This window comes from Rhodospirillaceae bacterium, assembly GCA_018660465.1.
GTDB lineage: Bacteria > Pseudomonadota > Alphaproteobacteria > Rhodospirillales > JABJKH01 > JABJKH01.
The window spans coordinates 1-55,937 of the sequence record JABJKH010000034.1 but is presented as its reverse complement, the minus strand read 5'-3'; the positions used below and the strand labels follow the sequence as shown (position 1 = coordinate 55,937).

57 protein-coding genes are annotated in these 55,937 nt (G+C 50.7%); 22 read left to right on the top strand and 35 right to left on the bottom strand.

Annotated elements, in window-relative coordinates; translation table 11 throughout:
* Positions 1 to 361 precede the first annotated feature (361 nt).
* Positions 362 to 1,351 (bottom strand): DUF3179 domain-containing protein, encoded by a 990-nt coding sequence (locus tag HOM51_06190; protein ID MBT5034095.1) that lies wholly within the window; start codon positions 1,349 to 1,351, stop codon positions 362 to 364.
* 162 nt (positions 1,352 to 1,513) lie between these two features.
* On the opposite strand from HOM51_06190, the gene HOM51_06185 reads away from it, so the two are divergent.
* Together HOM51_06185 and HOM51_06180 are read left to right on the top strand one after the other, a co-directional pair.
* Positions 1,514 to 2,632 (top strand): NAD(P)/FAD-dependent oxidoreductase, encoded by a 1,119-nt coding sequence (locus HOM51_06185; GenBank protein ID MBT5034094.1) that lies wholly within the window; start codon positions 1,514 to 1,516, stop codon positions 2,630 to 2,632.
* On the top strand, positions 2,616 to 3,728 hold the full coding sequence (locus HOM51_06180) for a hypothetical protein (GenBank protein ID MBT5034093.1): 1,113 nt from the start codon (positions 2,616 to 2,618) through the stop codon (positions 3,726 to 3,728). The genes HOM51_06185 and HOM51_06180 overlap by 17 nt, the downstream gene beginning before the upstream one ends.
* A 13-nt stretch (positions 3,729 to 3,741) precedes the next feature.
* On the opposite strand, the gene HOM51_06175 is transcribed toward HOM51_06180, so the two are convergent.
* The 4 genes from HOM51_06175 to fdhD form a co-directional block, all read right to left on the bottom strand.
* The gene (locus tag HOM51_06175) at positions 3,742 to 4,005 is read right to left on the bottom strand and encodes a hypothetical protein (protein ID MBT5034092.1); all 264 of its coding nucleotides are present in this window, start codon (positions 4,003 to 4,005) and stop codon (positions 3,742 to 3,744) included.
* Positions 4,006 to 4,086: 81 nt separating this feature from the next.
* Positions 4,087 to 4,293, bottom strand: coding sequence for a hypothetical protein (locus HOM51_06170; protein ID MBT5034091.1), 207 nt, complete (start codon positions 4,291 to 4,293; stop codon positions 4,087 to 4,089).
* A 31-nt stretch (positions 4,294 to 4,324) separates the two neighbouring features.
* The gene (gene mobA, locus HOM51_06165) at positions 4,325 to 4,954 is read right to left on the bottom strand and encodes a molybdenum cofactor guanylyltransferase MobA (GenBank protein MBT5034090.1); all 630 of its coding nucleotides are present in this window, start codon (positions 4,952 to 4,954) and stop codon (positions 4,325 to 4,327) included.
* Positions 4,951 to 5,808: a formate dehydrogenase accessory sulfurtransferase FdhD gene (gene fdhD / locus HOM51_06160; GenBank protein ID MBT5034089.1), complete on the bottom strand. Its 858-nt coding sequence runs from the start codon at positions 5,806 to 5,808 to the stop codon at positions 4,951 to 4,953. The genes mobA and fdhD overlap by 4 nt, the downstream gene beginning before the upstream one ends.
* Before the next feature lie 154 nt (positions 5,809 to 5,962).
* Between fdhD and moaA the strand changes: the two genes are divergently transcribed.
* Both moaA and HOM51_06150 read left to right on the top strand, forming a co-directional pair.
* Entirely contained in the window at positions 5,963 to 6,949 is a 987-nt protein-coding gene (gene moaA / locus HOM51_06155) for a GTP 3',8-cyclase MoaA (GenBank protein MBT5034088.1), read from the top strand.
* Between the two features lie 495 nt (positions 6,950 to 7,444).
* Entirely contained in the window at positions 7,445 to 7,717 is a 273-nt protein-coding gene (locus HOM51_06150) for a hypothetical protein (GenBank protein MBT5034087.1), read from the top strand.
* Positions 7,718 to 7,727: 10 nt separating this feature from the next.
* On the opposite strand, the gene HOM51_06145 is transcribed toward HOM51_06150, so the two are convergent.
* The 3 genes from HOM51_06145 to HOM51_06135 all read right to left on the bottom strand — a co-directional run bounded on the left by HOM51_06145 (position 7,728) and on the right by HOM51_06135 (position 9,979).
* Positions 7,728 to 8,357 carry a sel1 repeat family protein gene (locus tag HOM51_06145; GenBank protein ID MBT5034086.1) on the bottom strand — a complete coding sequence of 210 codons (630 nt, stop codon included), beginning with the start codon at positions 8,355 to 8,357 and terminating at the stop codon, positions 7,728 to 7,730.
* 113 nt (positions 8,358 to 8,470) lie between these two features.
* A complete protein-coding gene (locus HOM51_06140; protein MBT5034085.1) occupies positions 8,471 to 9,457 on the bottom strand; it encodes an aldo/keto reductase in 987 nt (328 codons plus the stop codon).
* A 24-nt stretch (positions 9,458 to 9,481) separates the two neighbouring features.
* Positions 9,482 to 9,979 (bottom strand): OsmC family protein, encoded by a 498-nt coding sequence (locus HOM51_06135; protein ID MBT5034084.1) that lies wholly within the window; start codon positions 9,977 to 9,979, stop codon positions 9,482 to 9,484.
* Positions 9,980 to 10,136: 157 nt separating this feature from the next.
* Here HOM51_06135 and HOM51_06130 point away from each other — a divergent pair, with 157 nt between their 5' ends.
* Complete coding sequence (locus tag HOM51_06130; GenBank protein ID MBT5034083.1) at positions 10,137 to 11,369, top strand: MFS transporter; 1,233 nt, start codon at positions 10,137 to 10,139, stop codon at positions 11,367 to 11,369.
* A 51-nt stretch (positions 11,370 to 11,420) separates the two neighbouring features.
* On the opposite strand, the gene HOM51_06125 is transcribed toward HOM51_06130, so the two are convergent.
* From HOM51_06125 to HOM51_06090, 8 genes are all read right to left on the bottom strand, one after another.
* Positions 11,421 to 12,107, bottom strand: coding sequence for a fumarylacetoacetate hydrolase family protein (locus HOM51_06125; protein ID MBT5034082.1), 687 nt, complete (start codon positions 12,105 to 12,107; stop codon positions 11,421 to 11,423).
* A gap of 126 nt (positions 12,108 to 12,233) precedes the next feature.
* On the bottom strand, positions 12,234 to 12,608 hold the full coding sequence (locus tag HOM51_06120; protein ID MBT5034081.1) for a VOC family protein: 375 nt from the start codon (positions 12,606 to 12,608) through the stop codon (positions 12,234 to 12,236).
* Between the two features lie 2 nt (positions 12,609 to 12,610).
* Complete coding sequence (locus HOM51_06115; GenBank protein MBT5034080.1) at positions 12,611 to 13,462, bottom strand: fumarylacetoacetate hydrolase family protein; 852 nt, start codon at positions 13,460 to 13,462, stop codon at positions 12,611 to 12,613.
* Positions 13,463 to 13,487: 25 nt separating this feature from the next.
* Positions 13,488 to 14,780, bottom strand: a complete 1,293-nt coding sequence (locus tag HOM51_06110) for an RNA polymerase subunit sigma-70 (protein MBT5034079.1) — start codon at positions 14,778 to 14,780, stop codon at positions 13,488 to 13,490.
* 21 nt (positions 14,781 to 14,801) lie between these two features.
* On the bottom strand, positions 14,802 to 16,361 hold the full coding sequence (locus HOM51_06105; GenBank protein ID MBT5034078.1) for a tripartite tricarboxylate transporter permease: 1,560 nt from the start codon (positions 16,359 to 16,361) through the stop codon (positions 14,802 to 14,804).
* A gap of 1 nt (position 16,362) precedes the next feature.
* A complete protein-coding gene (locus HOM51_06100) occupies positions 16,363 to 16,893 on the bottom strand; it encodes a hypothetical protein (GenBank protein ID MBT5034077.1) in 531 nt (176 codons plus the stop codon).
* A 103-nt stretch (positions 16,894 to 16,996) separates the two neighbouring features.
* The gene (locus HOM51_06095; GenBank protein ID MBT5034076.1) at positions 16,997 to 18,031 is read right to left on the bottom strand and encodes a hypothetical protein; all 1,035 of its coding nucleotides are present in this window, start codon (positions 18,029 to 18,031) and stop codon (positions 16,997 to 16,999) included.
* A 184-nt stretch (positions 18,032 to 18,215) separates the two neighbouring features.
* On the bottom strand, positions 18,216 to 19,067 hold the full coding sequence (locus HOM51_06090) for a DMT family transporter (GenBank protein MBT5034075.1): 852 nt from the start codon (positions 19,065 to 19,067) through the stop codon (positions 18,216 to 18,218).
* Positions 19,068 to 19,257: 190 nt separating this feature from the next.
* Here HOM51_06090 and HOM51_06085 point away from each other — a divergent pair, with 190 nt between their 5' ends.
* Both HOM51_06085 and HOM51_06080 read left to right on the top strand, forming a co-directional pair.
* Positions 19,258 to 20,049 (top strand): ABC transporter permease, encoded by a 792-nt coding sequence (locus tag HOM51_06085; GenBank protein MBT5034074.1) that lies wholly within the window; start codon positions 19,258 to 19,260, stop codon positions 20,047 to 20,049.
* An 11-nt stretch (positions 20,050 to 20,060) separates the two neighbouring features.
* Complete coding sequence (locus tag HOM51_06080; GenBank protein MBT5034073.1) at positions 20,061 to 20,387, top strand: antibiotic biosynthesis monooxygenase; 327 nt, start codon at positions 20,061 to 20,063, stop codon at positions 20,385 to 20,387.
* An 11-nt stretch (positions 20,388 to 20,398) separates the two neighbouring features.
* Here HOM51_06080 and HOM51_06075 read toward each other — a convergent pair whose 3' ends face one another.
* From HOM51_06075 to HOM51_06065, 3 genes are all read right to left on the bottom strand, one after another.
* The gene (locus HOM51_06075) at positions 20,399 to 21,436 is read right to left on the bottom strand and encodes a TauD/TfdA family dioxygenase (GenBank protein ID MBT5034072.1); all 1,038 of its coding nucleotides are present in this window, start codon (positions 21,434 to 21,436) and stop codon (positions 20,399 to 20,401) included.
* A gap of 4 nt (positions 21,437 to 21,440) precedes the next feature.
* Positions 21,441 to 23,147, bottom strand: coding sequence for a diguanylate cyclase (locus tag HOM51_06070; GenBank protein ID MBT5034071.1), 1,707 nt, complete (start codon positions 23,145 to 23,147; stop codon positions 21,441 to 21,443).
* A 122-nt stretch (positions 23,148 to 23,269) separates the two neighbouring features.
* Positions 23,270 to 24,358 (bottom strand): isocitrate/isopropylmalate dehydrogenase family protein, encoded by a 1,089-nt coding sequence (locus HOM51_06065; GenBank protein MBT5034070.1) that lies wholly within the window; start codon positions 24,356 to 24,358, stop codon positions 23,270 to 23,272.
* A gap of 116 nt (positions 24,359 to 24,474) precedes the next feature.
* Between HOM51_06065 and HOM51_06060 the strand changes: the two genes are divergently transcribed.
* From HOM51_06060 to HOM51_06040, 5 genes are all read left to right on the top strand, one after another.
* Complete coding sequence (locus tag HOM51_06060) at positions 24,475 to 25,335, top strand: NAD(P)-dependent oxidoreductase (GenBank protein ID MBT5034069.1); 861 nt, start codon at positions 24,475 to 24,477, stop codon at positions 25,333 to 25,335.
* Positions 25,332 to 25,715, top strand: a complete 384-nt coding sequence (locus tag HOM51_06055) for a hypothetical protein (GenBank protein MBT5034068.1) — start codon at positions 25,332 to 25,334, stop codon at positions 25,713 to 25,715. Before HOM51_06060 ends, HOM51_06055 begins: the two co-directional genes overlap by 4 nt.
* 20 nt (positions 25,716 to 25,735) lie before the next feature.
* A complete protein-coding gene (locus HOM51_06050) occupies positions 25,736 to 27,460 on the top strand; it encodes a dihydroxy-acid dehydratase (protein MBT5034067.1) in 1,725 nt (574 codons plus the stop codon).
* Between the two features lie 20 nt (positions 27,461 to 27,480).
* Positions 27,481 to 28,698, top strand: coding sequence for an MFS transporter (locus HOM51_06045; protein MBT5034066.1), 1,218 nt, complete (start codon positions 27,481 to 27,483; stop codon positions 28,696 to 28,698).
* A 100-nt stretch (positions 28,699 to 28,798) separates the two neighbouring features.
* Positions 28,799 to 30,025, top strand: coding sequence for an MFS transporter (locus tag HOM51_06040; GenBank protein ID MBT5034065.1), 1,227 nt, complete (start codon positions 28,799 to 28,801; stop codon positions 30,023 to 30,025).
* Positions 30,026 to 30,035: 10 nt separating this feature from the next.
* On the opposite strand, the gene HOM51_06035 is transcribed toward HOM51_06040, so the two are convergent.
* The 8 genes from HOM51_06035 to HOM51_06000 all read right to left on the bottom strand — a co-directional run bounded on the left by HOM51_06035 (position 30,036) and on the right by HOM51_06000 (position 36,555).
* Positions 30,036 to 30,926 carry an ABC transporter ATP-binding protein gene (locus HOM51_06035; protein MBT5034064.1) on the bottom strand — a complete coding sequence of 297 codons (891 nt, stop codon included), beginning with the start codon at positions 30,924 to 30,926 and terminating at the stop codon, positions 30,036 to 30,038.
* A complete protein-coding gene (locus HOM51_06030) occupies positions 30,926 to 31,672 on the bottom strand; it encodes an ABC transporter ATP-binding protein (GenBank protein MBT5034063.1) in 747 nt (248 codons plus the stop codon). The genes HOM51_06035 and HOM51_06030 overlap by 1 nt, the downstream gene beginning before the upstream one ends.
* Positions 31,669 to 32,724: a branched-chain amino acid ABC transporter permease gene (locus HOM51_06025; GenBank protein MBT5034062.1), complete on the bottom strand. Its 1,056-nt coding sequence runs from the start codon at positions 32,722 to 32,724 to the stop codon at positions 31,669 to 31,671. Before HOM51_06025 ends, HOM51_06030 begins: the two co-directional genes overlap by 4 nt.
* Positions 32,721 to 33,623: a branched-chain amino acid ABC transporter permease gene (locus HOM51_06020; GenBank protein ID MBT5034061.1), complete on the bottom strand. Its 903-nt coding sequence runs from the start codon at positions 33,621 to 33,623 to the stop codon at positions 32,721 to 32,723. The genes HOM51_06025 and HOM51_06020 overlap by 4 nt, the downstream gene beginning before the upstream one ends.
* 108 nt (positions 33,624 to 33,731) lie before the next feature.
* Positions 33,732 to 34,967 (bottom strand): amino acid ABC transporter substrate-binding protein, encoded by a 1,236-nt coding sequence (locus tag HOM51_06015; protein MBT5034060.1) that lies wholly within the window; start codon positions 34,965 to 34,967, stop codon positions 33,732 to 33,734.
* A gap of 154 nt (positions 34,968 to 35,121) precedes the next feature.
* Positions 35,122 to 35,451: an AzlD domain-containing protein gene (locus tag HOM51_06010; GenBank protein ID MBT5034059.1), complete on the bottom strand. Its 330-nt coding sequence runs from the start codon at positions 35,449 to 35,451 to the stop codon at positions 35,122 to 35,124.
* Positions 35,444 to 36,184 (bottom strand): AzlC family ABC transporter permease, encoded by a 741-nt coding sequence (locus HOM51_06005; protein ID MBT5034058.1) that lies wholly within the window; start codon positions 36,182 to 36,184, stop codon positions 35,444 to 35,446. Before HOM51_06005 ends, HOM51_06010 begins: the two co-directional genes overlap by 8 nt.
* 80 nt (positions 36,185 to 36,264) lie before the next feature.
* Positions 36,265 to 36,555: a hypothetical protein gene (locus tag HOM51_06000; GenBank protein ID MBT5034057.1), complete on the bottom strand. Its 291-nt coding sequence runs from the start codon at positions 36,553 to 36,555 to the stop codon at positions 36,265 to 36,267.
* Positions 36,556 to 36,677: 122 nt separating this feature from the next.
* On the opposite strand from HOM51_06000, the gene HOM51_05995 reads away from it, so the two are divergent.
* The gene (locus HOM51_05995; GenBank protein MBT5034056.1) at positions 36,678 to 37,169 is read left to right on the top strand and encodes a hypothetical protein; all 492 of its coding nucleotides are present in this window, start codon (positions 36,678 to 36,680) and stop codon (positions 37,167 to 37,169) included.
* Here HOM51_05995 and HOM51_05990 read toward each other — a convergent pair.
* From HOM51_05990 to HOM51_05980, 3 genes are all read right to left on the bottom strand, one after another.
* Positions 37,166 to 37,876 carry an RraA family protein gene (locus HOM51_05990; GenBank protein ID MBT5034055.1) on the bottom strand — a complete coding sequence of 237 codons (711 nt, stop codon included), beginning with the start codon at positions 37,874 to 37,876 and terminating at the stop codon, positions 37,166 to 37,168. The genes HOM51_05995 and HOM51_05990 overlap by 4 nt on opposite strands.
* Before the next feature lie 15 nt (positions 37,877 to 37,891).
* Positions 37,892 to 39,853, bottom strand: coding sequence for a hypothetical protein (locus HOM51_05985; protein MBT5034054.1), 1,962 nt, complete (start codon positions 39,851 to 39,853; stop codon positions 37,892 to 37,894).
* 142 nt (positions 39,854 to 39,995) lie between these two features.
* On the bottom strand, positions 39,996 to 41,258 hold the full coding sequence (locus HOM51_05980; protein MBT5034053.1) for a sel1 repeat family protein: 1,263 nt from the start codon (positions 41,256 to 41,258) through the stop codon (positions 39,996 to 39,998).
* A 326-nt stretch (positions 41,259 to 41,584) separates the two neighbouring features.
* On the opposite strand from HOM51_05980, the gene HOM51_05975 reads away from it, so the two are divergent.
* On the top strand, positions 41,585 to 41,986 hold the full coding sequence (locus HOM51_05975) for an SH3 domain-containing protein (protein MBT5034052.1): 402 nt from the start codon (positions 41,585 to 41,587) through the stop codon (positions 41,984 to 41,986).
* Positions 41,987 to 42,505: 519 nt separating this feature from the next.
* Positions 42,506 to 43,876 (top strand): NADP-specific glutamate dehydrogenase, encoded by a 1,371-nt coding sequence (gene gdhA / locus HOM51_05970; GenBank protein ID MBT5034051.1) that lies wholly within the window; start codon positions 42,506 to 42,508, stop codon positions 43,874 to 43,876.
* A 136-nt stretch (positions 43,877 to 44,012) separates the two neighbouring features.
* Here the strand turns inward: gdhA and HOM51_05965 are convergent, their stop codons facing one another.
* The 4 genes from HOM51_05965 to HOM51_05950 form a co-directional block, all read right to left on the bottom strand.
* Complete coding sequence (locus HOM51_05965; GenBank protein ID MBT5034050.1) at positions 44,013 to 45,179, bottom strand: mandelate racemase; 1,167 nt, start codon at positions 45,177 to 45,179, stop codon at positions 44,013 to 44,015.
* 3 nt (positions 45,180 to 45,182) lie between these two features.
* Positions 45,183 to 46,580, bottom strand: a complete 1,398-nt coding sequence (locus HOM51_05960; GenBank protein MBT5034049.1) for a TRAP transporter large permease subunit — start codon at positions 46,578 to 46,580, stop codon at positions 45,183 to 45,185.
* A complete protein-coding gene (locus HOM51_05955; GenBank protein ID MBT5034048.1) occupies positions 46,580 to 47,113 on the bottom strand; it encodes a TRAP transporter small permease in 534 nt (177 codons plus the stop codon). The genes HOM51_05960 and HOM51_05955 overlap by 1 nt, the downstream gene beginning before the upstream one ends.
* A 76-nt stretch (positions 47,114 to 47,189) precedes the next feature.
* Entirely contained in the window at positions 47,190 to 48,287 is a 1,098-nt protein-coding gene (locus HOM51_05950) for a C4-dicarboxylate TRAP transporter substrate-binding protein (GenBank protein ID MBT5034047.1), read from the bottom strand.
* A gap of 235 nt (positions 48,288 to 48,522) precedes the next feature.
* On the opposite strand from HOM51_05950, the gene HOM51_05945 reads away from it, so the two are divergent.
* The 5 genes from HOM51_05945 to HOM51_05925 all read left to right on the top strand — a co-directional run bounded on the left by HOM51_05945 (position 48,523) and on the right by HOM51_05925 (position 53,701).
* Entirely contained in the window at positions 48,523 to 49,215 is a 693-nt protein-coding gene (locus tag HOM51_05945) for a TetR/AcrR family transcriptional regulator (protein MBT5034046.1), read from the top strand.
* Positions 49,216 to 49,240: 25 nt separating this feature from the next.
* On the top strand, positions 49,241 to 50,209 hold the full coding sequence (locus HOM51_05940; GenBank protein MBT5034045.1) for a cyclase family protein: 969 nt from the start codon (positions 49,241 to 49,243) through the stop codon (positions 50,207 to 50,209).
* A gap of 22 nt (positions 50,210 to 50,231) precedes the next feature.
* Positions 50,232 to 51,914 carry a thiamine pyrophosphate-binding protein gene (locus HOM51_05935; protein MBT5034044.1) on the top strand — a complete coding sequence of 561 codons (1,683 nt, stop codon included), beginning with the start codon at positions 50,232 to 50,234 and terminating at the stop codon, positions 51,912 to 51,914.
* Positions 51,915 to 51,927: 13 nt separating this feature from the next.
* Positions 51,928 to 53,076, top strand: a complete 1,149-nt coding sequence (locus HOM51_05930) for an MFS transporter (GenBank protein MBT5034043.1) — start codon at positions 51,928 to 51,930, stop codon at positions 53,074 to 53,076.
* Positions 53,077 to 53,137: 61 nt separating this feature from the next.
* Entirely contained in the window at positions 53,138 to 53,701 is a 564-nt protein-coding gene (locus HOM51_05925) for a hypothetical protein (GenBank protein MBT5034042.1), read from the top strand.
* A 1-nt stretch (position 53,702) separates the two neighbouring features.
* Here HOM51_05925 and HOM51_05920 read toward each other — a convergent pair whose 3' ends face one another.
* A complete protein-coding gene (locus tag HOM51_05920; GenBank protein MBT5034041.1) occupies positions 53,703 to 53,948 on the bottom strand; it encodes a ParB N-terminal domain-containing protein in 246 nt (81 codons plus the stop codon).
* Between the two features lie 98 nt (positions 53,949 to 54,046).
* Between HOM51_05920 and HOM51_05915 the strand changes: the two genes are divergently transcribed.
* Positions 54,047 to 55,054 carry a rhodanese-related sulfurtransferase gene (locus HOM51_05915; protein ID MBT5034040.1) on the top strand — a complete coding sequence of 336 codons (1,008 nt, stop codon included), beginning with the start codon at positions 54,047 to 54,049 and terminating at the stop codon, positions 55,052 to 55,054.
* Entirely contained in the window at positions 55,047 to 55,757 is a 711-nt protein-coding gene (locus HOM51_05910) for a glutathione S-transferase (protein MBT5034039.1), read from the top strand. Before HOM51_05915 ends, HOM51_05910 begins: the two co-directional genes overlap by 8 nt.
* Positions 55,758 to 55,937: the final 180 nt, after the last annotated feature.

The window sequence follows — 55,937 nt, the reverse complement described above, 5'->3', positions numbered from 1 at the left end:
GATCGTCCGTAAACTTACTGCTTGCACCATGTAGCACCCTTACCAAGAGAGTCTCTTGCGGTAGATACGGCTGTACGCCGTTAACAAACCAAGGATCGCCATTCGCAAATAGAATCACCGAATACCGAGCGAACAAGGCGAAGGAAGCGGTGTCATCGATCATATCGCGTTCAAGGGCAAAGACCCTGATTCCTATATTGCCAAGTTTGAAGACCAGGGCGTCAAATTTGAGAAAAGAAGAGTGCCAGCCGAACAGATGCTCCAGCTCTTCCTCCATGACCCCAGCGGCGTTCAGATCGAATTAATCTTCGAAGTCGAAGGCGATCTGTCGGACGTGAAGCAGCTTTAGAATTCAACGTCCCTAATTTATATGCAACGTCCCCTTTGGCTTAAATGCGTGAAAGACGAAGGCGAAGGTGACATCGTAGGGGACATCCTCAAGCTTGCCAGCGACCTTTCGGCGTACAACGACATTGCCGACGTCTCTGCCTTTGGCAATCTCGCGGCTATCAAGGGCTGAATTCTGGCCTTTTTCCCAACTAAGCACCAAATCGCCCGCTTCGATTCGGCCCTTCTTCACCAGCAGCGGCATGCTCCAAGCGCTGTTGCCGACAGCGATAACCCGAACCATAGGCTTAATTCCTTTAGGCATTTCCCCCTGATACAGGAACGGCATGGCAGCCGTATCATAGTAAGCATAGGGGTTCCGGCCATAGGCTCGAAAAACGCTGAAGGTGGGAACGAGGACCTTAGCCCCCATCGGCGCACGCTTTTTAAAATTGGCAAAGCTTTCGAGACGAGCCGGAATGGTTTTTAGCTGCTTACCAGTCATAACGCCGACAATTCCTTCACCAAGAAATTGCTGCCACCATGAATCAGTCTGCCGGTCATACATCACCATGTCTGAATTCCGCAGCTTTCCCGTCGTCCCGAATTCAAGAACTTTCCCATCGAGCCGTCGATCAAAGACAATCGAAGAATTACACAGTGGGCAATAAGTAACGGCGATTGGAACGCCTTCAAACGTATCGTTGACGATTTCGTGCCAAATCAGAACCCGCAAAGGATAAGCCCGCGCCTTTCCGTTGATGATAAGGCCAATGACGGGCTCATTTTCACCAAGGTCCTTGTGATTGCTGACAGGTTCGAACTTTGGCTTGTCGATAGAGGGAATGCCGTCTTTAGGCGGCCCACCTGACATGATTTCATCGTATTTCACCGAATGCTTATTGAAATCTGTGCGCGGCCATTCATAGCGCCAGCTGTCGGGATTGGCCTGGACCGCGTTTATGCCAAAATACAAAATGATCGCGAGAGCCGTCAGCAGAACACCACTGTTAAATTTCGACATGGATAATATTCCTTTCTGAAATCTACAGGCCAATTGTGCAACTAAGCAGTGAAACACGGCAATTAAACCAGTTTCACAACTTGGTGAGGGGTATGCTTGACCAACCCCAACCCCAACGCCACAATCCGCAACTAACTGTACCGATATTGAGAGACTAAATTTGTGACCGAAACTGTTGATTCTGTTGTCATTGGGGCGGGTGTTGTGGGTCTGGCGGTTGCCCGAGCCTTAGCCCTAAGCGGCCGTGAAACCATAGTTTTGGAGGCCGCTGACGCGATTGGAACCGGCACCAGTTCACGCAACAGTGAAATAATTCACGCCGGTATTTATTACCCCAAAGGCAGTCTGAAGGCGCGCCTTTGCGTTCGTGGCAAAGAAATGATGTATGACTATTGTGCATCACATGGTGTCGAGCATAAGCGCTGCGGCAAATTGATCGTCGCCACCAATGATGCACAATTAGAGATTATTCATGACATTAAAGACAAAGCCGAAGCCAATGGCGTTATGGATTTGAAATGGCTGAACGCGGCCGAATGTGTGGAAATGGAACCGGCCTTAAACGCCGTGGGCGCATATTTATCACCGTCCACCGGGCTCATTGACAGCCACGGCTTGATGTTGGCCTACCAGGGCGACCTTGAAGACGCAGGCGGCATGATCGCCTTTAACAGTCCTCTGGCAGGTGGAGAAGTCTCCGACAAAGGGATTACCTTGGAAGTCGGTGGCGAGGCTGGCATGACCCTTCAATGCCAAACTCTGGTCAATAGTGCCGGTCTTGAGGCGCAATCCGTTGCCTCCAAAATTGAAGGCGTACCAGCCGACTCCATCCCTCCTCGCTATCTGGCGAAGGGAAACTATTTTACCCTTTCTGGAAAATCACCGTTTTCACGGCCAATTTATCCCGTCCCGGAAAAAGCTGGGCTTGGCGTTCATTTGACCGTGGACCTGGGTGGCCAAGCGAAATTCGGGCCTGATGTTGAATGGGTTGAAAAGATCGATTACGAGGTTGACCCGAGCAGAGGCGATAAATTTTATGCAGCAATCCGGGATTACTGGCCCGGTCTTGAAGACGGTGCCTTGCAACCAGGATACGCGGGCATGCGACCCAAGCTTCAAGCCCCAGGTGAAGTTGCTGCGGACTTTGTCATCCAAGACAGTTCCATCCACGGCGTGAAAGGGCTCATTAACCTTTACGGCATAGAATCACCGGGATTAACATCATCGTTAGCGATTGCGGAAGAAGTTCTAAAAAGGTTTGAGGATGCTACAGATCACTAGAATCAGCGCCATTATAATAGGCGTAATGATCGGCGTGCTTGCTTGGGCACCCGCGTTCGCTCAAGCGCCCGATGCTCAGGGGAAAATCCGCATCCAGGGCAAAGATGTCGAAGAAAAAGGGCCTGAAATTGAAGAGGACCCGAACGCCTTGCTCGATATGGGCGAGGAAATGCGTAAATTCGTCCAGAAGATCAGCCGATTTGCTCGGAAATATAAACGCTCATTCCAGATCCTAACCTCAAACAATCTGGAATTGATGGTCAAGTACGAGGACGTCGACAAACTAAAACCCGCCCCGGCAAAGACCTATATTCGTTCCATTGATGGTATTTTGCTCGAAGGTTTGTTTTACGGCGAAAAAATTTTTGGCCAGCCGACTCGTGACGTCAAAATAAAGCGGCAACTGGCTTTTGCCAAAATCGCCCGCAATAATGGCGTGCGCGTTCTTGTTGTTGATTACGTAAAGGACCGAAAATCCGTTGATGATTCCTATCGCCGGAATAGTGCAAATAAATTCGTCTCGTTTGCCGCCCACGCACGAGATTTGGAACTCAATACCCTGCCAACCTATCCACCTCGCCCACGAAGAGAGTCCTCCAAGAATATCTTATCGATGAAGGACGTGCGCAACTTCGTGATGATCAACGATGGTACGCGTTACGGGAACCAAGCCGAATACACCCTAAAAATGCACGATACCAATTTCGACATGCTATTGGTCGACGTCTTTCATGGTCGGGAACCGTTGACCCGAAGGGCAGTCGAGACGCTGAAGTACAAGAAAATCGGTGCCAAACGACTGGTAATGGCGCGCATCGACATCGGTTCAGCTGCAAGTTATAGATATTATTGGAAACCTCGGTGGAGAGAGGGTTCACCCAGTTGGATCAACGCCCCCTACCCTGGAGACCCAGACCGGTATTACGTTCAATATTGGCGACCGGAGTGGCAGAAGCTTATCGCTGGTAATACCAAGTCATTTGTTTATGGCATTATAGCCCAGGGGTTCGACGGCGTGGTTCTTAGCGGAATGAATGCGTACAAATTCTTCTTGGGCGAAGATGAACGCGAAGAAGACGAGGAATTGCGCCAGTAGACAGAAGGCTTATTTAAGCCTTGTCTCTCACCGGAGACTGAAAATAGCGGCTGGGGGCAATTTGTTCGATAACGAACCCCTCTCTCGAAGGGAACCTCTCGGCAGCAATTTTTCGTGCCTCTGCCTCGTTTTCAGCTTTGATATCTTGAATATGCGCATTAGCCCAATGGTCGCTTAAATAGGGATGGCATTGATTATCATCCGTAAGCTGGCGCACTTTCGCGTTGTAAACGGCAACCTCAAAATCTCGGTCATTATCGTTACTGCGGTAAAGCATGATCCTGCCCTTTCACCAGTGCATTGGTATCAGGGTATTCTCCGGGCAGTTAACAAAAGGTTTCAGGAATGAAAGGCTGCGTCACAACTCCACAATTTTCTCGATCAAATAGCCGGCAGAAGTCGGATACTTTGTAAGGGCCTTACTTTTTGCATGAGATTCGTCCCGCGCCTCTATTTCAAAATAGTGCGTATCAGCCCAGTCTTTCGACAGATGACGATGGCGTTCACCAGCATTTTCAAGCTTGCGAACCTCCTCATTATGAACGGCAATTTCAAAATTTGGCATCATTAGTATCCTTTTATCTACTGCGCCCGATTTAAACCAAAATTCCTTTATAAAGAGTTTCAGCACGGGCTAAGTCGTCTGGGCGATTGACGTTAAAAAATGGATCAACCGGTTCTGTCGGGAACCCTACATGAAGGATATTGTATCGCCCGGTCCATAAATCAATCTTGCGCATTTCCTCGTCCACCATGGCGCGGTGCAACTCCTCTTTCAGCCGCACCGGCCACAGCGCAAAAACAGGGTGCGTGCGACCGTTGGTCATTGCGCAAGCCATGTCAGCTTGCTCGTCTTCTATCGCCTCAAACAAACGTTCAACCATATCCAGCGGGACAAACGGCGCATCGGTCGCAAACGACACAACCCACTGAGCCTCTGGAACATTGATTGCGGCCCACCCCAACCCTGTCAAAATGCCTGCCAGAGGTCCTTGGAAGCCATCTATGACATCGGGCACAGTTTCCAACCCTTGCGCCTCAAACCGCTTGGGATCGCCGTTAGCGTTAATGATAAGGTGGGAGACTTGCGATTGAGTGCGTTCGATCAAAATATCTATAAGGCTACGGCCACCCAATTGCCGGAGACACTTATCGCCCCCCCCCATACGCCGAGCCAAGCCACCCGCCAATAAGACACCGACAACAGGGCCGCGCGGAGCGGTCATTCTGCCGCACCCTTTCGTTGAGATTTACGGGGCTCATCCGCAATTGACGACGTGTCTACATCATAGACAATCCGGTTTTCACCTGACAGCGCAACGAAACGCTTGCCCCGCGCGCGACCAACCAGGGTTAATCCCACCTGCTTGGCCAAGTCCACACCCCAGGCGGTAAAACCGGATCTGGAAATTAAGATCGGGATTTGCATATGCACGCATTTGATCACCATCTCACTGGTCAGGCGTCCCGTGGTATAGAACATCTTATCTTCACCGGTGATCCCTTCCATGAACATATACCCGGCAATTTTATCGACAGCGTTGTGGCGTCCCACGTCTTCCATATAAATCAACGGACGGTCGTCATGACACAGCACACAGCCATGTATAGCGCCTGCTTCCAGGTACAGGCTGGGGACAGTGTTAATTTTCTTTACCAGATCATAAAGCCAGGACGTCTTCAGCACGGCATCACTTGAAAGCTTGGCGTCTTCGAAACTTTCCATCATGTCGCCAAAGACCGTTCCCATGGCGCAGCCAGACGTCTGGGTTTTCTTTTTAAGTTTTTCCTCGTAATCGGTTTTTCGCGCCGTGCGAACGACGACGGTCTCAACCTCTTCGTCATAATCTACCCCCGTAACTTCATCATCGGGCAGCAACATATTTTGATTTAGAAGGTATCCTACAGCCAAATACTCAGGATAATCATTGATCGTCATCATGGTAACGATTTCCTGACCGTTTAAGTATAAGGTCAGCGGTCGCTCGACTGTAACAGACGTCGTTAACGGCTTGCCGTCCTGATCCACACCTTGAACCTTTTCGGTCAACTGTGGATCAGCCGGGTCAGGCTGGACGATAAAGTCTTTTGCGTTAGACAAGGGGTGCCCTCTTTTCAATTCGGATCCGCGTGACTACATAGATAAAATAGCGTGATAACCCTGGGAAAAAACCTTAAATATCTTAGGGTAGATGAATTGCTATCATATTAATGGCTGAGGATACGTTCACCTGATGATTGATCCGTTTGGACGAGAAGTCACCTACCTTCGTGTTTCGGTTACTGACCGTTGTGATTTTCGCTGCCGGTACTGCATGTCTGAGGACATGACATTCCTACCGCGGCGCAATCTATTGACGCTTGAGGAACTCGATCGTCTGTGTAGCGCTTTCGTTCGCTTAGGCGTCAAGAAACTGCGGCTCACAGGTGGCGAACCCCTGGTCCGTCGCAACATCATGAGCCTCATTCAAAACCTGAGCCGACATTTAGACTCGGGCGACTTAGAAGAACTCACCTTGACGACCAATGCCAGCCAGCTCACCCAATACGCTCAAGAATTGGCCAACTGCGGCGTCCGGCGACTCAATGTCTCCGTCGACTCCCTCAACCGGGATAAATTCAAAGACATCACCCGCCGGGGCGACTTAAACCAAGTCTTTGAGGGCCTTCAGGCTGCCAAAGACGCAGGCCTAAAAATTAAAATCAATACGGTCGCGTTGAAGGACGTTAATGATGACGAATTTAATGATCTCATTAAATGGTGTGGGGACGAAGGCTTCGATCTTACCTTCATCGAAACCATGCCGATGGGTGAAATTGACGATGATCGGACAGATCACTACTTATCGCTAACCCAAATTCGGAAAGACCTAGAGAAGAATTGGACCCTGGAAGACATTCCTCTCAAGACAGGTGGGCCCGCGACCTATGTCTCCGTTGGTGAAACAGGCGGGCGGGTCGGCTTCATCACCCCCATGAGCCATAATTTCTGTGAAGGCTGCAACCGGGTTCGCGTCACCTGCACCGGCACGCTCTACATGTGCCTCGGACAAAACGACCAAGCCGACCTGATAACGCCGCTACGTCAAAGCGAAGGCGACGACCTGCTGACCCAAGCCATTGAAGAAGCCATCTCGCGCAAACCCAAAGGCCACGACTTCGTCATCGATAGAAACAGCCGCCCGGCTGTCGCTCGGCATATGAGTGTTACGGGGGGTTAAAGCCCCTTCTTCAACCAAAACTGCCAAATATTTTAAGATCGGCGCAAAACCATATGTCCAGTCTAGTGTCCAGTTACCCGTTTTGAGTGTCCAGCTTGAAAGTCTTTCTCTTGCTCCATTTTCGACTTTTATTTTTTTTGAGTATTGTGTATTTTCAATAAGTTAGCTATATGTTTCTGAATAGTTTAATAAAATGTCCCCTTTATTATTTTAAAGGATGTCAAAAATCTTTTTTGTTCGCGAACATTTTAGGCTTTGCAATTATAAATTGAAGTCGGATAAATACAGGGCTCGGACGCAAAAAGCGGACCGGGCATTTTTATGACCGCTCCGCAATTCATAATCTAACAAAAGGAACGGCAGTCATGAAATCAAGAACTTCAAAACTCAAGAAATCCGTGTTTGAGACTGGCACAAACGACAATTACGACCGAGAAAACTACATCAACGGTTTAACCATTGTGAAAACAGCCTCAAATTCTCAGTCTGCGAGTGTTGTCGGGGCAAAAAAAACCACCGATTGGAGATGTTTCAGCCCCAACAAACTCTAAGAGAAGAGGTGAAGAAACTGCAAAAGGCTGTAAGACACTTTACTGCAAAGGTGTGAAAAATGTTGCAGAGCTTGAAGCACTTAAGATCACACAAATGGTTACTCCAACAGCAGCAATAGCCGAAAAAATAAAAAAATTACGTGGTGAAATTAGAGAGTTGCAAGAGGATTACTTTGATCGTGGCTGCAATAGCCATCCGAATCCGACCTGCCCCTAATTAATCGACCCTATTTACTAGGCTCCAAGAATAAAAACTCCTCCTGATACATACAGGTATCGCGATCTAGTGATGCGGAAAAATGGAGTCTCTCGCAAATTCTGAACCGTAGGGTGAGGAGGTTAGCGCTAGCCAGCCCTCTCGCCTTTCGGTACCAGTAAATAGCCTGGTCGATTAAGTATGGATGGTTTTCCGATGCTCTTTCATAAAAACTGGCAATCTTTGCTTGAGTGCGGCTTTTCTGGGTTGGTTTGGATAATTTTTCGGCTAAAAGAAACCACTCTCGTGCCCGGGCATCTGGTAGGTAGGAGTTGCGAATGCACTCGATGCCAATAAAGACCGCCAACTTCACAGCAGACTCTTCCTCCTCTTTGAAAAAAGCCACCTGATTTTTCTTTAGCGGTTCCAAGTACTGATCCGCCATTTCTACAGATTGGGGAACGCCTTGGCCCTTTAAGTATCTATACCCTAGAAAAAACTTAGCCCGACCATTTCCCGATTCGGCCAACTTCTTAAAAATTTTAATAGCCGCCTGTGACTTTCCCTCGGTTTCTAACGATAAGGCGTCTTCAAGTGTTTGCGCCGATGAAGTAGTTGTAGAGCTTAAAACTAAGCACAAAATTATTAAAGCAACTCGCATGACTTGATCTCCTAGACGGAGGCTTCAGTTATTATAAAGGCTCAGGCTAGGGCTAGGGCTATGGAAGGGATGGGAACGCTTTTGGCAGAAAGGTTTGAAGAAAAGTGAACGCGCTAAAGCCCCAACGTCGGCAACTGTACTTCCGGATAGCGGGTTCCGGCGACGGCGTCTAATGCGAAGATTTCATTCAGCAGGGATAGTTCTTCGGTGCTGAGATCAATATCCACAGCGGCAACATTCTCCAACAGATGCGTTCGGCGGGCCATGCCGGGGATGGGGATCACTTCGTCGCCTTGGTGTAGCAACCAGGCAATCGCGATTTGTGCGGGAGAAACGCCTTTATCCGCCGCAATATCATCTAACGGCTTGAGAAGGTCTTGGTTTTTCTCAAGATTTTCTTGTTGGAAGCGCGGGTGTTCTTGCCTACGCCGATCTGTTTCTTTTAATCCATCGAAACCCCGAACCGTGCCGCTTAAAAAGCCCCGACCCAACGGGCAATAGGCGATGAAGGAAATTCCGAGTTCACGGCAAACCGGAAGCACATCAGCCTCAGCCTCCCGTGACCAGAGTGAATATTCGGTTTGCAGGGCTGAGATCGGATGCACCTTGTGGGCGCGACGTATGGTTTCAGGTCCAGCTTCCGAGAGCCCCAGATAACGCACCTTCCCCTGCTCCACCAGCTTCGCCATCGCCCCAACGGTATCTTCGATCGGGGTGTCTGGGTCGACCCGGTGCTGATAGAAGATATCAATGACGTCCACGTTGAGCCGCGCCATACTTTCTTCGCACGACGCGACCACTGATTCGGGGCGGCTATTGATTTCGAACCCGCCTTCGGGCTTGCGGCGATTACCAAACTTCGTGGATAGGATGAACTTATCGCGAAGGCCGTTCAGCGCTTGGCCGAGGAATTCCTCGTTCTTACCATTGCCGTAAGCGTTGGCCGTATCGATGTGATTAATGCCGAGGTCTACGGCGGCTTCAATGGTAGCGCGGCATTCAGCCTCGTCGGCGCCGCCATAAAGCCCGGTCATGGACATGCAGCCCAAGCCAATTGCGGACTTCTTCGGTCCGTTCTGACCTAACTTACGATATTTCAAGAATTCCCCCTCAAATCACTGCCCCTACTCAGGAACAATAACCCATTCGTCGTCGACTTTCACGTTTGCATCCTTCAGCAAATTCATCACCGGGCAGCGCAGCTTGACGTTTTTCTTTAGCTTCTCAATGCGGGCCGCAGACTCATTGGTCTTCAGCGTGATTTTCAACTTAACCCAATTAAAATGCGGCCTGATGCCAACAACACCGCGCGACCCGCGACGGTCAACTTCGCCATCGGCTTCCATATCGACGCCGCTATATTTGAAATCCATGGTCTTGGCGACCATATTTATGATAACGGAATCACATCCGAGCAAAGACGCGAGAACGTTCTCCATCGGCGTTGGCCCTGTATCAGTGCCACTGGCCTCATCGTTGATCACCACATGCCCCCGGACAGTAGCCACCGTCCGACACGTCGCATCATTCGTCGATTTCACAGCACGAATACCCAACATAGCCTTATTGGGATCAACGTCGGGTTTCAAATAGTCTTTATCGTCGGCATTGATATTGTTCACGTAAACTGCTCCCGCCCTAAATTTATTGTCTACTTGCCGCTACCTTGCCCCCACCAACTTGCCCATGGTGAAGGCACGGGATACTATTTGATCAATCATTGAAACGAAAGACACAATTCACTTACTCCAATTTCCTTTAGCTGGCACCCCCTCCGCTATGACCGTATTGACTTCCCCGACCATGGCACGCAGGGCCCAAATATTAACGCTTATTGGCTCTAGCCATGGCATGAGCCACTTTTATGGCTTCGCGCTAGCTTATCCAATGGTCAATTCCCTGAAGGCTGAATTTGGCGTTAGCTATGCAGCGCTGGGGTTTCTACTGGCCATTCTCAATATCACAACAGCAGTTGTTCAAATCCCCGTCGGGTACGCCGTGGACAGAATTGGTCCGCGTGTATTTTTGCCTACCGGTCTGTTCTTGATGGCAACGGGCATTGGTGCGGTCGCATTTGCCACTGATTATTGGATGCTGGTTGTCCTCATGATCGTTGCTGGGGCCGGCAACGCCATGTTTCACCCGGTCAATTTCACGATTTTAACCCAGACCATGGAACAATCCTTCATGGGGCGGGCCTTCAGCATCCATACCTTCAGTGGCAACATTGGAATGTGGCTGGTCCCTGGAACCATGTTTGTTTTAACTGAATGGTGGGGCTGGCAGAACGCATTGATGTTTGTAGGTACCATCGGCTTGGCGCTCGCCGCACTCGTCCTGGTCTGTGGCCACGTCTTCCAACCTACAGAAATAGCTGCTGATGAGGTGGCGGAGAACAAAGCCGTTTCGGTGGAAGAAGGCACGCGCGTTATTCTGTCACGACCGATCCTTCTAATGTCGGCCTTCTTTGCTTTTTCGACATTGGTTATTACGGCCATGCAAACTTTTATGCCGGTGGCGCTGGTCCAAATCCACGGCGTCAGTGCTGCGTTTGGCACTAAAGCCGTGACCACGTATTTAATCGCCAGCGGTGCTGGGATTTTGTTGGGAGGGTATCTGGTTGATAAAATGCCCTATCACAGATCTATGGCAAATGTAGTTTTGGTCGGTTCTGCCATCTTTTTATTACTCGTCGGCGTTTGGGATTTATCACCCACGATGATACTTGTTTTACTAAGTGGTGCAGGCTTGGTTCATGGCCTATTGCGCCCCGCCAGAGACATCATCGCGCGTTCAATGACGCCGGATCATTCGACAGGAAAGGTCTTTGGTTTCCTTTCCACCGGGCTCAGCATCGGTAATGCGATCGCACCGGTCCTGTTCGGCTGGATCATCGATATAGGTTCGCCAGCCTGGGTGTTCTATGGCTCAGCAATCATCCTCATCATCAGCATCCCGACCCTAGGCAGTACACAGGTTGATACGCGTATGAGTCCAGCAACCAATCCATAAAAAAACGGCGGCCCCTCGGACCGCCGTTTTCTCAAATTATTCAGACGTTAATTAAGACCCGTAGGACACCGTCAGGTCACCAACGCCATCAACATGGCCTTCAAGCTTACCGCCACGCGGTACAGGGCCAACACCTGCCGGTGTGCCCATCATGATCAGGTCGCCAGGGGCCAATTCAACCAAGCCGGAAAGGTAGGAAATCGTTTCCTTCACGTCCCAGATGTGTTGGTTGAGGTCACCTTCTTGTTTCATCTCACCATTGACCTTAACCCAAATCGCACCTTGATCAGGGTGGCCGACTTGCTCCACGGTCTTAAGTGTGGTGACGGGTGCGGAATTATCAAACCCCTTCCCCATATCCCAAGGACGCCGCATTTCTTTCGCCTGTGCCTGAACGTCGCGCCGGGTCATATCAAGGCCCACACAGTACCCATACACATGCTCAAGAGCATCAGCTTCAGAGATATTCGCGCCGCCCTTGCCAATCGCAACAACCAACTCAATTTCGTGATGCAGGTCTTCGGTCTTGGGCGGAAACGGAATGGTCGCACCGCTGGGGACAATCGCATCGGCCGGCTTCATGAAGAAAAATGGCGGCTCGCGATCAGGATCGTGACCCATTTCGCGAGCATGGGCTGCATAGTTCCGCCCCACACAATAAATTCTCCGAACAGCATACGCGTCGTCGCTGCCCTCAACCGGAATGGTCGGTTGCTCAATATCAAATACTAAACCCATGATTACTCCATACTTCTTGAATGTCTTAAATTTTGAACGTCTTAATATTTGCAGGGGCGATACATACCAGAACATCTGCTGATCGCAATACCCGTCACCGGTTTGTGATTAGAATTTGGCTCACTCCTAGCTCGTTCCCTGCCATTTCTTGGCAATATCGATGACAACACCGTTGGGACCACGAAATTTTCGCTCGACATTAATTTCGTTCTCGCGTTCGCCATGGAGCGTACCGCCGGACGCAGTGATTTGCGTGCTGGCCTCCTCCATATCATCGACTTCGAAACCGATATGGTGGATGCCATAGAACTCGGCTCCACGCTCATCGCCAGCATGGTCATCGTCACGATACTTGATCAACGTCAGGTTCACGACACCATCCGACATGCGGACAGCGTGCGCCTGCTGCGCATGGATTTTCATGCCGAAGGAATCCACGTAAAATTTTGCGGTTCCTTCAAGATCGTCCGTTGAAAGAGTGATGTGACGCAATTTTGCCATGGCTATGCTGCCTCTACTGGATTCCTCAAAATACCAATTTTGGAAATTTCAATCTCGGCCGTCTTCCCCGGTTCCATCAAGACTTTTGGATCGCGTCGAAAACCGACGCCACCTGGCGTTCCAGAAACAATAACATCGCCCGGATTAAGCGGTGTGAAGGTCGAGATGTAATTGATCAACGTCGGGATATCGAAAATCATCATGTCCGTCGTCGTATGCTGCATCACTTCCCCATCGAGGCGGGTTTCCAGCGTCAGGACAGTCGGGTCTGGAATTTCATCGGTGCAGACCATCCAGGGGCCAAAGCTGCCAGTTTCAAAAAAGCTTTTGCCGGGCAAAAATTGTTTGGTGTGGTACTGCCAATCCCGAATGGTGCCTTCGTTGTAGCAGGAATAGCCGCAGATATAATCAAGTGCGTCTTCCTTTTCGACGAAGCGCGCGTGCTTGCCAATGATGACAGCCATTTCGCCTTCATAATCGTAGTACTCACCCTGACTTGGCTTCTTTAGCGCTTGCAGATGGCCCACCTGACTGTCGGGATAACGACAGAAAATCATGGGCTTTTCAGTGTCTGCATTGTGGGTTTCAGCAATGTGATCCTTGTAGTTCAAGCCAACACAAATGATCTTCGCCGGGTTCGGGATAACCGGCAGCATTTTGACGCTTTCAACATCCGTATCCGGCGTCTTATCGCCCAAACGATTTGCGACATCGGCCAGGGCATCCCCTGCAATAACATCTTTCAGGGTCGGGTAGCGGTGTGCGAGGTCGTCACCAACTGTCGTCAATTTGCCTTCGCCGTCAGCCAAGCCATAGGTTGCTGTGCCGTTCACTTCATAACTGGAAAACTTCATTCTTAATCTTTCAATTCAGGTTCGGTTAAACATCATATTCAAGGATATCGAGGCCACAATTCCGGTCGACCATGTAGATCAACTCCCGATCATCGACGAATACGTCATTGGCTTGAGGCGTCGGAAATCCGCCACAGGGGTCCGGGATAAAATTCCCGACTTCTTCGGGCAGTTTTGGGTTCTTGAGATCAACAATCCGAAGCCCGCCACAGAACCATGTCGCAAAAACAAGCGTGCCGTGTGGTTTCTCGTGGAACTGATGCGCGCCAAAGCGGTCACCGGGGCGGGGGTTTTCCATTCGCGAATAAGGGCTGTCCATTTCCTGGACGTGATAGGTGGAAACGGTCTGAATATCACTCAGGTCGGTCACATCAAATACAGACATACAGGCATGAGGTTGTCCGTGCACGAAACCCATGTGTTCTTCTTCAACACCAACCGCAATGCGACGTCCGTTTATATCCCCGATCGGCATGATGGTGTGGGATGGCTCAACCACCGGCGGGTGCGGAATTTCACCAACGGTTTTCGGGTTTTTCATGTCCGTGATATCGATGATCCGATAGCCAGACTGCCAGACAGCAGCCCACATTTCGTCACCGAAACGCATGGCATGGTGGAGTCGATGGGAATATCCGGTCCACCACGGCTTTTCACCGGCGCCGATGTTCTGACCCGGCAACCACCAGCGGGAGACTTCTTCCGGTTTGGTCGGGTCTTGGCAGTCATAGGTCACCAAAATATTGCCAACGAAGCCTTCCATCTCGGTCGAGATATACGCATAGCGTTCATCTGCATCGAAGCGATGGGTGCCAAAGCCGTGGGTCTTAGTATAGCTAAGAAGCTTAGGGTTTGCCTTATCAGCAACATCCCACAGCCGCCAGCCGCCACCGTCGTAACCACGTTCTCGGGCCTCATCAAGCGCAGGAATTTCTTCAACCGAACGACCTAAGATTTTGGCGCAATCCTCATCCGTTGCAGGTCGACCATTTTTTTTCTCAAAATCCGCGCGGACACCCGGCAGCTTATCGCCCAAACGCAAAACGTGGCGCTTATCCATCTCCACGTTTGTATACATGAGGTCACCCGCAATTCGCACCTTGTGAGTGTGCGAATAGTCAGGCGGCTCAATGGTCGAAACGACCTTCGGGTTCTTCGGATCAGAAACGTCCAAGATTGACGTCCCATTTGGACGATCCATATGCCCGATGTAGGCGTAATCGCCCTGCACTTCTATCTGACCGGCGCCCGGCAGATCAAGGTGTCCGATGCGAGTAACGTTCTTGGCTATGGGTTTAAAATCACCGTCTAACGGCATACCCAAGTCTCCTTAAGTTTATTATTCGGTGGTTCCGCCTTGTTCGGCCGCTTCCCCTTTATGGATGGCATCCCGATCAGCTTTTCGAGATTTTCGCCATTCCTTCAAGTAAGGAAGGATCAACGAAAGAACCAAACAGACCCAAAGGACATTGCCTGTCGTTGACGAGAATATCGTCATGACATCGCCCTTCGACATCCTAAGCGCGATGATGAAGAAGTTCTCCAGCATGGGCCCCAAGATCACGCCGATCAAAATTGCGGCAACGTGATAGTCTGTCTTGCGGGCGATATAGCCGATAATTCCGAACACCAATGCCACGTTCATATCGAAGACGTATCCGCGGGGCACAAATGATCCTACCAACGTAAACGCGATGATGATCGGCGTGACGTACCTGGTCGGCACCATGGTCACCCGCGACATATAGCGCGCCAGTGGAAACCCTGCCGGAAGCATCATCATATAGGTCAGCAACATCGCCGTGAACACACCGTAGGCCAGTTCAGGTTTTTCCATGAACAGATCAGGACCAACCGTAGTCCCGTGATACTGCAACACAACCAGCATAATTGCCGCCGTGGCACCACCTGGAATACCAATCACGAGAAGCGGTACCAGCGTTCCCGACGTCACCCCATTGTTCGCGGATTCTGGCGCGATCAGACCTTCGTAATGGCCCGTGCCATAAAGTTCCGGAGTCTTGGAAAATGTCTTGGATTGCTGATAGGCAACGAACGATGCAATGGCCGCACCCGCACCAGGAATAACACCAATAATGAGGCCGATTTGACTCGTCCAAACAATATGCCACCAGCGCTTAAATGCGATACCGGCCCCTTCAAAGGTATCTCCCCAAGTCGAATTTATCATTTTCTCCTGTCCGGCTTTGGACAAGATCGATTTACGCTCAATGATTAAGAACGCTTCGGAAATGGCAAACAGACCGACCAAGGCCGGGATCAGAGGTACTTTGTCGTACAATTCCAAGAACCCGAAAGTGCCACGTGGCGTCTCGTAAATTACGTCCGCACCGATATAGCCGATCATCAAGCCGAAGAAGCCCGCGATCAGACCTTTGAGAGTATCTTTGGCCGCAATGGTGGCGATCAGTGAAATGCCGAACAGCATGATGACGATCATTTCAACCGAGTGCAGCACATAGACCAATTCAATGATGTACTGCATGGTGAACAACACCACGATCGTGGTCAGCAATCCGCCAATATTCGAGGAGACAAACGAGATCGAGAGTGCTTGCGGTCCCATGCCTTTTTGGGTCAATGGATACCCATCAAGTGGCGTCGCAGCAGCACCCGCGGTCCCTGGAATATTCACCAAAATTGCAGGAATTCCCGCCCCTAGCCTGGATGAGCAATAGAGCGCGACCATGAACATAAGTCCCATTTCCTCGCCCATCGCCAAGGTCAATGGTAACAGAATAATAATCGTATTTGCGGCACTGAAACCAGGAATGGCGCCAACAATAATTCCTAAAAAGATCGCCGGCAGGATTACCCACCAGTAATTAAAAAAAGTATCGAAAAAGAGTCCTGTGAAGAAGGCTAAATCAAGATCCATATCAACCTCCCAACATCGATTTAACGATGGGATTTACGAAGGTTTCAAAGGGGCCTTCTGGGAAGCGTCGCTTGAAAATAACGATAAACAGGATATATCCGCCAATCGCTAACGTAGCAGATAAGCCAAGGATGAAGCGTTTGTTTTGCCATTCCGAAAGCACCAGCATTGCCAGAGCCAAGAAGCCGAATGTCACAATGGTGAAACCGCCGTATGGCACAAGGAGAATATAAAGCAGCGTCAATCCAAACAGCATGACCCGCTTCGGAATGACCGAAATCGGATTAGCCAAGGCCTCAAATGACATCGTCGCTTTGCCAGACCGAACCTCTAAAAATGTCTTTATCAGGAAAATTGTGCAAAGGAGGAAAAGGATACCTCCAACCAAAAAGGCACTGACCTGCGCTTCCCACTTCATATTCATAATCGTCGATATGTAGTAGATTGTGAAGATTATTGCGGCGACCGGAATGATTAAATCCGCACCGATCGGTTTTGGTTCCGCCCCACCAGATGGGTTATTTTCAGCCATCTACAAAAATTCCTTAAATTGTTTTTAAACACGAAATGAGCGGCATACCCATACAAGGGTACGCCGCTCACCTCAATGTAGAACTTACAGAAGAGCTAGATTACTACTTCTTTTTGCTGCTCATCAAATCAGCGAAATCTCTGCCAACCGCCATGATATCTTTGGCATAGGCTGCGCAATCTTCCGGTGTGCCCCATTTAATCAGGTTCCACGGAAGTTTGGCTTTCAGAACCGCTTTCTTGAAGTCCGGATCCTCGATAGTTGCCTTACCGGTGGCAATCAGCTTTGCATAACGGTCCGGATGTTTCTTGGTGAACGAAGTCTTCACCGCAAACGCGCGAGCCGATGCCAGGGCCGGCAGGTGCATGCCGAACTTTTGGTTCACCATTGGGGCGTTATAGAGCGCCTTGGCATAGTCACCCGTGGGCTTGTTAAGGTCGAACGTAACCAGCGTTTTCCAGGACTTATACTTCCGTGCGATACCGCCAGAAGGAAGTGCGCCAAAGTCCATTTCGCCAGAGGCAACACCCTTACGAGTGTTCTTGCCACCTGATAATGGAATGAGGTTGAAGTCGAGGCCAAGGTGCTTGGCAAGCGCCAAAGCGCCCAATGAAGCTGGGTGCGCCAAGCGGCTGACACCAACGTTCAACGTACGCTTTTTGCCTTCAGCAATCAGTTCTTCAATGGTGTTAAATTTCGCACGTTTCTTGTGTACGAAGAACACACTAGGATCAAGATCAACTTGGTTGAAGTAGACGTAATCACCAGGGAAGCTAAAGCCCTTAGGCTTGGAAACAACCCAGTTCAATGTCTCAGGTCCCATGTTGCCGAACAGCAACGTATGGCCATCATCCTTGGCGAGGCCCATATATTTCTGGTAGCCCACACGACCGGCGGCACCAGGATAGAAAGAAGCTTCGAAATTAACTTTCAAGTACTTCTTCCATACGGTCGTGACTAAGCGTTGGTTACGGTCTGCACCGCCGCCTTCGCGCGTTCCAACCATTATGTTGATGTCTTTCGACGGGAATTTGCCATGGCCCATGCCAAATGCGTCGAACGGAGACGACGCCAGCGCCGCCGCACCTAATGCCGACGTTCCTTGCAGAACTGTCCGGCGATCAAAAACTTTCTTCATGGATATCCTCCCTTAGTTATTTTGTTCTCTATCAGAACTTTTCAGAGTTTCACATTATAAATCGTCGAATTGGGACTCCCCCGTCCCGATAGGGGAAATCATTGACCAATTCAACACCCGGGTCAAGTTACACAATCGATAAAGTCTTTCGGGCGCAATCAAGATTTCGTTACAAGATTAAGGCTTAATTTAGGCCATCACTTGGCTTGTGTTCCCCTTTGCGTTCTCGAAAGGCGATGTAGGTCGTAGACGCGAAAATAATTGTCCCCCCAATCCAAACCCAAACATCAGGAACCTCGCCAAACACCAAAAATCCAAGAATCGCGGCCCAAATCAATTTGGTAAAATCGAGTGGCAGCACAACTGTTATATCAGCCTCCTTAAAGGCCTGGGCGAGGCTCATTTGCCCCAGTGTCCCCAAGAGCCCAATAACGAACAACCACGGCCAAAATTCTGCCGTCGGCCATTGCCAAAACGGAATTGCCGCGATCAAGCTAAACGGTGTCAGGAATATAGTCGCGTAAGCGGTGGTGGTCAGGCTAGATTCTGTGCGCCCCAGAATCTTGATGATGATCATCGTACCGCCCCAAAGAGCAGCAGAAACAAATATCGACACGGATCCAATATCTACTTCCACAATACCCGGTCGCAAGATTATAAAGGCGCCGATAAAACCAATGATCAACGCAACAATTCGGCGAGCGTGAATAATTTCGTGAAGAATTAGAACGCCCATCACTGTCGCAAACAATGGTGCCGTGAAGGTAATCGCGATGACCTTCGCCAATGGAGATACCGAAAGGCCATAGAAATAGAGCAACATGCAAAACGCGTTCAATCCACCACGCCAAGCGTGCATCTTTAGTCGCTTCGTCCTCAGAGGTTCAAAACGATAATAAATAAGGACTGGCAGAAAGAGTAAAAGCCCAATGGTGATCCGAAAAAATGCGGCCTGGAAGGCGTGCATTCCCATTTCCGAGGTGACGACACGGACGCACGCGTTCATGGTCACAAGAAATATTACCGCGCCGATCATGAAGCCCATGCCCCTAGCCGTGCTCGGGGGGCTGTTCATTAATTTGGAGAACATCTAAGTTTGGACTTCCGGTGGCTGGCTAAAAATATTGAGCCACCATCTTTGCACGTGCATCAGCATGTATCGAACAAATTCGATATTATCCTGCTGGATAATTTTAAAGTACTAATAAATAAGGACAATTCATCCCATGGCATCAGCGAATACTCAGATTTCTACATACAGCTGGCTGGGTCTCTGGACATTATATCTTCGCGAATCACGACGTTTCATTAATGTCGGTATGCAGACGATTCTAGCCCCAGTGATCACGACGCTCATATTTCTAACGGTGTTTGCCGTTGCCTTAGGCCGGTCTGAGCGGATTGTCGCGGGTGTTCCCTACCTTGAATTTTTAGCCCCTGGTCTGATTGTCATGGCCATCTTACAGAACTCGTTTGCCAACACTTCTTCCTCACTCATGACGGCAAAGATGCAAGGCAGCATCGTTGATACCCTGATGCCTCCCTTAACCTCACTTCAGTTAACCATTGGATATTCGTTCAGTGGCGCCACGCGTGGACTGATTGTTGCCTGCATGGTTACGACGGCGATGTCAGTGTTCGTTGACTTCACACTCCACAGTTTGCCGTTCGTTTTGTTTCATGCGATCAACGCGGCCCTGATGCTGTCCATGCTGGGAATGATCAGTGGCATATGGGCTGATAAGCACGAATACAATTCAGCCGTCACCAACTTCGTCATAATGCCGCTATCGTTCCTATCAGGCAGCTTTTACAGCATTGAACGTTTGCCCGAGTCCTTTCAGACGTTTGCGCATTTAAACCCCTTCTTCTATCTAATTGACGGCTTCCGTTACGGGTTTATCGGACGTTCTGACAGTTCGCTGGAAATGGGGATCGCCGCAATCACGGGAATTAATATCGTGCTGGCAATCGTTTGCTACCGGATGTTTGATACTGGATACAAACTAAAGCCGTAAGGAGCCGCATCATGATTGCCGTCATTTTTGAAGTCACGCCGGACAAAGAACGGTTTCAGGAATACTTGGATATCGCGGGCGAGCTACGCCCCGAACTGGAAAAGATCGATGGCTTCATTTCCATCGAACGGTTCTCTAGTTTGGTCAATGAGGGCAAAATTCTCTCGTTGTCCTTCTGGCGCGACGAAGAAGCCGTCAGCCAATGGCGCGCACATGTCGAACATCAAGCGGCTCAAGCAAAAGGGCGAGGCGGCGTCTTTCTTGACTATCGCCTAAGAGTGGCCGAAGTCGCTCGGGATTACTCGATGACCGACAGGTCCCAAGCCCCCCAAACTTGATCAAAGCCTAATCAAATTGTCGTAAATGCGGGAGTGTCGCCGTGACCAGGGTGGCCGCCTCTGACGGCCCCTGCCCGTGTATCGCCATAAAATGCTTTGAACCCAGGGGCCAAGGGGCGCGAATTCGGCATAGCGAGCCACAAACGGAGCAGATGCCTTTTCTCATCAGGGTCGGAATAATCTTCGAATTCTGTCCTCATATGATAGGCAAGATGGTTGTTCAGGAACTGCATGTCGCCGGGCTGGAACATCATGGTAAGCTGAAACTCTGGCCGCTCACAAATTGTATCAATCAAATCAAGGGCTTCGCTCTGTTCCGGCGTCCAACTCGGTACATCGTCCATTAAATGTGCCGAACGCATATGTGTGCGGGTATATCGGCAGGCAAAATGCCCCTCGTGGACTGTAAATACAGGTTGCTGGTAATACGTAGGCGTGCCGGGAAACTCGTTACCTTGAAAACTCCAATAAAAAGGCTGGTACAGGACCTCCAAAAGATCGGGGCGGGTTTTCAAAATTTCATTGTGGACTGCCGGAGCGCTGACAATCCGGCTGAGCCCACCCGATTTGGCCGGACGCAGACACAAAAGCCCGGTTACATCAGCCGCATCGGAATGATAGGTCAACTCGCCATGGCTGGTATAACCTCGAAACTTGGGGCCATCCAAAGGTGTTCCGAGGTCACGGACATCACCGAGTAAATCTCCTCTTTTGCTTTGAGAGACCGCCGTTCCCAGGTGCAGGCCAAAGCCCCAATAGATCAGCCTGAGTTCCTCTTTAGAGTACGGCGCGGTCGGCAACCCACGAATCAGAAAAATCCCGCGGCCTTCTTCTAATCCGCCCCGAACGTCATCAATAAGTCCTGTCAGCCCTGGCACAGGAAATTGTTCCCTAGTCAGCACGTCAATGGTCACGCCGTCGGCAATGCACCCCCGTAACACTTTATCAATTTCGGAAACTTCCAGGTCAGAAAGGATATGGACCCAATCTTCAGACTCTGTCGCTTCTGTCCCCATCCAATCGGACCGGCCGGTCACAGGCTGCCGCACCAAACTAGTCTCCTGCCCCAGTATCTGCCTCTATATCGCTGGCGAAAGCGTAGTTGTTTTTCCCCTGCCGCTTAACCGAGTACATCGCTTGATCCCCTCGATGAACCAACTCTTCAGCGCTCGCGCCGTGGTCAGGAAATATGGCTATACCGATGCTCGCGCCAATGTTCGTCTGCGCGCCACCACCGCCGACAACAAACGGTTCCGACACGTTGCCAATGATTTTTTTCGCGACAACCGCGGCGTCATCTTCTGTCTTAACCTCGGTCAAAACCACGGTAAACTCATCGCCGCCAATTCGCGCGACCGTATCAACTTCACGTACAGAATTTAGCAGCCGTTCGGAAACCCCTTTCAGGACCTCGTCACCCACATCATGGCCTAAGGTGTCGTTGACGGCTTTGAATCCATCCAGGTCTACAAACATAACGGCAGCTTTTTTCTTATGGCGCTTGGCATTCGCAATTGCATTCGCCAATCGATCCTTACCCAAGCGCAAACTGGGTAAGCCTGTTAGTGCATCGTGATTGGCCAGGTGCTGAATTTTTTCCTCAGCCCTTTTGCGAACGAGAACTTCGGTCGCCAATTCATTCATTCGACGATCAACTTCTTCCTGCGCCTCCATACGTTCGACGACCCGACCTAACAGCCCGCCGACTTGCGCCAAGGTCTCCAAAAGATCTTCGTTAGGTTCTGTGACCTCAGATGTAAAGAAGGCCAAGACAGCGACAATATTGTCACCCGAAAATACCGGCAGCCCGAATGCAGATCGAATAAGCAATTCATCAGCCATATCTTCGGTAAATTCGTCAGATGCTTTGGTGAGGTCAGGAATCCATAGCGGCGCACAGCTTCGGACAACTTGATCAACAAGCCCGCCTTCCATAACGAATTCTGAATTTTCTCGGACTTCGACAAATTTGCCGAATTTTTCCTCGTCCTCCAAGCACCAAATATCAGATGGAATGAGCACGCCTGGTGCAGTCGAGGTCGAAACATGAGCGTGACCAACGGGCCAGTCTATATGGTGGCAGATGTCATCCAAGCATTTCTGAATTGCGCCATCCAAAGTCTGCTCGTTATTCGCCGCAATCGCGACATTTTGAAGCAGTTCCATCAACTTTGATTTTTCGAGAAGTTCCGCCTCCGCCATCTTCAACGGCGTAATATCATTGAACGTTTGGATGATACCGTTGCGGGGTGTTTTAACTTCACTGATCACATACCAGGAGCCGTCATACCACTCCCGAATAATTTTCTCCTTCGGATTTCGATGTAGCTCAATGCGCTCTTGAATAAATTCCTCTTCTCGGCCAACAGACTCCGTAATCGTTCCATTCGCCATATTATTTCGCAACAATTGCTCAAACGTAACTCCTGGCTTCAAAAAATTATTTGATAATGCATGTAGCCGCTTATAGACATCGTTAAACACCACCAGTTTATCGTCGGAATCAAATAGGGCGAACCCTTCTTGAAGACTATGGATCGCATCGATCAGGCGTTCCTTATTTTTTTGCAGTCGGTCCTCAGCTCGCTTAAGCGGGTAATTCCCAGCGTCTAAACTCCCCTTTTTTGTGCCGGTCGCGGACTCGCGCAATCGGTAAAGACTTTCCTCGGAGTCACCAAGACGCTGCTCGAGCACAGCGATTTCCGCCAGAAGCTCTTCTTTGGATTTCCACTTGTATGTGCTTTCTAGTGAATTCGTCACGGCCATTTCTAAATTTAAGTCTGCTTACAAAATCACATATCGGAAATCAACCGACGCCCGAAAGAAGATTACCATAAGCCTCTTCCTTCAACAATCTGCCCACAAAAATATATATAAAAATTTTAAATCAATTCTTTCACTGTCGCCGCAATAGATGCAGTGCCATCTGATCCACCGAATTCAGCGGGTTTAATGCGTCCCAAGACGTATCCTTGCTTAACCGCTCCCTCTAAAAGCCGTCCCGCCTCCTTGCACATCGCGTGATCCTGATTTTCACCTAGCCAATCCAACATCAGCGCCGCCGATAGCAGCATGGCCGTTGGATTGGCTATTCCTTGGCCGGCGATATCTGGGGCCGTTCCATGGCACGGTTGAAACACTCCATGCTTAGCGCCCAGATCCGCAGACGGGGCAACGCCCATGCCGCCAATCAGAGCCGCCGTCAGGTCGGAGACAATATCCCCGAATAGGTTCTCCATGACCATAACGTCGTAATCCCAAGGTCGGCGTACCAAGTTGTGCGCAGTGATGTCGATGTAGGCGTGATCGGGTTCTATGTCGGCATTCAGGGCCGCGCGCTCATCAAACACTTTGCGAAAAAATGCCATCGACGACAGCACATTGGCCTTATCGACACAGGTGACCTTGCCCTTTCTGCCCTCTCCTTTCCTGCGGCGTGCCAGATCAAAGGCGAAATCTACGACCCGCTCGGTCCCAGGCCGGGTGATTAAGCAGCGGTCAGCGACTTCATCGTCGTTTTCCGCCTTCTCTTCTCGAATATCAATGAACAATCCCTCGGTCTGTTCGCGAATGACGATAAGATCGATATCGGCCGCTCTGGGATCCGTTAAGGCCGCAGGAATACCCGGCAGCACTTTGACGGGTCGAACACCGGCAAACAGCTCGAACTCAATTCTAAAATCGAGTTGGGGATTAATCTCCGTCCCATCCGCCCGACGGATATTCGGCAACCCCATCGCCCCCAACAACACCGCATCCGCGTCTTGTGCCTTCCGAAAAGTCTCGTCCGGCAAATCCGTACCTGCTTCAAGATAATGCCCGGCCCCACACGGCAAGGTCTCCGTCACCAGGGAAAACCCTCCAACCTTAGCCTGGATATGCCTCAACACATCCAAGCAGGCGTCCATAACCTCGATACCAATGCCATCCCCTGGCAAAACTGCTATCTGAAATTCGTCATTAATAGGCATTCAGTTTCCTCTCAAAACCTTAGTACCATAAAAGCCAAAGTGCTAATTGATGGCAAGGGGCCAACTTCTGTGATTAGGTTTAATTAATGGGGATAAATTGATTGGAGGGGCGTTTTATGAAAGTTGGCTTCATTGGCTTCGGCGAGGCTGGATCAATCCTGGCGGCTGGATTGCTTAAGGCTGGGGTTCATTCCGTCTCAGCTTATGATTCCGACCCCGCATTCGCTGCCCGAACCAGTCAGACCGGCATAAAGCCCTGCGCATCTTTCAAGGACCTGGCGGAAAATAGCGAATTTATTTTCTCAACGGTCGTGACAACAGCAGCATTGTCTGTTGCCGAAGATGTCGCACCTTACCTTAAAAGCACCCATTGCTACTTGGATTTGAACTCTACCTCACCAGATGAAAAACTCATGATTGCCGAAACTATAAACGCTTCCGGCGCGGATTTTGTTGAGGCAGCAGTCATGGCCTCCGTTGGACCACTTGGAATCAAGGTGCCAATGTTACTCTGTGGCTCTGCTGCCAATCGGGTTATTGATGCCTTCGCACCCTTGGGAATGGACTTGGAAGATTTTGGTCCCGAATATGGCCGCGCCGCCGCCACAAAAATGTTTCGCAGCATCGTCGTTAAAGGCTTGGAAGCCTTATTTGGCGAATGTGTCTTGGCATCATGGCGATACGGCGTCACCGAACAGGTCTTCGATTACGTTGGCCAAGGTTATCCCGGGCTCGATTGGAATGCGCTGGCGAGTAATCTCATGACCCGAACCGCAATTCATGGTGAACGACGCGCCCATGAGATGGTTGAGGTCGCGCGCACCCTCACTGACATGGGCATCGAGCCTATCATGGCAGACGCAGCTGCCAAGCGTCTCACCGATTGGTCAAAGCACGATTTAAAATCGCGGTTTGCAGATGCGCCGCCAAAGTCCTATCACGATGTCATGCAGGCGATTGAGGATACACAACCATGAGGATATTCGTTGTACTCGCTTGTCTCATTGCGACCAGCGCATTCGCAGACCCTGTTCCGCGGGCCTATATCAACAACGAAGATTCTCACCCGCACGAAGTCTTTCCGAATAGAACCACCGAATTTTACATCGACGTGTTGAAATCTGGCGGGCGTGTGGATGTGAAGTGCTCGCTCAGTGGCACGGTGAACCCAGTAACGATAAAGACCTTCGGGTTTGAACTTATGGAATGGCGATTGCCGCGCAAATCATTTGCGATAACGAAGCCCATCGACATTGATGTGGTTGGTCAGATCACCCCTGGCACAAAAGACGCATGGTTCAGATTTACAAACGGTGACGACGGACATTTATTGTGGCATCAATGTTATAATAACTGAGGGTATCTCTGGGGAATATTATGGCTGACAAATTGCGCGGCATGAAGAAAGGGCTTACTCGCTATGGTGATGAGAAGTTCTCGTTGTTTCTGCGCAAAGCCTTCATCAAGGCCATGGGCTATTCCGACGACGCCCTGTCGAAACCGATCATTGGCATCACCAATACCTATAGCGCTTATAACGCCTGTCACGGCACCGTTCCGCAGCTGATCGAAGCAATCAAGCGTGGCGTCATGCTGGCGGGTGGTCTGCCGATGGAATTTCCGGTCATTAGCCTGCATGAATCCTTTTCTCATCCGACCAGCATGTTCCTACGCAATCTGATGAGCATGGACACTGAAGAATTGATCCGTGCCCAGCCAATGGATGCCGTCGTCTTAGTCGGCGGCTGCGACAAGACCGTGCCGGCGTTGCTGATGGGGGCTGCCAGTGCTGGCGTGCCGTCCATCATGTGCGTGACCGGGCCCATGCTCACCGGCAGCCATCGCGGTGAAAGGCTCGGCGCGTGTACTGACTGCCGACGGATGTGGGCGATGCACCGGGCCGGAGAACTCGACGAGCAGGAAATCGAAGAGGTCGGCAGTAAATTAGTACCCTCAGCTGGGTCTTGTGGCGTTATGGGGACGGCGAGCACCATGGCGCTGATGACAGAGACACTTGGCATGATGTTGCCAGGAGGCGCCGCCATCCCCGCAGTTCTTGGTGACCGATACCGTCACGCGGAACTGACAGGTGCCCGCGCCGTTGAAATCGCTGAGGAAGACCTGGTTCCAGAAACGATAATGACCGCCCAGTCCATCGCCAACTCGCTTCGCGTGTTGCACGCGATCGGTGGGTCGACAAATGGGCTGATCCATATGACCGCCATCGCCGGAAGACTTGGCATCAAAGTTGACCTGCAAGCCTTCGACAAACTGGGCGCTGATACCCCCGTTCTGGTCAATCTGAAACCGTCCGGCGAACATTACATGGAAGACCTGCACAAGGCCGGTGGACTTGGTCCCATTCTCAGAGAACTCCGCCCCTTATTGCACTTGAATGTACCGACGATTTCCGGTCGAACCCTGGGCGAAGAGATCGATGCCCTGCCCGCCCCTTGGCAACAAGACGTTGTCACGCCAATTGATAAACCGCTTTACGGTGAAGGTGGCATGGCGGTGTTACAAGGAAACCTTGCCCCAGGCGGTGCCATCATCAAGCAATCTGCGGCATCCCCCCAACTGATGACTCATACCGGACGTGCCGTGGTATTTGAGTCGCTTGAAGACATGACCCAGCGAATTGACTCCGAAGACTTGGACGTCAGTGCTGACGATGTCTTGGTGTTGAGGAATGCAGGCCCCAAGGGCGCACCCGGCATGCCGGAAGCTGGCTACATTCCCATTCCGCAAAAGCTCGCCCGGGCTGGTGTGAAAGACATGGTTAGAATATCAGATGCGCGCATGAGCGGCACCGCCTTTGGCACCATCGTCTTGCACATAAGCCCAGAGTCTGCAGCAGGTGGTCCCTTGGCGCTGATCAAGAATGGTGACGAGATCAAGCTTGATGTGCCAGGGCGAACACTTCAGCTAATGATTTCCGACGCAGAAATGGCGGACCGTAAAGGCTCTTGGTCACCGCCACCTGCACATCTTGATCAGGATCGAGGTTATCTGAAACTGCATTTGGATCACGTCCTGCAAGCCGAAGAAGGTTGTGATTTTGACTTTTTGATTGTAAGTCCTGCGCGCGACCACACGCCTTAAACCAACGGAATTATCTGCAAATGGGATCCGGAATAAAATCTCCCGGAGTCATCATTGGCGCCATGTTTGTCGCCAACGTTGGCGGCATGACAGCGATGGTGTCGTTTCCGACCCTGGTGTCGATGTTTCAGTCTGCTTGGGAGCTAAACAACGCGCAAGCGGGTTGGGTCAGTGGTGTTTATTTTGCGGGGTACATGATTACCGTACCCGTGCTTACAGGCCTAACTGATCGCCTTGATCCCAAAAAAATTATTATCGCCAGTATGATCGGCGGCATTATTTCAGCAGCGGCCTTCGCCCATTTGGCCACCGGATTTTGGTCAGCAACGCTATGGCGTTTCGTACAAGGGGTGAGCTTCGCCGGCATCTATATGCCACTGATGAAAGCGCTCAGTGATACGTTACCTGAATCCAGCCGGAGCCGAGGAGCTGCCTTTATCAGCGCCAGTTATGCAACGGGGGTGAGCTTTTCATATTTTTCGACCGGGCAGTTGGAGGGCATATTCGGGTGGCAAACAGCCTTCCTTATGTTGGGGCTGGGCCCCCTGCTCGGGGTTGGCCTAACAATTTTGTTTTTGCCATCTAACCCCATGTCACCTCAACGAGAAGGCACCTTCTCTTTAGACTACCGGGCTGTATTCAGTAATAAGCGCGCGCTCGCCTACATGATCGCCTACGGCGTGCATAATGGCGAAGCGTCAATCATGCGGGCATGGGTTGTGGCCTATTTTGTGTTTGCTCAAGCTGGTGCGGGGGCACTTATTGTTAATTGGAGCCCTGCAACTATTGCCACGGTCGTCACCATGGTCGGCGTCCCGCTGATCGTTGTTATGTCTGAACTGGTCCCGAAGGTGGGGCGACGGCGCTTGATTTGCCTCTCCATGACCGCATCCGGCACATTAGGGATTGTTCTGGCGCTCAGCCTTTGGGGGCCTTACTGGCTCACATTTGCCGTCGTCTTTATCTATGCCGCAGCACTTTCGGCTGATTCAGGGATCATCAACGGTGGCATCATTTCTCGATCAGACCCGGCGATCAGGGGGCAAAGCATGGCCATGCACGCCGTGTTCGGTTCTGGGGCCGCGTTCTTGTTGCCGGTACTGTTTGGATTTGTCCTAGATATCGCGGGCGGCGAACAGAGCAGAGCCGCCTGGACATGGGCATTCGGCGCGACGGCGGTATTTATCGCCATCGGCCCAATTGCCTTAATTACTTTAGATCGTGAAGATAAAGGCTGAGGCGGACCCTTCCCCAACTTCCTGCAAGCTGAAGAAGGTTGTGATTCTGATTCTTTGACGACAAACCCCGCACGTGAACAAACGCTGTAGATTTATTCAAATGAGCCAAATTTTTAAATCCCCAGGTGTCATAATTGCCGCTATGTTCATCGCCAACGTCGGCGGTATGACGGGCATGGTGTCATTTCCAACGCTCGTGCTAATGTTTCAGTCCGCCTGGGACCTCAATAATACCGAAGCCGGTTGGGTCAGCGGGGTTTACTTCGCTGGCTATGTGATTGCTGTCCCCATATTGACCGGCCTCACCGACCGCATGGATCCAAAAAAGATTATCATCGCCAGTATGATCCTGGGTGTCTTCGCATCGGTGGCGTTCGCCTTGTGGGCCCAGGGAATTTGGACAGCGTCAATTTGGCGGTTCTTGCAGGGGGCAAGCTTTGCCGGAACATATATGCCTACGCTTAAGGCTCTCAGTGATACGCTGCCAGAATCAAAGCAAAACCGGGGAACTGCAATTCTCACCTCCAGCTATGCCATGGGGGCAAGTTTTTCATTTTTTGTTACCGGGCAATTAGGCGCCGTATTACCTTGGCAAACGGCGTTCCTGTTATTAGCTCTTGGACCAATGCTTGGATTGTTCCTGACCTTCCTATTTTTGCCCCCAAGCCCGGCACCACGGCAATCCGACATCCCCTCCAAACTGGACTTTGTATCCGTGTTTCGTAACAAGCGCGCATTCGCGTACATGGTTTCATATGGCGTGCACAACGGCGAATCATCGATTATGCGGGCCTGGATCGTCGCTTATTTAGTGTTCGCACAGGCAAACCTCGCCGTCGAAGAAATGTTTCTTGATTGGAGTCCTGCTGTGATTGCTACGGTTGCCAACTTGCTAGGTGCCTTAGCAACCGTGATGATGGCCGAAATGGTATCAAAGGTTGGACGGCGGCAGATAATCTCTCTCATCATGATGACATCCGCCGTGTTGGGTGTTGGCCTAGGTGTCAGTCTTTGGGGCCCGTATGGCATCTCATTGGTGTTAGTATTTGTTTATGGTGCTGCCATTTCGGCGGATGCTGCAGCTATCAACGGCGGCGTTATTGCCCGAGCAGACCCGGCCATCCGCGGACAAACCATGGCCATGCATGCGCTATTCGCCGCAGCGGCGGCATTTGTGTCACCGGTCGTTTTTGGTTTTATCCTGGACTTAGCAGGCGGCGAACAAAGCAAAGAGGCCTGGACATGGGCCTTCGGCGCCACGGCAGCCTTTATTGCCATCGGCCCAATCGGGTTGTTTATCTTGGATCGCCCAACAAAAAAGCCCTAGCTGCCCAAAATCAACCACCCAGGAACAGCCGCCCGACATCAGGATTTTCCAGAAGCTCGTCGCCAGAGCCGACAATTGCTGTCTCACCAGACACCAGAACATAGCCGATGTCGGCGAATTCCAGGCCCTTCTTGGCGTTCTGCTCGACCATAATAATGGTCTTGCCCTCGTTGTTTTGTAGGTCGTCTAAAATTTCGAAGACCATATCGATAAACCGAGGCTCCAAACCAATGGACGGCTCATCGACCAATAACACGTCAGGGCTCATCACCAAGGCGCGAGAAATTTCAAGCAAGCGTCGCTCGCCACCCGAAAGTACTTTTGCCACATGCTTCCGGCGATCCGCCAGACGGGAATACTTGGAAAATACTTTTTCCGCCGCTTCCTTGGCCTTATCCGGGGTCTCCATCAAGAAGCCCCCCATCCACAAGTTCTCTTCCACCGTCATGTCTGGAAAGATCGACTTGTCCTGCAGGATGTACGCAATACCAGCATCGCTGAGCTTTTCGTTCGATGACAAGGCCGTCACGTCGCGCTTGCTGTCACCTTGCCCAGAACTAATTGTACCGGCAAAAATATTAGTGAACCCATAGATCGAATGCAGAATAGTCGATTTTCCGGCGCCATTAGGTCCGATCAAGCAGAGCGACTGCCCCTTGCCAACTTGCAGATTGAAATCGTGAAGGATCTCCATCTTGCCGTAGCCAGCTCTAAGGTGCTCAATAGTGACGAAGGGGTCGTTATTTGCCAGCTTGGCAATTGTTTCCACATCAATAACTTCGGCAAATTCCTGAGCCTGTCGGTTAACATCTTCAACGGAAATCACCGTATCCACGTCACCGGTATGGTACCCGAACGATTTTTTCTCTTCGCCGTTCTCTTGCGCTGTATCGTCGGCCATTAGTGCGCCCCCAAATATGCGTCGATCACGTCTTGGTTGTTTTGAATTTCATCTGGCGTTCCTTGTGCCAGCAACTCACCATGCGCCAAGCAATAGATATCCTCTGCCATGTTCATAATCACGCGCATGTTGTGCTCAATAATAAATAGCGTAATGCCAAAGTCCGTTGCGGCCCGGCCCAATCGATCGATCAATCCGTTAATCAGGGTTGGGTTGATGCCAGCCGTCGGCTCGTCCAATAACAGAACTTCCGGCTCATTCATCAGTGCCATGGCAAATTCCAGCAGCTTCTGCTGACCAAAGGATAAATCGCCAGAGATCAGTTTCCGCTTCTGATATAGGCCAACAAACTCCAACAAGTGTTCTGCCTTTTCCCGTACTTCCGGCGGGTGCTTGGTGAACATTTCCTTGAAAGTTGTTTCCCGGTGAGAAATTGAAATCATCATGTTATGGACGCAATCCATAGCACTATAAATTCGCGTCTGCTGGAACGTCCTGAGCATGCCGAGCCGGGCAATTTGCGGCACCCGTAATTCAGAGATTTCCTGGTCCTTGAACTTAATAGACCCACCATCAATCGGGTGATATCCGACGATGGAGTTAAACAACGTGGTCTTGCCGGAACCATTGGGGCCGATCAAGCCGGTAATCGTTCCCTCTTTCACAGAGAGGCTGATGTCATTGTTCGCGACAACCCCGCCATAAGATTTGGATACGCCTGTAACTTCAATCAGTGTTCTGCTCATGACGCGGCCTCCTTCTCTTCCACGCTCATTCGCTCATCCACCGTAATACCAAACCTCTCAGGCCACTTGTCTTGCATCCACCCTACGAGTCCTTGTTGGAAGAAGACAACTAAGATTACGATGAAGGCACCTAAGGCAACCCACTGTAAGCCTAGCAAATACGTCCAGGTCAGTTCCTTCACCACATGGAAGGTAACGGCACCAAGGATGGGTCCCCAAAGAGTCCCCTTGCCGCCCAACAGCACCATCACCACCATGAAGATACCAAAGGTAACGGTTGGGAACGCGACTTCCAGGGGCTCGATAAAGCCCGTCATATTGCCAAAAATACCGCCAGCGATTGCAAGCGGAACGGCAGACGACGCCCAAGCCAACATTTTGTGAAGCTTGGTTTGAATACCCATCGCTTCGGCCTTCGACTCATCATCGCGTATTGCGTTGATCGCCAAACCGAAGCGCGTTGAATACAACCACTTCAAAAATGTGAAGGTAATAACCGCCAATATGAACATCAAAATAGCGAAGAAATAAGATCGGGTATCCGGCTCACCGGGATACGGCGGAAGTGAAATTCCGCCGCCACCGCCGATGCAGTCCCAGGCACCAATAACTTCGCCTGCGGCCAACGCAACACCTAAGGTTCCGATTGCAAAGTAAGGCCCCCGCAATCCGAACATGGCCCAGCCAAAGATTATAGCAAACACAATTGAAAAAGCTCCCGCAGCGAGAAGCCCGACGGCAAGTCCCGAAAAATATTGATAGGGCGTGAAATCGACTTTCACCGCGCCTGAATGGGCCGTGTACGTACAAATATCGTAGTAAAGAGAAATCTGTATGACCGAGCAAATATACATACCCGCGCCGAAGAAAAAGATGTTCCCCAGCGAGTTATAACCCATTTGTCCACCCAACGTATCCCACGTCTGGGCAAAGACCACCATCATCCAAAGGACGGCAATCTGGAACGTATAGTTAGGAAATAGAAGTGGTCCTGCAACGCCGAAAACAAGAACCGACAGGCAGAGAAGTGTCTCTTTTTTACTAAAAGTCATTGGACAACCTGTCGTGTACGATTCATTTCAATTTGACGCCAGATCAAGACCGCGATGAGAAGCCCAACCACCGTCGCCTGTTGCAGTTCGGCCCCGAATATAAACCCGGAGAACTGTTCGGCAGCGCCCAAACCAAGTCCCATTGCGATCACGCCAGGCAAATTACCCAATCCCGCCGCCGTAACAATTACGAAGGCCCGTATGGAATGGGTAATGCCGTAAAACGGCTGAATAACCCAGATCATCGCGATCAAAACCCCCGCCGCGCCGCAAATTGCGGAGTTCAAAGCAAAGGTAAATGCGTAAACTTTTTCAGTATCAATGCCCATGACCTTCGCGGCCCGAGGATCCTGTGCCGTTGCTCGGATCGCTTGTCCCATACGAGAATTCCGCATGAACAAAACAATTGCCCCGGCCAAACATCCCGCCAACAGGAATGCCACTAATTTAATGTTAGAGACTGTGACGTTGTCGTCAAAATAGCTGCCGACTTCCATTCCCGATTCAGCAACTTGAACATCCGGACCCCAAATCAAGTTCATGACCTGCGCCAAGAACAAAGCAAGCCCAAAAGTCGCCAGGAGCGACGTGAACATGTCGCGGTGAATAACGCGGCTAATGATCAAATGATAGGTAATCCATCCGAAACCGAACATCAGAACAATTGCAATCGGCAGAGAAAATATAGGATGGAGTCCAGACTGCGCACACGTGACGGCGATATATCCACCTATCATCACAAAATCGCCCTGCGCTAGATTTTTGACGTTCATCACACCCCAAACCAAGGCAAGACCATACGCCGCAAGTGCAAATATGGATCCAACAAGCATTCCGTCCATTAACAATTGAATGTTAAGAAACGGCGCCTGAACAAGAAGGGAAAGGTTATCAAGCATTGTAAATTCCTGTCTTAGCAGGGATTAAAAAAATTGTCCGCCCCCACCTAGCGGCAAGGGCGGCCAATTTCAAGGTATTTTCAAATCAAAACTCGATCTGAACTCAGATTACTTCCGAGGGTGCATAACTTTGTGTGATGCCCACTTAGACGGCGCAACAACATTAAGCTTCCCATTTTGGATCTGACGAAGAACCATCGGCTTCGCAACATTATTACCAACCTTCGAGAACCTGATGCCCCCATAGAAGGTTTTCATGTCGGTTTTCGTCAAAGCGACACGGATTTTCTCCCGATCAAAGGAGTTAGCCCGCTCAAACGCGTCCTTCCAAACCAACACAGCAGCAGACGCCTGTGCTGCTTGATAAGGAACGTTCTTGTAACCTTTGAAGCTCTTCTTATAGAGCGCGTCATACTTGGCAGCCGTACCAAAAGCCTTACCGGAATAGCTCAATGTTTCCGCCCATTGGGTCGGGCACAGGAAGCCGTTGGTTGAGGCACCAAACTTCGAGATGACTTTGGCAGATTCACAGTGCGTCATCGCAATCATCGGAACTTTAATCTTGAGTTCCTTGATTTGACGAGCTGCAGTTGCCGCACCCTTAGAGTGGCCAGAGACCAAAAGAAGGTCAGGCTTCAAGGCACGAACCTTGGTCAATGTCGCAGTCATATCAGACAGATCGCGTGGCAGTTTGTCGTCGATGACGATTTTCAAGCCATGCTTTTTGATGTCATCAACAACACCGGCACGAACGTCAAGCGAGAACGGATCGTTCTCAAATGCCATGGCGACTTTGACGCTGCCAGGCTTTTTGCCGTTCTTTTTAGCAATTTCAGCCGCCAACGCGATTGAGCTAGCGAGATACTGTTCAGACGTGGACAACACAGCGAATAGATACTTATAGCCTTGCGTGAACAGCGACCGAGAGGCGCCTTCAGCTTCAACCATAGGAATCTTATATTTCTCACTGACCGGCGCGATGGCCTTGGTCAGACCAGAACTATAGGGCCCAAGCATAAATTGAATTTCGTCCTGCTTGATCAAACGCTCAGCAAGCTGCGCGCCACGAGCAGGCGTGGATTCATCGTCATAATATTTGATCTTAAGCTTGTACGACTTACCGCCAACCTTAACGCCGCCAGTCTTATTAATAACCTGGACAGCCAAGTTGTAACCGTTCATCGCGTGGATGCCATTGGTCGAATATTTTCCCGTAGCAGAAATGGCGGAACCAAGAGTGATTGTGTCGCCTTCTACCTTAGCTTCGGCCGAACCACCTACCATCATCGCTGTCGCAGCGACACCGGCAAACAGAGCGCCCGTGAATTTCGAATAGTTAGACATGATTTATTTCTCCCTGAGATAAAAAACTCGGCACCAGCCCGACCATCGTTTTCGATAGGCAGTTGCTCGTACTGATCATGGATACTAGCCCAGTCTTGGTGTTCTGCAATACGATTTTTTCGTTGTTGGTAATAATAATTCTCAAATGATCTATTTATCCGAGCCAAATTCCCAACGATAAAAGGCCTATTCCAGAGATAATACTCAGCAAAACATTCTTACGGGACAGGTAAAATACCGCCACAGCCAAGGCCGCTGATAACACCCGCAGCCCCAGGGACGTTTCTTCTAAAGGACCAATGGGAAGCACGATCATGCGGGCTACCAAGCCTGCCAACAAGCCATAGGCCACGCAGCCAAACCAGTTGAATAGCGGCCCATTTGGCTGAATTCGCCCAGAAATAAACACTCCCATACCGCGCGGGAGATAGGTCGCCAATGCCCCAACTAATAAAATGTAGAGCAACAAAATGCTATTATCCATTGCGCGCCCTCACCAATTGATCGATGAAATACGCGGCGGTACCCGCCACCAGCCCTGTAATTAACAGTCCCCAATCAGGTGACACGAGATGTAAAGCTGGACCCAACACACCACCAATTCCCAACGCATACGCCCAAGCCCTGTTGGCAAGATTCCCGGCAAACATAACTAAAAAATATATCGGGTTAATGAAAACAAGCCCCAATGTTACAGATTTGGGGACAAGGTCAGGCACCATATACCCCACAGCAGTTCCGACAATTGAGCCACTCCATACTAAGCTCGAGAAACCTACAAAGAATGAAAGTCGCTGGTTTTCGGGTAAATCCGGACACCTTTTCATACACAGAAGCCAAGCTGTCACAGCAATCCAGAACGCCGCGCCGTAGTACTTCCACGATGCCGTTCCCTGGCCCCTTATATAGGGAATAAAGACGGCGACCATGGGCAACAGTCGTGCGTTGGTCAGAAATACTGCGAGAAATATAACCAACATCGACGCGCCGACCGTCGATAATTCAACCAAGGCGATCTGTCCGGGCAAAGCCCAGGCACTAAATGTGGAGAGCAGTCCGAACCATATTGGCAGTTCCATTTCCCTGATCAGAACACCGAAGCCGACATAACTGATAAACAACACGAATGCGGGTATGCCCAATCCCTCCCATGCGCCGCCCCAAAAGGCGCGCTGGGGAGATCCAAAATCTAGAATAGGATCAGATGACGTTGCCATACCCTAACTTTATCCGAACGTTCCGATAAAACGGCAACGAAAATTTGCAGGCGTCAGCTATGCGTTTACAACAGAGCCAATCATGGCTGACCCGCTGCCAGAATGAATGCCACCCCGGCAACACCCAGCGCCAACAATGCGATAAACGTTGTGAACAGCCAGCGGCGGGTTTGTTTCCGACGAAAGGATTTTTGATCCTGTTCAGCGGCTTCAGCTTTATTCTTCAGCCAAACGGCAGCCGCATTGGTCTGCGAGGGTGTCCCATTCGTTCCCAATCGACCAAGGTCGAATTCCGCCCGCACGGACGGCACGCCCGCTTCATCGAAGGAGTCGAATAGCTGATCCAGTCGCTCTTCCGGAGTTTCCGCCACTGTGCCCCTTACCCCCCTATCGCCGTTCGTACCTTCACGTTAGCTCACCATAATGTCATTCGCCGGTGTAGGTAAAAAAATGTACCTTTGATGTCACGTCATTGTCGACAAGGAACATACTGATGAACTTCGTCTTTCGTGCCCTGCTCACCGTAACCGTCCTGAGTTTGCCTGTAAACGCCGCGCACAGTGCTGATTTTTCGGGAACTGCTACGGTGATTGACGGAGATACCTTTGTCGTCGCTGGCAAGCGCGTCCACCTTTATGGCATAGACGCGTTCGAAGAGGGACAGACCTGCCAGTGGCGCAACAAAACCGTCAATTGCGGACATTTATCGGCAACCGGCTTGATGGACTTAACAGCGGGTGCCCACGTTAAGTGCACCCCTGTATCTGAAAACAAAGACGGCAGCATTGTCGCTAAGTGCTCCACGGGAGATATCGATCTTAGTCTCAATATGGTCCATACCGGATGGGCCTTCGTCGACCGCAAAGTCACCAAGAACTATATCGCAGTCGAAGCAAAATCCCGCGCCAAAGGCCGCGCCATGTGGTCAGGGTCGTTCGAGAAACCTTGGGTCTGGCGGGCTAAACACGCGCACGCGGCAAATTAGTGAATTTCGCCTGAATCCTTAATTGCTTCAGCTAGCTTATCGAAGTTAAAGCCATCGGCTTGCGCGGCCCCGATCAAAACCGCTTCCCGCCGGGAGATTAAGTCCACAGCTGCTGGGATTTTCCGCGCAACATCGTCGGACGGAATCACCACAGCACCGTGTATGTCTGCGTGAATGAGATCCCCCGGACGAACAGTCATTCCCGCAACCGTCACTTCCAATCCATAATCAACGACATAAACAAACGCGTGTGACGGCCCGATTTCGCCCGCCAGCATTTGAAATCCCGGCGCACTATCGGGAATATCGCGCACACTGCCATTGGTGACAACGCCAAGGCATCCAAGCCCTTTATGGATGTTCGTCTGAACCTCACCCCAATGGGCACCGTAACCCGGCTCATCATCGATATCCTCGATTACGCAAATCCCAGGCTCTGACCCGCCTTCCATGTGCTTGTAGTAATCAAGCCGTATTTGAGCGGAGGCCTCGGGTTTTAGAGGAGAAACTTCCTTGGCTCGGATCGTCGCAGTCCGGGCATACCCAACCATCGGCGGTAAATCAGGATGCGCCACTACGAGCGGGCTCGTGGTATAACCGAACCCGCGCCGTTCAGGCGTCACAAGTTCAAGCGCATTACAAATCGTCGGCGTATCAAATGCCTGCAACGCCGCCAATTCGGCAGCGGATAAATGGTCTTCAGTCATGATAAGTGGGCCTTTCTACATCTTCAGGCGTTTTTTCGCCTTTTTGTGTCCCCGCGACGCGGCTTTCTTGAACCAAGATAACGCGAGAGCCGGGTCTTTGGAAACACCGTTTCCTTTGTCGTAGAGAGTGCCCAGAAGATACTGCGCGTTACGATGGCCTTTGTTTGCAGCTTTTTGGAGCCAGTTGGCAGCATTCTTGTAGTCTTGCTTAATCCCCCTGCCCTTGAGGTACATGAACCCGAGTGCCGCCATGCCAGTTCTTGACCCGCGATTGGCGGCCTTGCGGTACCATTTTTCCGCCTTTTTAAAATCCTTGGAAACGACGCGCCCGCGCCAGTAGATTTTCGCCAGTGCCAACTGAGCCTTCGCGTTCGGACCATTGCCGAGTTTGCGTAGTATGCTCAGGCCCTCGTCGAGCTTCTTCGGTCCGCCCTGTCCGCGCGTATAGAGCTTTGCTAAACCAATTTTGGCGAACTTATCGCCTTTGTCTGCGCCTTTTTCGAAGAGTGACCGGGCGCGTTTAAAATTCTTTTTTACACCCTGTCCACGGCGATATAGCTCGCCCAATTCATAGTACGCAAACCTGACATCTTTCTCTATGGCCTCTTGGTAAAGTTCTGCGGCCCGTGCCGGGTCCTTTTTTACGCCCCGCCCGTATCGGTGTAGCCGTGCCAGATTTGCCGTGCCGAGCGGATTGCCCCCGTTCCTGGCGGAAATGAATAATTCAGCAGCTTTTGTGTAATCCTTATTTAACCCGCCTTTCCCCCATCGAAAGAAAGTCCCCAAATTATTTTTGGCATCCGCATTTCCTTGGTTGGCAGCCTGTCGGTACCAATGCGCAGCCTGAACCAAATCCGGCTCACCCGCATAACCATGCTCTAAAAATATACCATAAGTGTATTGCGCCCAGTCAGCACCGCCCTTCGCCACCAGTGCTACCCATTTCGCCGCCTTTTTGTAATCCTTGGGTACACCCTGGCCATAGGTATAGGCCCTCGCAACTTGGGTTTGAGCCTCCTTGTGTCCTAATTCCGCGGCCCGTTCGTACCAGCGAACCGCTTTCGTATCATTTTGCTCAAACCCGATGCCGACGGTAAAATTCTTGGCAACTTGATATATTCTCTCAACGTCTTTACCGGCAAAGATGCCTGCTAGCTTACTTTCCCTCTCCGAATTCCGATATTTGAGAGCAGCCTTTGTCGTCGTCCCTCGGATATCACCCAAGTACTTATCGAAATTGGCTAATAACCGGGGTACATCTGGGTTGGTTTCGTCCCATAGTTTATAGGCGCTCGGATACTTTTTTGCTTGATGGCGCCTGAACTCCGAGCATTCGCGATCTTCCAACTGGGTTCGAAACTGCCCCATTTCCTTGGAAAATTTATCCAAACCAAAATCCTGCAGGGAGCGTTCTTGGTAGAGCCATGCTTCGCATTCGATATCCAATTCCCGCATTGTGTCGATCCGTCCACGCTGGTGCTGAATACCGTGACCAACCAGTTCATGGACAATGACCGACGCGAGGAAATCCAATTCCCAAAGAATTCCGATCCGCGTAACCCCGACAATAAAATCTTTCGTAGAACCCGACCCTTTGGTATCGCCATCCCGTAAATACGACGGTAGGAAAATTGCCAGCAACATGCTCGCCGACGCCTGATCAGGATCAGGTATATGAGGATCATAGACCATGACCACTCGGCCTTGTTTTTTAAGAAAATCTATTTTGCCGGCGCTGTACGAAGACTTGGTATAAATTAGATCAATTGCCGCTTTAATTTTTTTAAGTGCAGGGCCGGGAGGTGTAACGTCTTCGTCATACTTGACGCCTGGTTTAGGGGGTGATGTGTACAGCTCAATTCCCGCATATTTACCTTTAAACTTTACGGCCTCAGCCACACCCACATTGCCGATTGCAACACTAATAAAAAGCAATCCCGCGAAAATGCGCCGCATGCCCAGGAATTTACCGAACATATATTTCCCTCCTGCGATCAAAGCCTGCAAACACCAAGCACTATCAACTAAAGCTATTACTTGAATACCAATACATGAACAAATTAACGCTAGTCATGTCAAGATGCATTACTGATATGGCAAATATTTGGGTGGGAACCGCCTAGTTCCTTAGCTGCTTAAGCCGCTCCCTGGCAAGTTTATTGCCGTTCCTTGCCGCTAGAGCATACCACTTTTCCGCTTCCCTTAGGTCCTTCGTAACGCCGCGCCCCAATTCATACAGCGTCCCCAGGCTCAATTGAGCCCAGACCCGGCCTGCTTTAGCATCGATTAAGATCACGTCGCGGGCTGATTTTAGGCCGAGCTTTGCAGCTTCGTAGTAAAGCTTTTTAGCGGCGCGCTGATCTTTCTCAACCCCTTCCCCCTTAGCGAACATCTTGGCCAACTCTACTTTGGCTTCACCGTGGCCCTGGCGAGCTGCACGTTTTAGCCATTTGGCGGCCACTGTATCGTTACGGGGTTCGCCTATCCCTTGGCGGTAGCGCATGCCAATGCTGAATTGAGCTGCGGGCGGGCCTTCCGCATACAATTTTGCCAAACGTGCCGCCTTGACATCCTTTCTATATTTCAGAGCCCGCCCAGTCTCTCCCGTCACCCGCAGGTGCGTCAGATAGCGCTCGAAAGAAATCAGCAAGCGATCTACATCGGGATTAAGATTGTCCCAGACCTTGAATTCCGCAGGTTCATTCTTTCTCTGGTAGGTTCGAAAGCCGACGCAGTTCACCCGTTCCAACTGAACCCGAAACGTCACCATGTCCTTTTTCAGCTTATCGAGCTTAAGATCCTGATGTGCGCGTTCTTGATACATCCAGGCTTCGCATTCCAAGTCCATGGGCCGCATGGTCTTAAGTCGGTCGCGCAAATGCTGAATGCCGTGGCCGACCAACTCATGCACAAGAACAGCTGCTAATTCCCGAACAGGCCATTGAATGCCGAGCCGGCTAACGATAATCAGGAAATCCTTTTTAGGCGGCCCCTTGGCACCAGGTTTACGAAAGTACGATGGTTTAAAAACAGCCAACAGCAACTGCGCTGCTGTTTTCTTTCGATCAGGAAAGCGCGGATTATAAACGACGAGCACCCTCCCTGCCTTCTTCAGAAGTTCAATTTTTTGCCGACTGAACTCTGACATATTGTAAATAAGGTCGAGCGCCGTGCGGATTTTCTTTAGTGCCGGTGCCTCGGCCATAACGTTGACGTCAAAATCAGAGATATCGCCAGGGTCCACGGTCAAAAGCACCATTCCGTGGTGGATTCCTTTTTGCTTGGCAATTTCCTGATTGGGACCTTGGGCGAAAGCAGGCCAAACCGAGGTCAGCACCAAAAGGGAAACCAAAATCAGACTCGTACGTTGTCTCCGGCGCATATTCACGGGGGCCCTTTGAAATTTAAGTAGAAATCCAAAATAGCGGAAGCGCCCGGCGAGAACCACCTTTTGCCTTAAACAAATTATCTAAATTAAAACAAATATTGACGACCTTTAAACTGAACTAAACACAACAAATTTAAGGATAAATAAATATATTTAATCGAATACTGAAATCAATATGTGACAATTGCTCAGATTACGCGACAAGATTTAGTCGAAATTTTCTCGACTTCCTGTTATTATTACGCCTTACGTGGTTTGAGTTCTTAATTACTGAATACGTTGAGTCCGCTGACTTAAGAAAACGGTATTAGGAAATAGAAATGGCACGAACCAGACAACATCCAGGACCGCCTACGTCAGGAACAAAGCTCTTGTTCATGATCCTAGGTGTAATCTTGGGAAGTTTAGTCGTCATGGAGGCGTTATCCCAAGTCCTGTTTCAATCTTCCTTATCAGGCACCCAATACATCAATTGGAACAAGCAAAGAGATCAAAGTAAGACTCATTACGACGTCACCCCGATGAGCGCGAAAATGGTTGTTTCCAAAGCGACTGCCATACGGCAGGCCCCTTCAGAATCAGGCATGAAAGTGGGAATGTTAACCCTGAGAGATCGGGTTCAGGTTACCGGCAAAATAAACGCAAATAATGCAACTTGGTATGAAATTGTCCGTTTCGATGGACGTGCGGGATACGTTTCCGCGACTTCCCTTTCCCGTTAACAATTCTCTTACTTCAAAAAAAAACGCCGACCCTTTTCGGGCCGGTAAGTTTTAGGTGTCGTAAGCAGCGGGGGGAGTTTGCTGCTCACTGAGTATGTTTTAGACTGTTCAACTTCTTAAATCAGTGACACTCATCACTTATTTAAGAAGTTTGTTTTTAATGTAATATATTGTATTTATTCATTATTTAGTGTTTTAACTGATATACAGTTATTTTAAATTATTAGTTTAAAGTGCCCTTTTCTTACGAAACAACCTGCGACCAAGATAAGCTCGTAATGCGTATTTCCGAACAGGGCGGTTGAAGATACCGACCCTCTAGAAAGCGTTCTATGGTTGCATCTTGGTTCTGCTTCCCCCACAATCCCTGTCGGTGTTGGTTTAAGGGGGACGATGGGCTCAATAAAAACAACTCAACGGTAAACCTGCCGAAGGGCTCCCATCTCATTTCCCGAATACGAAACAAAAAAACATATTCACACCTAATGAATTAGGACAGTGATTTACAGGGAGGCTCTGATGTCAAAAGTCGCGTCGCCTGAGAAAACTCAGGAATATCTTGAACGATACATAACCGGTGTTAAGAAACGGAATCCAGGAGAGCCTGAATTTCATCAGGCAGTCTACGAGGTCGCACAAAGTATTTTCCCCTATATCGCAGACAAGCCTGAGTATCATGACATGCAAATCATGGAACGCTTGGCGGAACCGGACCGGGTCGTTTCGTTCCGGGTTTGCTGGGAAGATGACGAGGGTAATATCCGCGTTAACCGAGGATATCGAATTCAAAACAACAACGCGATTGGCCCTTACAAAGGCGGTATTCGTTTCCATCCCAGTGTTACCCAAAGCGTTCTTAAATTCTTGGCATTTGAGCAGACCTTTAAGAATTCTCTGACCGGATTACCTATGGGCGGTGGCAAGGGCGGAGCCGATTTCAATCCTAAAGGTAAATCGGATAACGAAGTCATGCGCTTCTGCCAATCCTTCATTACTGAGCTTTATAGACACATCGGCGAAGATACGGACGTTCCAGCCGGTGACATTGGCGTCGGCGCTCGGGAAATTGGCTATATGTTCGGTCAATACAAACGTATTACCAATAGGTTTGTTGGCGTCCTGACCGGCAAAGGCTTGGAATTCGGCGGCAGCTTGATCCGAACCGAAGCCACCGGCTACGGGACAGTCTACATGCTCGAAAACATGATGAAGCATGCTGGCAATTCTGTTGACGGCAAATCTATCGCAATTTCCGGTTCTGGCAATGTCGCAACATACGCGGCGCAGAAAGCCACCGAATTAGGCGGAAAGGTCGTCACGCTCTCAGACTCTGGGGGATTTGTTTATGACCCTGAAGGCATTGATGCTGAGAAACTCGCCTATATTATCGACTTGAAAACTGTCAAACGGGGCAGGATATCAGAGGCTGCGGATAAGTTTTCCAGTATGGAATTTCATGAGGGAAAGCGTCCTTGGGAAGCGACTGTTGACGTTGCCCTCCCGTGCGCGACCCAGAACGAAATTTCTGCGGATGACGCAAAGAAGCTGATATCCAATGGCTTGGTCGCAATTTCCGAAGGCGCAAATATGCCGACAGAAATTGACGGAATCCACGCATTTCAGAACGCTGGTGTTATGTATGCCCCCAGTAAGGCTGCCAATGCTGGTGGCGTTGCTGTCTCGGGTCTGGAAATGAGCCAAAACAGCGCACGTATTTCTTGGTCAGAAGATGAACTTCAGAAACTTCTGAACGACACCATGAAGGGCATCCACGACAAATGCGTCGAATACGGTACCGGCGCGGATGGAAAGGTCGATTACATGGCCGGCGCAAACGTTGCCGGTTTCGCCAAGGTCGCCGATGCCATGATGGCGTATGGCGTTGTCTAACTCATGAAATCCACCCTGATTTGACTCAAGTCAATTACGGGGTGGGTTTTAACATCTAAAAAGGAGATGACATTTAAGCATGTCATCCTGTACCTAATGCCCTTACGGCCCCTCTTTGTAGGGGCCGTTTTTTTGCTTAAGCCAAAAGCTCTTTAAATAAGGCATAAAGCGCATTCTGACCTTCGAACCCAACACCGGGCCGTTGAGGTGCTAGCAGGTAACCATCCTCAATTGTTGCGCTGTCGTCATAGCCAGAGAATACGCCGAAGACGTTCGGATAGGATTCACACATCCCCATGCCAAATCCTAAAGCACATGCCAGCGACATTTGGTTGCCGCCGTGGGGAATGACGTCTGAAGCGTCCCAACCGTTTACTTTGGCCATCTCAATGGACTGGGCACAGGTGCCAATACCGTAGCTTTGCGGCACATCAATATTGAGCACATCCGTCCCCGCACGGAAACCACCATGACGAAGAAGATTTCGGAGGTCTTCGGTGGTGAATAGATTCTCTCCCGTTGCTACAGGATGTCCATAGGCCTCGACAAATGCCGCGGTCGCCTCAAAGTCGATGGGATGGACCGGTTCTTCAAACCAACGCAGCCCAAACTGCTTCATCCGTTCCGCGTATTGCAGCGCCAGATCCGGGCTCAGCCCACAATTCGCATCAACCGCCAACTGATGACCGCCTTCAAGGACCGAAAGGATCGTCTCGATCCGGCGAACGTCTTCATCAATGGGAAGTCCGCCAACCTTGGCTTTGACCTGAGTATAGCCGCTATCCAAGTATGCCCGCATTTCGTCTTTGAGGCTCTCTTCGGTTTCGTCCGGTGAATACCATCCACCACCGACATAGCAGAACATTTTCTCCGGCGTTGTGCCGTCGCCATAACGCTCAGCAATCAAGGCGTGAAGCGGTTTTTCTTTGATCTTCGCCATTGCATCCCAGAGCGCGATTTCAATGCTGCCGATGCCGACCGAACGCTCCATGTCACCGCCCGGCTTCTCACCGAACATCATGGCCTTCAATACCGAGTCAGGATCAAAATTATCCCACGTTGGATCGATTAAACTGTCGGGGTCTTGGCGCAACAGTCGAGGGATCAAGCGATCCCGCATCTGCGCGCCACAGGCATAACGACCCGTCGAATTAAAAGCGAACCCGACGACGGGGGCGCCGTCTCTGATCACATCTGTAATCACGGCGACAATAGATGTCGTCATGTCGTCGAAGGAGAACACCGCATTGCGTATGTTCACATCCAGCTTTACAGCCTTCTCTCGAATCTCCGTAATGCGCATGGATTAGCCCATCACATACTTGCTGAGACCAATCGCAAGATTGGGCCAGATGGCGACAAGGGTCACGACAATAAGCAGCATGATCCAATACGGAGTCGAGGCGCCGAATATGCGCATTGCCGTCATATCCTTGTCGTTGGCGGCACTCTTCACCGTATAGACAATAAGCCCAAATGGCGGCGTCAACAGCCCGGCTTCAATCGCCATGATACCGATGATCGCGAAGGAGATGGGGTCATATCCGATTAACACACCCAAGGGCGCGAATACCGGCACTGTAATCAACATGATCGATTTTGAATCAATGATCATGCCCAACAAGAACCAGACGAAGATCATGAACAACAAGACGACCCAGGGCGGGAACTGGTTTTCGGTAAAGTATTCTTCAATCGCACCACCGATCCCGGTCAACGCCAAGGCCCGAGAATACAAAAGAGCCATCAAGATCAAGACCATCAATGGGGCCAAGGTTCGTCCAACCTGCAAGATACCATCAACGATATCCTTGCCGCGCAACCCCTTGATTGTAACGGAAAACGTCAGCGAGAGGATCGCGCCAACACCTGCCGCTTCGGTCGGTGTAAATATCCCAAACCAGATGCCGCCCAACACACAAACAATCATCCCAATCACGCAAAGGGTGCTGATAAGAATATCTATCGGCTTGATGGTGGCTTCGTATTCTTCGAACTCAGACCGGGCATCGCTCACCGCTGCCGCGCCGACAGATTGAGGTGTTGTCGTTTCGGGCGCAACCTCCCCCCGTGGCGCTTCGCCATAGAGTTCCGGTCGTAATATCGCGGAGATAAGAACATATGTGACGAATAACCCCGTCAGCATGAGCCCTGGAACAATCCCGGCCAGGAAAAGATGACCAATTGATTCTTCGACCAAAATCGCCCAAAGAATCATCAAGTTACTCGGAGGGATCAGCATGCCCAGGCAAGAACTCCCGGCAATCACGCCCAGCGACAAGCCATGATCGTACTTGAATGCTTTCATTTGCGGGTAGGCAATACGGGTAAAGGCCGCAGCTGCTGCAATACTAACGCCCGTCAAAAACGCGAACACCGCGTTCCCCAAGACAGTCGCCAGGGCCAAGCGTCCTGGAATGCGCCGAAGCGCCCTGTTAATGCCAATATAAAGGTCCTGTGCCGCACCAGATCGGGAAATGAATTCCCCCATCAACATGAACAACGGTAACGCCGCGAAGATATAACCACGCATTCCTTCAAACGATGTCCGCGCCAATGTATTGATGGTGATGTCCCAACTCTCCGTAACGAGAAAGAGGCCGAGCAAACTGGTCGCAGCTAATGCGATGGCAATGTGTACACCAGCAAACACCATGATCAGCAACAAGCCTAGAACAGGAAAGGCAATTTCCATTTCGAACATTAGATACCCTCCATTTCGGCTTTTCGCGTTCCGGAGTCTGGTGTGGCATCATTTTCGCCGGTAATTTCGCGCACCAGCAAAACAAGGTAACTGCCGGCGGCCAGGAAACTGCCAAGAATTATCACGCAATAGGTCGGCCAAACCGGGATACGAAGTGCGCCGTCGCCTTCGAATTCCTGACGCTCAATCGCGGTGAATAGAGGATCAAAGCAGGCATAGACGATCAGGCCGAAAATCGCAGCGCCCATCAAGTAGCTAAAAACACCAAGGGCGCGGGTTAACATCGGCGGGAATAAATGAGTTAAAAAATCAGCACGCAGCATGGACTTGGATTGAACCGCGTAAGCGACTTGCAAAAACGTGATCATGGCGACGGAGTTCTTGATGATCTCGTGGGTCCCGGTAAGCGGCTGGTTAAAGGCGCTCCGGCCCAGCACGTCGAGGCAAATATTAATCGCCAAGCAAAAGGCCCAGAAAGCGGCGAACACCATCAATCCCCGGTTCAGCCGCTCCAATAGTCTAATTAATTGCATATTGTACTTTTGTAATTAGCACCGACCGGCGGTTTTATTCCCGCCGGTCGGTGTCATTGAGTTTAGAGACGTTTGCTTATTTCAAATTGTAAGCGTCCATCTTTTTATTGCCATCCTTTTTCAGGATTTTGATGTACATCTTCAACGCTTTGCGCATTGGAAGATTGTATTTATCACCCTCAGCAGCGGCCACGTTTGGAACCTTCGTCAGGTACTTCGCCCACTGCTGCTTTACCTCTTCGGAAATTGGCAGGATCTTAGCACCCTTCGCTTCCATCGCTTTGACCGCAGTCTTGTCGCGAGCGGCATTGGCTTTGTTGACTTTGATTTCATAAATCTTGCCAACTTCGACCATGATCTTCTGAACTTTCTTCGGAAGCTTGTTAAACTTCTTGGTGTTCATGGTCAGCATGTTGATTGGCAAGGCACCAAAATCAATCTTCGCGATGTAAGGCGCAGGCTCGAACAGCTTAAACGCCTTAATCCCTTGATAGTGCATAAGAATACCCTCTGCGACACCGGTCTGAAGATTGTTGTAAGCACCACCCAATCCACCTTGAACAGGAACTGCGCCCGTACCATTCAACCAAGGCAGGTTCGGACCAGCAGCCTGAATTTTCCGACCCTTCAAATCGGCTAATGTCTTCCATGGTTTCTTGGTCGCGATCTGATAGTTACTCGCCGCCATAACCGCCAAGACCGTGTTGTTCTTGGTTTCAAGAGAAGAATTAAACGCAGGGATCGCATCATAAAGAATACGTGCAATCTCTCCGGCCCGAACTGGATCTTCCGGTCCAAATGGAACCTTGTAAGCATAGTTAGCCATGAATAGGTTACGCGGCTCGAACGGAACGGACAAAAGTCCGATGTCCAACAAACCATTTTCAACCGCATCAAAAACTTCCGGCAACTTGGCGACGGAGCCACCATAGTGCTGGGTAAATTTAAGCTTATCCCCGGTCGCGGCTTTCACGCGCTTGGTGACTTCGGGAATATAATACTTCTTAAACTGATCTACATAGGCCAGTACCGGCGGATGGCCGGAACCTGCGCGGAACTTGATCGTATCGGCCTCTGCCGCCACGCTACCGCCAAGGCTTAACCCCACAGCCACCGCAAGACCTGCCATAATACTTTGACGTCCCACAATGCCCGTAAATTTACAATTATTCATTGAAATCCTCCTGTTAATTCGTGTGCTAATCTCCAACATGATACCCAGATCACATTGTTCGCTTTTAGGTTTTTTAAGCTAATCCCTCCGCGAGTAGGCCGCAATCTTATATCGCCAATTCTCAAAAAGCATACTTATTTTATTTTTTCTATCACCTAATTCAATCAACCTCTTGAATTAGGTGATAGAAAGTATGATGATTATTTCAGAATTTGATTAATCGGGGATAACGGTTATGGCTCAAAGTTCCGCTTTCGCGCGACAACCGGCCTCCGGCATGGCCAAAGCTGGCGACGCAACGCGCCAGGCCATCATCGACACAGCCGAAAAAATGTTCTCTGACCATGGAATTACGGCCGTTTCGCTCCGTTCCATTCTCGCAGAAGCTGGCGCCAACACCGCCGCCGCTCACTATCATTTTGGTTCTAAGGAAAACCTGATCGCAGAAGTCTTCGCCCATCGTGCCAAGCGCGTGGCAGACGAACGCATGCAACGACTGGATGACGTTCTTAATAAACCAAATGAGGCGACCCGCTTGGAAGAAATTATTAGAGCCTTCATCGAGCCTGGTTTCTTTGGCGGTGCAGACACCAGAGAAGCTGGCGAACAATTTGCGCGCCTGAGGGCTCGCCTGACGACGGATGATTCAGACCTCGCCGTACGGCTTTTATCGGATTGCTTCGATGAAAGCAGCCACCGCTATATGAAGGCCCTAAGCGACGCCCTTCCCGATCTTTCAAAAATCGACGTGCAGTGGCGGTTCCATGCCCTGCTTGGCGTAATGGTCTATACGGTTGCTGGGCCAGGACGTATTCAATCACTCACTGACAATACCTGTGACCCCTCTGATCTTCACGCCGCTGTGGAGCATCTCGTGCCGACTTTGGCCGGAATGTTCCGCGCACCACCAACCCTTTTCACCACTTAAATCCAAATTTGGGAGTTATCTTAAAATGAGTAAAAAAATCACCCGTCAGGACCTTTCCGACGCCGCCGAAAAATACAAAAACTGGGGAAAATGGGGACCCGATGATGAAATCGGTACGCTGAACTTTACAGAGCCCGAGGATATTATCGCTGCCGCTCAGCTCATCAAAAAAGGCAAAGTGATCTCGTTGGCCTTGAACTTTGATTCTTCCGGCCCCCAAGGTGCCAAGACAAAGTACCCCGCCATGGGCCGCACCAACCCTATTCATACGATGCTCCGAACCGGCACCGATGCCTATTCCGGCGTGCTCGACAAGCGCGGCATTCGCGCGGCTGACGACATGGTCACGATGCCCCTGCAATGCGGCACCCAATGGGACGGCTTGGGCCACGTGTTCTACGAAGACACCATGTGGAACGGCTACGACGTCCGTGAAGTGACCTCCGCCGGCGCCCAGAAATGCGGTATTGAGAAAACCAAAAATAAAATGGTCGGACGCGGCATCTTATTGGACATCCCCCGCACCAAAGGCGTCGAACGGTTAGATGATGGATATGGCATTACCTGCCAAGACTTGGACGACGCAGCCAAGAACCATGGCATCGAGGTCAAACGCGGTGATTTTGTCATCGTCAGAACCGGTCAAATGGAAGCCTGTCAAAAGGTCGGCAGCTGGGACGGCTACCCTGGGGGTGATGCCCCCGGGTTTGCGTTCGAAACCTTGGAATGGATTCAGCAAAACGAAATCGCCGCCATCGCCAGTGACACTTGGGGCTGTGAAGTTCGCCCGAACGAGTCAGAGGAAGGTATTAATCAGCCGTGGCACTGGATCACCATTCCAATCATGGGCATCACCATGGGCGAAATTTTCTCCCTCAAAGAAATTGGCGACGATTGCGCCGAAGATGGGGTGAACGAGTTTATGTTTGTGGCCCCTGCCATCCCCATTACCGGAGCCGTTGGGTCGCCAATCAACCCGCTCGCGATCAAATAATATAAGACGGAGATTAGTTTCAATGAGTAGTAATATGGAAACCGGCGCAATTGTCTTGGCAGATATGCTCAAGTCTTACGGCGTCACGCATATATTCATGGTCCCTGCCGTACTCCGGCGGACCATGATGGAAATTGAAAATCGGACGGACATCAAGCGTCTGCACGTTCATTCCGAAAAATCAGCGGTCTACATGGCAGATGGCTATGCCCGTGCTTCGGGAAAGCCCGGCATTTGCATGGCGCAAGTCATCGGTGCCTTGAACGTGGCCGCTGGATTGCGGGATGCCCACTTGGCGCATTCGCCGGTTATCGCCATGACTGGCGGTCGGGACCAACACACGAAGTTCCGTAAGGTTTATCAGGAAGTCGACGACGTTCCTGCCTTCGAGCCCGTGACAAAAATGAACGTAACCGTGGATGAAGCAGGACGCTTCCCCGACATGGTCCGCCAAGCCTTCCGAACGGCGGTATCTGGGTGTCCGGGTCCAGTCCATCTTCAATTTCGCGGCAATGAAGGCCAAGTCGATCAAGGGGAATGCGAATACGAAGCCATTACCGAAGATACCTTTGCGAGTGTTCCCCCCTTCCGGCCAGCACCTGACGACGCGTCGGTTCAAAAGGCTGTAGATATTCTGCAAAAGGCCGCGCGTCCGATTATCGTTTCGGGCGGTGGTGTGAAGGCTTCCGGTGCGGGAGCAGAACTTGTCGCCTTGGCCGAACGCCTCGCCATCCCCGTCGTAACATCCCTAAACGGCAAAGACACCTTCCCAAGCACCCACCCGCTGTCTGGCGGCGTTGTCGGCACGTACTCACGGGAATCTGCTAACAGGGCCGTCAATGAAGCCGATCTTGTTTGCTTCATTGGTACTGAAACCGGCGGTATGACAACCCATTTTTGGGCGGTTCCCGAAATCGGCAGGCCGGCCATTCAAATTGACATTGAACCTGAATCCATTGGTCGCAACTATCCACTGCAAGCCGCCGTACAGGGAGATGCCAAAGTCACCTTGGCCCGCATGGTCGATTTGTCTGATGCTGGGACCGCGGCTTCGCGTACTGTGTGGGTCGAACGGATCAAGGAACTTCAAGGCGAATGGCGCGCCAAGCATGAAGATGAGTTGCGTTCAGACGCCGTTCCTATTAGGCCAGAGCGTCTGTGCCAGGACCTTACCGACTACTTGCCAGACGACGCCTATGTCGTTGTTGACACAGGCCATGCTGGCATGTGGATGGGGGGCATGTATGATCTGAAGTCCACCACCCAAAATTACATGCGCAGTGCAGGCCACCTGGGTTGGGCGTTTCCGGCGAGCTTAGGTGTCAAATGCGCCTTGCCGGACCGCCCCGTCGTTTGCTTCACCGGCGATGCCGGGTTTTGGTACCATATTGCCGAAATTGAATCTGCCGTGCGCTGGAAGATCAATGCCGTCATCGTCGTCAACAACAACGGTGCGGGCAACCAATCCAAGCGCGGCTTCGACCGCGCCTATGGCGGCGAACAAACCGAGCAGGCTAAAGAAATGTGGACGTTCTCCAAGGTCAACTTTGCTAATATCGCTGAAGAAATGGGCGCTGTTGGAATCAGAGTAGAAAACCCAGGGGAAATCAAAGGTGCCTTGGAAAAAGCGTTGAAGATGGACCGTCCTGTCATCATCGACGTGGTTACGGATATTGATGCTCAGGCACCCTTAGCCGCGAGTTAAAGCGCCAAATAAGATGGTCCTTTTTATTCTCGCGACCATTGGTTTTATGGTGTCGGCGGTCTTGCGCATCGCCGACACCGTTTTACCGCAGATTGCTACTACATTTCAGGTCAGCATCGGCGATACCGCAATGGTCATCACGGCTTTTGCAATCGTTTATGGAATGTTTCAGTTGATCCATGGCGGGCTTGGTGACCATTTCGGAAAGCTGAAGGTCGTCTTCATTTCATCTATCTTGGGGGGCTCGGCCACGTACCTTTGCGCCTATGCGGAAAGCTTGGCGATGCTGTCGTTCTTTCGCGCCCTGTCCGGTGCGGCAATGGCCGCCAGCGTGCCCCTGTCCCTGGCCTATATTGCCGACACGGTCGCCTACGAAAACCGCCAGACGGAAATGGCGCGCTATATGTCGGGCATCATGATCGGTCATGTCTTTGGCGTCGCCGTTGGAGGCATCGTCGCTGACTGGATCGGGTGGCGAGATTTGTTTCGTGTGTTCGGCGGGCTCACGATTCTTAGCGGCGGGGTACTGGGCTACGCTATTTATACCCGTCGAGCGCCCCCTGAAATCAACAACGGCGCACAAATTCGCTTGAGCAACTATACCAGTTTGCTGAATTCAAAATCATTCAGGCACATCTTCATCGTTTACTTTGTTGAGGGGATCGCTCTGTTTGGCGCGATTGGATTTGCCAGCGCCCTGATGCGAGACCGGTTTGATCTCAGCTATACCCATATCGGATTATTACTGTCGGGATTTGGCATCGGCGGATTAATGTTCTCGCTTAGCGTCAAACGTCTGCTAAAGTTATTTTCTCAATTTCAATTTCTGATTTTTGGCGGAGTGCTCTCATGCGGGGCTTACCTGAGCCTGGCTTACATTCAGGCCCCCATGGGGCTCTTCCCTATATTTTTAATTCTTGGATTAGGCTTCTACATGTTCCATTTAACACTTCAAACCCACGCCACAGTTGTTTCCCCCAGGACACAAGGAACTTCTATGGCTTTGTTTTCTTTAGCTATATTTACAGGGACATCCGTTGGCGCACAGATATTCGGCTATCTAATTGATAACTTCAGCTTCATCCACGCCTTCGTGACAGCGGGTGTTATAATGATCATGGTGACACTCTGGTATAGCCGTCACGCCATCAAGCAAGCGTAGAAAAATCATATGGTTTTGTTATAATAAAAGTCTTTCCATGGGTTTGATAAGGGCCGTTTTTATGTTCGATCTCGATCAATTCATTGATGACTGCCGCGCAGCACAGGCGGAAAGTGACGACCATAAAGCAGCCCGAGAAGTCGTCGCCAGAGCTGTTTCCGATCCGGCCTCCGTGATTGCTGGCTTGGGTGAGCCACAACGGGGCGAAGTACAAAAGCTTTATCATACCGATGACTTGACCATTCTTAATGTGCTGTGGGCACCGAAAATGACTCTTATGCCGCACAACCATAGAATGTGGGCGGTGATCGGCGTTTATACTGGCCGCGAAGATAATATCTTCTGGCGGCGTTTGCCCGGCCGGGATGACGGCAAGGTCGAAGCCGCGGGTGCAAAGGCATTATGCGAAAGAGATGCTGAGCCCTTGGGCCAGGACATCATCCATTCCGTGACCAATCCAATTCCCCGCGTTACCGGCGCAATCCACGTATACGGCGGCGATTTCTTTGAGATTGAGCGCAGCGAATGGGATTCGGAATTTCTCACCGAATGTCCCTACGACATCGAAAAAAACATGCGCTATTTTGAGGAAGCGAACGCGGCCTTTGTCGGCCAGGCCAAATAATTCAGAACTGTCGCGCGCTAACGATGTAGCCTTGGATGGTTTCTTCGCCGAGCAACTTTACTGCTTCTAGACGATGGAGGCCCTCGATCAGGACCAGCCGTCCCTTCCCTTGGCGCACCTGAATGGGGCGCTGTTGACCGTTTTCCAAGATATCCTCTGCCAGCGATTCCGCCTTATCCTCTTCGAAAGTTTTTCGACGTTTGGTGGGCACATAAATCTCATCCACCTTCAGAGGCACTTCTTTCATTCAACACGTCCCAATCAAAATGTAAGGCTAAATTGAGAGTAGACAGTTTTCACAGGGATGGAAACACACCGCTAGATGATTGCGAAATGGCCCATTAAATGTATTTTAGCGAAGGCTTCGTTCAAAATTGGAGACATTTCGCTTTGACTGCTTCCGCGTCCCCCGCTGCATCCATTGATAGTGCCCGATATATTGTTGCGGCGCTCTATAAATTCACGGCCCTGCCCGACTTTGAATCTCACAAAGAGCCTTTGCTGGAGGCCTGCCTAACCGCGGGCGTTTACGGCACCATCTTGCTGGCCAAGGAAGGCATCAACGGCACCATCGCCGGAACACGGGACGGCATCAATACAGCCCTGGCCCATATCCGACACATGCCCGGCTGCGGCGACTTGGAACACAAAGAATCTTTCGCTGTGGAAAATCCCTTTTACCGTATGAAAGTGCGACTGAAAAAAGAGATTGTCACCATGGGCGTCCCCGACATTGATCCGAATGAGGTCGTTGGCACCTATGTCGACCCGCACGATTGGAACGCGTTGATCTCCGACCCCGACGTCGTCCTGATCGACACCCGGAATGCGTATGAAGTCAGCATTGGTACCTTCAAAGGCGCCATCGACCCCAAAACTACGACATTTCGCGAGTTCCCGGACTGGTTCAAATCCCAAGAAACTCACGGAAAGAAGGTCGCGATGTTCTGCACCGGCGGCATTCGCTGCGAAAAAGCTTCCGCCTTCGTCAAACAACAAGGCTTCGATGAAGTCTTTCACCTGAAAGGTGGCATTCTCAAATACCTGGAAACCATCCCCAAAGATGACTCTTTGTATGATGGGGAGTGTTTCGTCTTTGATCAGCGGGTTTCTGTAAAATACGATCTGGAATTGGGCAGCTACGATATGTGCCGCGCCTGCCGTATGCCCATTGATGACGATGATAAGGCCTCAGCGAAATACGTGCCCGGCGTCAGTTGTCCCAAGTGCCATGACGCGACGGACGAGAAACAAAAGCAGCGCTATCAAGCCCGCCAGCGACAAGTAGAACTCGCAGACGAACGGGGCGAGACGCACATCGGCCACGATTACGCCGCCGAGTCCAATGACTAAGAGAGAAAATAAGGGCAGGCTCGAACGGCCTCTCCCCACGCTCTATTCCTTTCGCCGGTGCCCTTACGCGATGCGGGCGCGTATGGCCCTGACCGTCGCCAACCAACAATGTCGGCTGCGTGAGATTGTTCTCCGCGATAAGCCCCGAGAAATGACAGCTCTTTCACCAAAGGCAACCGTGCCCGTCCTCCACTTAATCGACGGTCGCGTGCTGGAACAAAGCCTCGACATTATGCTCTGGGCCTTGGACCGAGAGGACCCCGAACATTGGCTTTCTCCGGAAATCGGCACCCTCACAGACATGAAAGCATTTATTACTGAGTTGGATGGCCCCTTCAAACACCACCTGGACCGCTACAAATACGCAACCCGATACGATGAAGAGCCAAATTCAGTCGATCACCGCGCTGAAGCCACAAATATCCTAATCACCCTAAACGACCGCCTAAGCACCCAAGCACACCTCTTCGGCACCAAACCAACCCTCGCCGACTTTGCCACCTTCCCCTTCATCCGCCAATTCGCCAACACAGACCGAGACTGGTTCGATAAGCAGCCCTTATCGAATCTGCAAAATTGGCTAGAGGGACACCTAACCTCAGACCTATTTCAAAGCATTATGAAAAAATGGCCGGTTTGGGGGGCGGGGGATCCGGAACCGTTGTTTCCAGATCAAGATTGGGGGCGGCATTATTCGCTATGATGTCTGCTTGTAGGGCGGTAAGCGGAAGTCAAATTGGACTAGCGATTGGGTCTGCTTCTGACCCTAAGCAGATATTTTGGTCAGGGCGGGCGAAAAGAGGGTGTAAGGCAAATCGGGCTCGCCCACATAATTTCTAAATCAGAAGCAGCGACCACGAACGCCCCCGCCGCCGTCGTTCAT

Bases quoted from the DNA above. Each gene is read 5' to 3' on its own strand.
- HOM51_06005 (MBT5034058.1), bottom strand. From the start codon at position 36,184: ATGGCAACGTCATCTGATCCTATTCTAGATTTTGGATCTCCCCAGCGC.
- HOM51_05935 (MBT5034044.1), top strand. From the start codon at position 50,232: ATGAGTAGTAATATGGAAACCGGCGCAATTGTCTTGGCAGATATGCTC.
- HOM51_06105 (MBT5034078.1), bottom strand. From the start codon at position 16,361: ATGGATCTTGATTTAGCCTTCTTCACAGGACTCTTTTTCGATACTTTT.
- HOM51_06030 (MBT5034063.1), bottom strand. From the start codon at position 31,672: ATGAGCAGAACACTGATTGAAGTTACAGGCGTATCCAAATCTTATGGC.
- HOM51_06130 (MBT5034083.1), top strand. From the start codon at position 10,137: ATGACCGTATTGACTTCCCCGACCATGGCACGCAGGGCCCAAATATTA.
- HOM51_05995 (MBT5034056.1), top strand. From the start codon at position 36,678: ATGAACTTCGTCTTTCGTGCCCTGCTCACCGTAACCGTCCTGAGTTTG.
- HOM51_06085 (MBT5034074.1), top strand. From the start codon at position 19,258: ATGGCATCAGCGAATACTCAGATTTCTACATACAGCTGGCTGGGTCTC.
- HOM51_06055 (MBT5034068.1), top strand. From the start codon at position 25,332: ATGAGGATATTCGTTGTACTCGCTTGTCTCATTGCGACCAGCGCATTC.
- HOM51_06025 (MBT5034062.1), bottom strand. From the start codon at position 32,724: ATGACTTTTAGTAAAAAAGAGACACTTCTCTGCCTGTCGGTTCTTGTT.
- gdhA (MBT5034051.1), top strand. From the start codon at position 42,506: ATGTCAAAAGTCGCGTCGCCTGAGAAAACTCAGGAATATCTTGAACGA.
- HOM51_06100 (MBT5034077.1), bottom strand. From the start codon at position 16,893: ATGGCTGAAAATAACCCATCTGGTGGGGCGGAACCAAAACCGATCGGT.
- HOM51_06050 (MBT5034067.1), top strand. From the start codon at position 25,736: ATGGCTGACAAATTGCGCGGCATGAAGAAAGGGCTTACTCGCTATGGT.
- HOM51_05960 (MBT5034049.1), bottom strand. From the start codon at position 46,580: ATGTTCGAAATGGAAATTGCCTTTCCTGTTCTAGGCTTGTTGCTGATC.
- HOM51_06065 (MBT5034070.1), bottom strand. From the start codon at position 24,358: ATGCCTATTAATGACGAATTTCAGATAGCAGTTTTGCCAGGGGATGGC.
- HOM51_05945 (MBT5034046.1), top strand. From the start codon at position 48,523: ATGGCTCAAAGTTCCGCTTTCGCGCGACAACCGGCCTCCGGCATGGCC.
- HOM51_06120 (MBT5034081.1), bottom strand. From the start codon at position 12,608: ATGGCAAAATTGCGTCACATCACTCTTTCAACGGACGATCTTGAAGGA.
- HOM51_06020 (MBT5034061.1), bottom strand. From the start codon at position 33,623: ATGCTTGATAACCTTTCCCTTCTTGTTCAGGCGCCGTTTCTTAACATT.
- HOM51_05990 (MBT5034055.1), bottom strand. From the start codon at position 37,876: ATGACTGAAGACCATTTATCCGCTGCCGAATTGGCGGCGTTGCAGGCA.
- HOM51_06095 (MBT5034076.1), bottom strand. From the start codon at position 18,031: ATGAAGAAAGTTTTTGATCGCCGGACAGTTCTGCAAGGAACGTCGGCA.
- HOM51_05965 (MBT5034050.1), bottom strand. From the start codon at position 45,179: ATGCGCATTACGGAGATTCGAGAGAAGGCTGTAAAGCTGGATGTGAAC.
- HOM51_05975 (MBT5034052.1), top strand. From the start codon at position 41,585: ATGGCACGAACCAGACAACATCCAGGACCGCCTACGTCAGGAACAAAG.
- HOM51_06180 (MBT5034093.1), top strand. From the start codon at position 2,616: ATGCTACAGATCACTAGAATCAGCGCCATTATAATAGGCGTAATGATC.
- HOM51_06060 (MBT5034069.1), top strand. From the start codon at position 24,475: ATGAAAGTTGGCTTCATTGGCTTCGGCGAGGCTGGATCAATCCTGGCG.
- HOM51_05910 (MBT5034039.1), top strand. From the start codon at position 55,047: ATGACTAAGAGAGAAAATAAGGGCAGGCTCGAACGGCCTCTCCCCACG.
- HOM51_06015 (MBT5034060.1), bottom strand. From the start codon at position 34,967: ATGTCTAACTATTCGAAATTCACGGGCGCTCTGTTTGCCGGTGTCGCT.
- HOM51_06035 (MBT5034064.1), bottom strand. From the start codon at position 30,926: ATGGCCGACGATACAGCGCAAGAGAACGGCGAAGAGAAAAAATCGTTC.
- HOM51_05925 (MBT5034042.1), top strand. From the start codon at position 53,138: ATGTTCGATCTCGATCAATTCATTGATGACTGCCGCGCAGCACAGGCG.
- HOM51_06045 (MBT5034066.1), top strand. From the start codon at position 27,481: ATGGGATCCGGAATAAAATCTCCCGGAGTCATCATTGGCGCCATGTTT.
- HOM51_06090 (MBT5034075.1), bottom strand. From the start codon at position 19,067: ATGATCGGCGCGGTAATATTTCTTGTGACCATGAACGCGTGCGTCCGT.
- HOM51_05930 (MBT5034043.1), top strand. From the start codon at position 51,928: ATGGTCCTTTTTATTCTCGCGACCATTGGTTTTATGGTGTCGGCGGTC.
- HOM51_06110 (MBT5034079.1), bottom strand. From the start codon at position 14,780: ATGCCGTTAGACGGTGATTTTAAACCCATAGCCAAGAACGTTACTCGC.
- mobA (MBT5034090.1), bottom strand. From the start codon at position 4,954: ATGACCGCTCCGCGCGGCCCTGTTGTCGGTGTCTTATTGGCGGGTGGC.
- HOM51_06115 (MBT5034080.1), bottom strand. From the start codon at position 13,462: ATGAAGTTTTCCAGTTATGAAGTGAACGGCACAGCAACCTATGGCTTG.
- moaA (MBT5034088.1), top strand. From the start codon at position 5,963: ATGATTGATCCGTTTGGACGAGAAGTCACCTACCTTCGTGTTTCGGTT.
- HOM51_06010 (MBT5034059.1), bottom strand. From the start codon at position 35,451: ATGGATAATAGCATTTTGTTGCTCTACATTTTATTAGTTGGGGCATTG.
- HOM51_06040 (MBT5034065.1), top strand. From the start codon at position 28,799: ATGAGCCAAATTTTTAAATCCCCAGGTGTCATAATTGCCGCTATGTTC.
- HOM51_06190 (MBT5034095.1), bottom strand. From the start codon at position 1,351: ATGTCGAAATTTAACAGTGGTGTTCTGCTGACGGCTCTCGCGATCATT.
- HOM51_05920 (MBT5034041.1), bottom strand. From the start codon at position 53,948: ATGAAAGAAGTGCCTCTGAAGGTGGATGAGATTTATGTGCCCACCAAA.
- HOM51_05940 (MBT5034045.1), top strand. From the start codon at position 49,241: ATGAGTAAAAAAATCACCCGTCAGGACCTTTCCGACGCCGCCGAAAAA.
- HOM51_06170 (MBT5034091.1), bottom strand. From the start codon at position 4,293: ATGCCAAATTTTGAAATTGCCGTTCATAATGAGGAGGTTCGCAAGCTT.
- HOM51_05950 (MBT5034047.1), bottom strand. From the start codon at position 48,287: ATGAATAATTGTAAATTTACGGGCATTGTGGGACGTCAAAGTATTATG.
- HOM51_05955 (MBT5034048.1), bottom strand. From the start codon at position 47,113: ATGCAATTAATTAGACTATTGGAGCGGCTGAACCGGGGATTGATGGTG.
- HOM51_05980 (MBT5034053.1), bottom strand. From the start codon at position 41,258: ATGCGCCGGAGACAACGTACGAGTCTGATTTTGGTTTCCCTTTTGGTG.
- HOM51_05915 (MBT5034040.1), top strand. From the start codon at position 54,047: ATGTATTTTAGCGAAGGCTTCGTTCAAAATTGGAGACATTTCGCTTTG.
- HOM51_06175 (MBT5034092.1), bottom strand. From the start codon at position 4,005: ATGCTTTACCGCAGTAACGATAATGACCGAGATTTTGAGGTTGCCGTT.
- HOM51_06125 (MBT5034082.1), bottom strand. From the start codon at position 12,107: ATGGGTTTAGTATTTGATATTGAGCAACCGACCATTCCGGTTGAGGGC.
- HOM51_06080 (MBT5034073.1), top strand. From the start codon at position 20,061: ATGATTGCCGTCATTTTTGAAGTCACGCCGGACAAAGAACGGTTTCAG.
- HOM51_05985 (MBT5034054.1), bottom strand. From the start codon at position 39,853: ATGTTCGGTAAATTCCTGGGCATGCGGCGCATTTTCGCGGGATTGCTT.
- HOM51_06145 (MBT5034086.1), bottom strand. From the start codon at position 8,357: ATGCGAGTTGCTTTAATAATTTTGTGCTTAGTTTTAAGCTCTACAACT.